Genomic DNA, 56,424 nt, shown 5'->3' with positions numbered 1-56,424 from the left:
ATCGAGCGCAGCGGCGTGGACCCATCCCTGGTGGACGACGTGATCGGCGGCTGCGTCGACCAGGTCGGTGAGCAGGCCATGAACACCACCCGCTACGCCTGGCTCGCGGCCGGCTTCCCTGACTCGGTGCCCGCGGTCACGGTGGACCGGCAGTGCGGCTCGTCCCAGCAGGCCGTGCACTTCGCCGCGCAGGGCGTCTTGTCCGGCGCGTACGACCTGGTGGTGGCGTGCGGCGTGGAGTCGATGAGCCGCGTGCCCATGTGGTCGAACGTGCCCCCGGGTACCGACCCCTTCGGCCCCGCCCTGGCCGCGCGCTACCCGGACGGGCTCGTGCCGCAGGGCATCAGCGCCGAGCTGATCGCCGCCAAGTGGTCGCTCAGCCGCGAGCAGCTCGACACGTTCTCCGCCGCGTCCCACGCCAGGGCCGCCGCCGCGTCCTTCGCCGACGAGCTCGCGCCCCTCGCGGGGCTCGAAAGGGACGAGTCGGTACGGCCCGCCACCACGCCGGAGATCCTCGCCGGATTGAAGCCGTCCTTCGCCGACCCCGGCTACGCCGAGCGGTTCCCGCAGATCGCCTGGTCGGTCACCGCGGGCAACTCCAGCCCGATCAACGACGGGGCGGCCGCCGTGCTGATCACCACCTCGGAGACGGCCGCCCGGCTGGGCCTGCGGCCGCTGGCCCGCCTGCACAGCTTCGCCGTCACGGGCTCCGATCCGCTCCTCATGCTCACCGGCGTGATCCCGGCCACGGAGAAGGTGCTGCGGCGCGCCGGGCTGCGGCTGGCCGACATCGACCTGTTCGAGGTCAACGAGGCGTTCGCGAGCGTCGTACTCGCCTGGCTCCAGGAGACCGGGGCCGACCCCGCCAGGGTCAACGTGAAGGGCGGCGCCATCGCCCTCGGCCACCCCCTGGGCGCCAGCGGCGCCCGCATCACCACCACCCTCGTCCACGCCATGCGCGAGCGCGGCGCCCGCTACGCCCTGCAGACCATGTGCGAGGCCGGCGGCCTCGCCAACGCGCTCATCCTGGAGCACACCGCATGAAGCTCGCCGGCAGCGTCACTCGCCGGTGGGACGTTCCTGCAGGATCCACCCGTTCCCGTCGAGATCGCTGAAGAACACGAACGAGTTCCACCGCTCGCCCTTCCCCTCGGCCAGGCTGCCGTCCTTCTCGTAGTGCTTGACGACGCTGACCTCGACGCCCCGCCCGGCCAGCTCCGCCCGCGCGGCGTCGATGTCGGGCACCACGAGCTGCAGCCCCCGCACCGAGCCCGGGGGCGTGCCGGTGGCGGCGCCGATGACGACGGAGCAGGCGGACCCGGGCGGGGTCAGCTGCACGACCCGTACGTCGGGGCTGATCTGGGTGTCGTGGTCCACCACGAACCCGAGCTGCTCGCTGTAGAACTGCTTCGCCTTCTCCACGTCCGCCACCGGGATCGGAACCACTTCGAGCTTCCAGTCCACGATCTGTCTCCTCTCACTGTTCCGGCCTGTCACCCAGGCGTCGATCGACCGTCCCCCGAATCGACACCCGCCGCCTGCCAGACCGCCTCGAACGCCGCCTCGGTGATCTCGGTCAGCTCCCAGATCTCCAGCGGCTGGTCGGTGAGGAAACCGTGCTCGTCCTGGAGGTGCCGCCACCAGTAGCGGCGGGCGGCCCGATCACGCCCGACCTCGACCTGCCGGACCGCCCAGTGTTCTCCGTCGCCCTCCACGCTCTCGAACAACCATGCCCGCCCGTCCTCGTCGCCCAGGTGCCAGTAGTGGCGCGGAGCGTCGGACTCGGCGAGCTGCCGCACCAGCGGCTGTCGGAGATCTGGAAGCACACCGCTCACTCTAGAACGAGCACAGCCTGTGCATCGCGATCCCGACATTGATCCGGCAAAGCTCACTCACGTGGGCGCGGGCGGGATCGGGGGCAGGCTCGGAGTGCACGCGCAGGCGATCAGACGCCGCACCGATTCTCGCCAGAACGTCAGCGCTGGTACGCCCCCGCGTCCGGCGTGCCGGGCAGGGGCTTGCCGGCGATGTCCTTGCCGAGGGCCTTGCCGCCGTACCACGCGGGGGTGAGGGTGCGGCCGCGCCCGAGCGCGGGGGAGCCGGGGCGCAGGCGCAGGTCGGTGCGGGAGACGAACTTCGGGTCGGCCATGACCGACTTCGGCCCCAGCTTGAACTTGGCCTTACGGGCCTTGTACACGCTGGAGTCCTCGTCGGCGCCCTTGCCGTCCTCCCAGCCCGCCTCACCGCCGACGACGATCACGTTGTTGCGCAGCTTCAGGATCGACGGCGCGCAACCGTCGTGGCAGGACCAGCCGATGGTGTCCCTGGCCGGCAGGTAGACCGAGTTGTGCACGGCGACCGTGCCCTTGACGGGGCCGACGACGTGACGCGGGCCGCGGGTGATGAGGAAGGAGCCGCGGCTGCGGGAGGAGGTGACCACGTTGAAGGCGAAGACGTTGCCGGTGGCGGTCTTGCCCTTCTGGGCGCCGAGCTCGGTGAACGTCTCGTTGTTCCTGGAGGTGTTGTGGGTGACGCGGTTGCGGTCGCCGTTGAAGATCTCGACGGCGGCCCCGTCGGTGCCGTAGTCCTTGCTCTTGGCGAAGCTGCCGGTGATGGTGTTGCCGGTCACGAGGTTGTCGTCGCCGTTGAGGAGCACGCCGAAGGCGCCGGAGTCGTTGTCGCCGCCGTCGTCGTTGACGCTCATCCGGTTGTTGTCGGTCAGCACGCTGGCGCGGATGGTGTTGCGCGAGCCGGACGGCGTGACGAAGACGCCGGCGATGTTGCGGTCGGCCTGCACGCCGACCAGCTCGTTACCGTCGCCGCCGATCTCGAACCCGGACCAGCGGCAGCCGGAGGCGCGCAGGCCGCTGATGCGCCAGTGGTTGCCCTTGACCACCACACAGTCGGCGTCAGTGCCACTGATCTTGGCGAGGGGGCCGGTGCCGTACGGCTGGATGACGATGGGCTTGGCCGCGGTGCCGCTGGCCGTCAGGGTGAGTCCGCTGGTGAAGCTGCTGCCGCGCTTGAAGCTGACGGTGTCGCCCGGTTTGAGGTCGGCGGAGCCGACCTTGTCGAGCGACTTCCACGCCGTGGCCGCGCCGGTGCCCGCCGCCGCGTCATTCCCTGCCTTGGAGTCCACGTAGTACGTCGTGCCGGCCTGGGCCAGGGCCGCGGAGGGGACGGCAGGCAGGAGGGAGGCCATGACGGCTACGGAGAGCAACCTCATACGAGCACACCACTGTCCAGTTGGAGTCGGAGAATCGGCAGAGGCAACCGTAGCGTGATCAACGCGTGAGGCGCCAGACACGGAGCGAAGGTCCGTCGCCGGCCAGCACATCCCCGTCCTGCGCGACCCGTGTGACCTGCGGGTTAGAGCACGCTCGCGGTCCCGGTGGCCCGCGAAGCACATGCGGCTGAAGGCGTACACGCCGCCGCGCACGTTTCCGGGACTTAGCGGCTCATTGCAAGAATTGGAAGAACTTGCGAAAGAGGGTTACCTGATCCGGATCCGCCCGGACCACGCTGACCTCGTCGGCCCTCCTTCCACGACGTCAGAGTGAGATCCGCAACTTTCCGAAAGTTGCACTTGACCGTCGGCAACCATCGCGACATCCTGCACCAGAACATCAACCGACATCCAGGGCATCCGGGGCATCCGTCGGCATCCGGGGGAAGGACGACCATGCTCGGCAACGACGACTGGTGGCGTGACGCCGTCGTGTACCAGGTGTACCCCCGGAGCTTCGCCGACGCCGACGGTGACGGCGTCGGAGACCTCGTGGGCGTGCGCGACCGCCTGGGCTACCTCGCCGACCTGGGCGTGGACGCCATCTGGCTGAGCCCGTTCTACACCTCGCCGATGGCCGACGGCGGTTATGACGTGGCCGACTACCGCGACGTGGACCCGATGTTCGGCACGCTCGGCGACTTCGACGCGCTCGTCGCCGACGCCCACGGGCTGGGCATCCGGGTGATCGTGGACCTGGTGCCGAACCATTCCTCCGACCGCCATCCCTGGTTCCAGGCCGGGCTGCGCGACCGCTACATCTTCCGCGACCAGCCGAACGACTGGGAGTCGATCTTCGGCGGCCCCGCCTGGACGCAGGCCGAGGACGGGGAGTGGTACCTCCACCTGTTCGCCCCCGAGCAGCCGGACCTCAACTGGGACAACCCGGAGGTGCGCGCCGAGTTCCGCGACATCCTGCGCTTCTGGCTCGACCGGGGCGTGGACGGCTTCAGGATCGACGTGGCGCACGGCATGATCAAGGCCGAGGGGCTGCCGGACGTGGGCCCGAAGGACGGCCGCCAGGCCGAGATGCTGGGCGACGAGCAGCTCCCGTACTTCGACCAGGACGGGGTGCACGACATCTACCGCGAGTGGCGGCCGATCCTCGACTCCTATCCGGGCGGGCGCATGGCGGTGGCCGAGGCGTGGGTCTCCTCGCCGGAGCGGCTGGCCAGGTACGTCGGGCCGGACGAGCTGCACCAGGCGTTCAACTTCGAGTTCATGATGGCCGACTTCCACGCCAAGTCGTTCCGTACGGTGATCGAGAAGTCGCTCAAGGAGGCGGAACTGGTGGGCGCGCCCACCACGTGGGTGTTGTCGAACCACGACAAACCCCGCCACGTCACCCGCCACGGCGGCCTGGCCCGCGCCAGGGCGGCCACGCTGCTCATGCTGGCCCTGCCCGGCTCGGCCTACCTCTACAACGGCGAGGAGCTGGGCCTGCCCGAGGTGCTCGACCTGCCGGACGAGCTGCGCCAGGACCCGGCGTTCCGGCGCAGCGGCGAGAGCCGCGACGGCTGCCGGGTGCCGATCCCGTGGACGAGCTCCGACGGCTTCGGCTGGCGGGACCCGTGGCTGCCGATCCCCGCCTCGTGGGCGGCGCTGTCGGCCGAGGCCCAGGAGCACGACTCCGGCTCGACCCTGCGTCTCTACCGCGCCGCGCTGAAGCTGCGCAAGGAGCATCCGGCGCTCGGCGGCGGCACCCTGACGTGGCTCGACTCCCCCAAGGACGTGCTGGTCATCGAACGCGACCCCGGGCTGGTCGTGGCGCTCAACACGGGCGAGGAGCCGGTGCGCCTCGACCTGGCCGGCGAAGTCCTGCTGGCCAGCGGTCCGCTGGGCGACGACGGGGCGATCCCGGCGGACACCGCGGTCTGGCTCCAACGCTGACGGTTGGGGGAATCTTTCCCTTAACCCGACATATGGCGGCAATCACGCTCGGTAACCTCGTGGGGTGGCACGCTGGTGGGCCAGATCCCTGCGCGGGCGCGTGACCCTCATCGCGACGGCCGTAGCCGCCCTCGTGCTCATCCCCGTGTCCATCGCCGGGGTCGTGGTGGCCAAGTCGGTGGTCACGGCCAGCGTGGCCAAGGACACCAGGGACACGGCCGAGCGCATCGCGTACGAGATGCGCGGCGGCGCGCTGCCCATGGGCGCCGCCATCCCCGTGACCGATCCGTCGGTCGACATGATCCAGGTCGTCGGCACCAACGGGCGGATCCTCGCCACGAGCGACGCGGCCAGGAACATGCCGCCGCTCAGCGACGTGCGCCCCACGGCGAAGAACCGGGTGATCAGCACCACGAACTGCCTGCCGACCGAGTGCGTGCACCTGACGGCGGTCAGGGTGACCATGTTCGCCGACTCCCCTGTCGTCTACGCGGGCCGCAGCACACCGGACGTGCTCGCCAGCCGCTCCTTGGAAATCGTGGTGTTCTCCGAGGTCAGCGCGCTGATCGCGCTGACGGCGTGGGCCACGTGGCTGGTCACGGGGCGGGCGCTGCGGCCGGTGGCGACCATGCGGACCGAGCTGGACGAGGTGCACGCCGGCGACCTGAGCCGCCGCGTCTCACAGCCGGCGGGCGACGACGAGATCGCCCAGCTCGCCACGTCCGTCAACGCCACCCTGAGCCGGCTGGAACGTTCTGCGCTGCAGCAGCGCCAGTTCGCCTCCGACGCCTCGCACGAGCTGCGCACTCCGATCGCCGGGCTGCGCGCCCAGCTCGAGAGCGCCCAGCTCTACCCGGACGACACCGACGTCGAGGGCCTGGTGGACAGCGCGCTGCGGGACACCGACCGGCTGGAGGCCATCATCACGGACCTGCTCCTGCTGGCCAGGATCGGCTCCAAGGTGGACGTGGCCAGGGAGCCGGTGGACCTGGCCGACCTGGTGCTCCTGGAGCTCGCCATCCGCAACGACAAGCACCCCGTGTACCTGGATCTGTCCCCCGGGGTGATCGTCGAGGGCGTCCGGCTCCAGCTCGCCAGGGTGCTGACGAACCTGCTGGACAACGCCCAGCGGCACGCCGAGCACATGGTCCGCGTCACGGTCCGCAAAGAGGGCGGCACCGCGGTGCTGGCGGTCGAGAACGACGGCATGGAGATCGCGGCGCAGGACCGCGAGCGCATCTTCGAGCGCTTCACCCGCCTCGATGCCGCCCGCAGCCGGGACGCGGGCGGCACGGGCCTGGGCCTGGCCATCGCCAGGGACGTGGCGATGGCCCACCGCGGCCAGATCCGGGTCGAGGAGTGCAGGGGCGGCGCCCGATTCGTCCTGCGCCTGCCCGCCATCTAAGCGGTACTACACCGGCGACATCTGCCTGTCGCCGGAGCCGGGCTCCGGCGACTCGCCGTCCTCGTCCAGCAGCGTGGCCTCGTCGAACGGCGCCGCACCGGCGAGCACCTGCCCGGCCCGGTCCCGGTCGAACTCGCCCGTCCAGGTGCCGACGAGCACGGTGGCGACGGCGTTGCCGGCGAAGTTCGTCAGCGCCCTGGCCTCGGACATGAACCGGTCGATGCCCACGATGAGGCCGACCCCGTCGACCAGCTCGGGCCGGTGCGCCTGCAGGCCGCCCGCCAGCGTGGCCAGCCCGGCGCCCGTCACGCCCGCCGCGCCCTTGGAAGCGATCATCATGAACAGCAGCAGCGCCACCTGCTCGCCGAACTCCAGCGGCGACCCGGTGGCCGAGGCGATGAACAGCGTGGCCATGGTCAGGTAGATCGCGGTGCCGTCGAGGTTGAAGGAGTAGCCGGTCGGCACGGTGATGCCGGCCACGGTCTTGCTCACGCCCAGGTGCTCCATCTTGGCGATGAGCCGGGGCAGGGCCGTCTCCGACGACGAGGTGGACAGGATCAGCAGGAACTCGCGGCCCAGGTAGCGCAGCAGCGACCACAGGTTGACCCTGGCGACCAGCCACAGGATCGAGCCGAGCACCACGCCGACGAACAGCAGGCAGGTCACGTAGAAGGCGATCATGATGATGGCCAGGCTCTTGAGCGCCTCGATCCCGGTGGCGCCCACGACGGCGGCGATCGCCCCGAACGCGCCCACCGGCGCGGCCCACATGACCATCGCCAGGATGCGGAACACCAGCCGCTGCAGGTGCTCCACGCCCCGCAGGATCGGCGCGCCCTTGGCGCCCATGGCCTGGATCGCGAACCCGGCCAGCAGCGCCACCAGCAGCGCCTGCAGCACCGAGCCGCTGGTGAGCGCCGACAGCAGCGTGTCGGGGATGACGCCGAGCAGGAAGTCGACCGTGCTGGCGTCCGCGCCCTTGGCCGCCTCGGCCTCGGCCGCCTGCCTGGCGGTGTCGGTGAGGTGCAGCCCCGAGCCGGGGTCGATGACGTTGCCGACCACCAGGCCGATGAGCAGCGCGACCGTGGACATGACGATGAAGTAGCCGAGCGCCAGGCCGCCGACCTTGCCGACCTGGGCGGCCTGCCGGACCGAGCCGACGCCGAGCACGATCGTGCAGAAGATGATCGGGCCGATCACCATCTGGATCAGCGCGACGAATCCGGTGCCGAGGGGTCTGAGCTCCTTGCCCACGTCCGGCCAGACGAATCCGACCAGGATCCCGAGCAGGACCGCCGCGATGACGGCCAGGTAGAGATATCGAGTGCGATCACGCATCGGGGGGTTCTCCAGCGGTGATGGAATAACGTTCTGGATGTCCGACTATGCGGCTCACAGTGACGCAGGTCACCATTGAGTAAGTTTCGTTCACGGGAGAGATGTCAGATGCGGCGCTGGAGCCTGGCGGGGCAGATGCTGGTCCTGCAGCTGCTCGTGGTCGCCGTCACGGTGACGGGCGGCGCGGTGCTCGCGCTGGTGCAGGCGCACGAGCTGCTCACCGCCGAGGCGGGCAGCACGGCCAGGGCGGTCGCGGTGAGCGTGGCGACCTCGCCCGACGTGCTGGACGCCCTGGACGACGGGGACCCGACCGCGCGGCTGCAGCCGTTCGCCGAGCGGGTACGCCTGCAGACGGGCGTCGACTTCATCACCATCATGAAACCGGACGGCACCCGCTACACCCACCCGAACCCCGCCGAGATCGGCCGCCGTTTCCTCGGGCACACCGGCCGGGCACTGGCCGGCGAGACGTTCACCGAGACCTACACGGGCACGCTCGGCCCCTCCAAGCGGGCGGTCACTCCCGTCGTGGCGGGCGGCCGGGTACGGGCGCTGGTCAGCGCGGGCATCACGATCGACAAGATCACCGCCAGGCTGCACGACCAGTTCGCCTGGGGCGGCCTCATCGTCGCGCTCGCGCTGTCCGTCGGCGCCGCCGGGACATGGCTGGTCACCGTACGGCTGCGCCGCCAGACGCACGGGCTCGGCCCCGTGGAGCTGGGCCGCATCCACGACCACCACGACGCCGTCCTGCACGCCGTCAGGGAGGGCCTGCTGCTGGTCGGCAGGGACGGCACGCTGACGTTGTGCAACGACGCCGCCCGGCTGCTGCTCGGCCTGCCCGCCGACGCCGAGGGCCGGCACGTGGGCGAGTTCGGGCTCGCTGAGGTGCTGGCCGACGACGAGGAGCGGATCCACCTGGTCGGCGACCGGGTGCTCGCCGTGAACAGCGCCGCGAGCCGGCTGGGCACGGTCGTGACCGTGCGGGACCACACCGAGCTGCAGGCGCTGACCGGCCAGCTCGACGCCGAGCGCGGCTTCGCCGACTCGCTGCGCTCGGCCGCGCACGAGGCCGCCAACCGGCTGCACACCGTCATCACGCTGGTGGAGCTGGGCCGTACCGAGCAGGCGGTGGCGCTGGGCACAGCGGAGCTGCGGGCCGCGCAGGAGCTGACCGACCGGGTGGTCGGCGCGGTGCGCGAGCCGGTGCTCGCGGCGCTGCTGCTGGGCAAGAGCGCCGAGGCGGCCGAACGCGGCGGCGAGCTGGTCCTCAGCCAGGACAGCGAGCTGGACGACCTGGGCCTGGACCCGCGCGAGCTGGTCACGATCGTGGGCAACCTGATCGACAACGCGATCGACGCGGCCAGCAGGGTGGAGGTGCACCTGGCCGCCGACGCGCACGGTGTGCTGATCAGGGTGGCCGACGACGGGCCTGGGCCGGCGGACCCGGAGGCGTTCGCGAAGGGCTGGACCACCAAGGGCGACGGGCACGGGCTCGGGCTGGCGCTCGTGGGCCAGGCGGTGCGGCGGCTGGGCGGCACCATCGACGTGGCAGGCTCGGCGTTCACCGTCCGGCTGCCAGTGCCAGTGCCGGAGACGATCCGATGATCTCCGTGCTGGTGGTCGAGGACGAGGAGATCACCGCCGAGGCCAACCGCATCTACGTCGAGCGGGTGCCCGGCTTCGAGGTCGCCGGGGTGGTCAGGTCCGGCGGGGAGGCACTGCGCTTCCTGCGAAAGAGACCGGTGGACCTCCTCCTGCTCGACCTGTACCTGCCCGACATGCACGGCCTGGAGGTGTGCCGCGCGGTGCGCGCAGGCGGCCTCATGTGCGACGTGATCGCCGTCACCTCCGCCCGCGACCTGACCATGGTGCGCTCGGCGGTGTCGCTGGGCGTCTCCCAGTACCTGCTCAAACCGTTCACCTACGCGACACTCGCCGAAAAGCTCACGCGTTACGCCCGGTTCAAGGAGGAAGCGGGCATGGCCGTCGGTCAGGGCGACGTGGACCGGGTCCTGGGGACGCTCAGGGGCAGCTCAGAGCTGCCGAAGGGGATGGCGAGGGACACGCTCGACACCGTGGTCGCGCGGCTGCGCGGCCGCCCTGAGGGCATGGCGGCGCAGGCGGTGGCGGATGCGATCGGAGTGTCCCGGGTGACGGCCCGCCGCTACCTGGAATACCTGGTGGAGCTGGGCATTGCGGCCCGCATCCCGCAGTACGGCGGAGTGGGCCGGCCAGAGTTGCTCTACCGGATCCCCATGGAAAGTTAATGGTGGTGATGCTGGCTGTTCAATCCAGCCCTCTAGCTTCTGGGTGCAATCCAATGCACTGAGGAGACACACCTTGCGAGTCCTGGCCGTAGTTCCCGCCCGCGGAGGTTCGGCGGGCGTACCCCTGAAGAACCTCGCCCTGGTCGGGGGCGTCCCGCTGGTCACGCGCGCGGTGCGGGCCGCACTGCGGGCCGAGCTGGTGGACCGGGTCGTGGTCAGCACCGACCACGCCGGGATCGCCGAGACCGCCAGGCAGGCGGGGGCCGACGTCGTGGAGCGGCCCGAGGAGCTGAGCGGCTCGACCGCCTCCAGCGAGTCGGCGGTGCTGCACGCGCTCGACGCGCTCGGCGAGGAGCCGGAAGTGGTCGTCCTCGTGCAGTGCACGAGCGCGTTCATCGACCCCGAGAACCTGTCGGCGGCGGTGCGCATGGTGCTCGACGGCGAGGCCGACTCGGTTGTGTCGGGGCTGCCGACGCACGAGTTCCTCTGGACGGCCGGCGGCGGCGGGATCAACCACGACCCGGCCGTCAGGCAGCGCAGGCAGGACCGCGAGCCCGAGTTCCGCGAGAACGGCGCCTTCTACGTCATGCGCACCTCCGGCCTGCGCGAGCACGGCCACCGCTTCTTCGGCCGCACCGCCGTGCAGCCGGTGCCGCCGCAGCACGCCATCGAGGTCGACAACCCCGAGGACCTGGAGCTCGTACGCGCGCTCGCCCCGTTCATCGACGAGCCCGAGCCGATCGACGTCGACGCGGTCATCACCGACTTCGACGGCGTGCACACCGACGACCGCGCCTACGTCGACTCCGACGGCCGGGAGATGGTGCTGGTCAGCCGCTCGGACGGGATGGGCGTCTCGCTGCTGCGGCGTTCCGGGGTGAAGGTGCTGGTCATGTCCACCGAGCACAACCCGGTGGTGGCCGCCCGCGCCCGCAAGCTGGGCGTGCCCGTGTTGCAGGGGCTGGCCGACAAGCGGACCGTGCTGCGCGACTGGCTGAGCATCGAGGGCCTCGACCCGGCCCGCGTGGCCTATGTCGGCAACGACGTCAACGACCTGGGCCCGATGGGCGAGGTGGGCTGGCCCATCGCGACGCCGGACGCCCATCCGCGCGTGCGCGCCGCCGCCCGGGTCGTGCTGACCACGCCGGGTGGGTCCGGCGCGGTGCGCGAGTTGTGCGACCGCGTCGTGGCCGCCAAGCCCGAGGCGCCGGTCGCCGAGGCCAAGACCCGGCCCAGGCTGGGCCCGGTGGCGATCGGCGACGTGCTGGTGGGCAACGGCGAGCCCGTGTACGTGATCGGCGAGATCGGCATCAACCACAACGGCGACCTCGACATCGCCCGCCGCCTCATCGACGTGGCGGCCGACGCCGGGTGCCAGGCGGTCAAGTTCCAGAAGCGCACCCCGGCGATCTGCGTGCCCGAGGAGCAGAAGGGGCAGATCAGGCAGACGCCGTGGGGCGAGATGACGTACCTGGAGTACAAGGAGCGCACCGAGTTCGGGTACGACGAGTACCGGCAGATCTCGAAATATTGTGACGAGCGGGGCCTGCACTGGTTCGCCTCGCCGTGGGACGTGCCCTCCGTGGAGTTCCTGGAGGAGATGGACGTCGTGGTGCACAAGATCGCCTCGGCCAGCGTCGCCGACCACGAGTTGCTGCGCGCCCTGGCCGCCACCGGCAAGCCGCTCATCCTGTCGACCGGCATGTCCACGCTGTCCGAGATCGACGAGGCCGTCGAGATCCTCGGCACCGACAGGCTGATCATGATGCACGCCACCTCGACGTACCCGCTGCCTCCCGAGGAGGCGAACCTGCGCACGATCACCACCCTCAAGGACCGGTACGGCGTTCCCGTCGGCTACTCCGGGCACGAGCGCGGCCTGCAGATCTCGCTGGCCGCGGTCACGCTCGGCGCGGTCTGCGTGGAGCGGCACATCACGCTCGACCGCACCATGTGGGGCTCCGACCACGCCGCCTCACTTGAACCGTCCGGCCTCGAACACCTTGTTCGCGACATTAGGATCATCGAGCAGGCCCTGGGCGACGGCGTCAAGCGCGTCTTCCCCGGCGAGGAGGCGCCCAAGGCCCGCCTGCGCCGGGTGACCGTCTGACCAGTTCGCACCAGGAGAAATACCGTTGATCACCCTCTCGGTCGTCGTGCCGATTCGGGACGGCGAGCGCTTCATCGCCGACGCGCTCACCTCGCTCTGCCGTAACGCTCGGCACGACTTCGAGTTCATCGTCGTGAACGACGGGTCCGTGGACGCCACGGGGGACATCATCGAGGACTTCGTCCCCGATCTGCCCGGGCTGACCGTATTGCGCAATCCCGCCCCGGTGGGGCTGGCCGACGCGCGCAACACGGGCCTGTCGGCCGCCTCCGGCCGGTACGTCACGTTCATGGACGGCGACGACTGGCTCGCGCCGGGCTACCTGGCGCAGCTGGTCGCGGCCATCGACGGGCTCGGCTGCGACTTCGTACGTGCCGACCACGTGCAGGTCGAGGGCCGCAAACGGGTCGTGCACCGCGCTCCGCAGGCGCGGCGCGGCGTGGCGCTCGACCCCCGCGACGCCATCCTGCCAGCGGGCGTGCGAACCATGGTCGACTACCCGTACGCGTGGGCCGGGATCTACCGGCGCTCCCTGCGCGACCTGCTGCACTTCCCCGGCTCGCTGCACACGGCGGAGGACCGGCCGTGGATCTGGCGGCTGCACCGGGAGGCCGCCACGTTCGCGGTGGTGTCGCTGGCCGGGGTGTTCTACCGGCGCATGGTGTCCGGCTCGCTGACGCAGGTCGGCGACGAACGCCAGCTGCACTTCTTCGACGCCTTCGACCTGGTGTTCAAGGACCTGGAGCCGGAGTTCCTGCCCAAGGCGGCACGGAACTTCTGCGCGCTGCTCGCCCACCATCTGGAGCTCGCCGACCGGTTCACGCCGGCGCTGCGCGCCCGCTTCGAGGAGCGCGGCGCGCAGATGGTGCGCGCGCTGCCCGGGGAGCTGGTGGCCGACTCGGTGGCGCGGATGTCCGTCGAACGCGAGGCCACGTTGCGGGCCCTGGTGCCCGACCTGCCCCCCAGCCCGCACATCCGGGTCCGCCGCGACCGGGAGGAGTCCTAGGTGAAGGTCTTCTACGCCTCGACATTGTTCGGGGCGATGTCCTTGGCCGCCGCCATCGACGACGGCCGCTTCGGCGACGGCCGCCGCGTCCTCATCGTGTCGAACAACGCGGCCATCCCCGAGGTGGCGATGCCGCTGGACAAGACGCCCGGCTTCGCCGTGCTGCGCTCGCGCTTCGACGAGGTGTTCTCGTGGAACGAGCTCATCGCGCCGCTGCACCCGTCCGACTGGCGGGCGCGCATCATCGAGGTGCCGATGATGGAGCGCCTCATCCGCTCCCACCTGGGGCTGGACGGGGTCGAGGAGCTGGTGCTGGAGTCGATCGCGGTGCCGCCGGCGCGGACGATCGCGGGGCTGATCCGCGACTGCCCGATCACGGTCTACTCCGACGGGCTGATGAGCTACGGCCCCACCCGCGACCCGCTGCCCGCCGAGATCTTCCGCCGCATCGGGCGGCTGCTCCACCTCGACCTGGTGCCGGGGCTGACGCCGCTGCTGCTCAGCGAGTACGGCGTCGCCCCCGCGATCCTGCCCGACGAGCGGTTCCTGTCGGTCGTGCACGAGGTGACCTCCACCGCGCCCGACATGCTGGCGGGCCAGGCGGTCATCCTCGGCCAGTACCTGTCGGCGCTGGAGATCGTCACGCCGGAGGAGGAGGCCGGGCTGCACGAGTCGATGCTGAAGGCCCTGGCCGCCCGCGGTTACCAGAACGTCGTGTTCAAGCCGCACCCGGCCGCCGGGCGCCGGCACGCCCAGCTGCTGCGGGCCGCGGCCGGGCCGCTGGGGGTGCGGCTGTCGGTGGTCGGGGAGAGCGTGCCCGCCGAGGTGTGCTTCGCGGCGTTGCGGCCCGAGCTGGTCGTGGGCTGCTTCTCCACCGGTCTCGTGACCGCCCAGCGCTACTTCGGGCTGCAGGTGGCCTCGCACGGCACGGAGCTGGTGCTCGACCGGCTGGCCCCGTACGAGAACAGCAACCGGATCCCGGTCACGATCGTGGACGCGCTGCTGCCCAGGTTGTCGGCGGAGGGCGTGATCGCCAAGCCGCCGGCGACAGACCTGCCCGAGCTCGTCCGGGCCGTGGGCTACTGCATGCAGGCCGACACCTACCCGGACCTGCGGCCGGAGAGCATCGAGTTCGATCCGCGCTATTTCAAGCGCAAGCGCCTGGAGACGCTGGGCTTCGCGGACAAGCCCAGCGCCCTGTCCAGGATCCGCAAGAAGATCAGGTCAGCGATTTGAGATAGCGGCGCATCCGCCGCTTGGCCCGGTAGCCCGCCCGCAACATCGTGGGCGGCACCTCCACCCGCAGCCTGGCCCGGCGCCGCGCGGCGGCGTGCTCGGGCCCGTCGAGCAGCGACCTGGCGGGCACGTGCGGCCGGGCGATCACCAGCCCCGTCAGCAGTCCCGCCCAGTCGTTGCGTTCCACCGGGTGGAAGTAGTTGGCCGCGCACCAGCGGTCCGAGGCCAGGCGGAAGTCGCCCTTGGCCAGGTCGTCGAGCGTGCCCAGCAGGTCGCTGTCCTCGAACACCAGGTTGATCATCTCGGCGCTCACGCCGAAGTCGCTCAGCACCAGCGACGGCACGCCCATCGCGATGGCCTCCAGCGCCGCCGTCGAGCTCACCGTGACGAACCCGGCCGCCCGCGCGAGCTGGTCGTGCATCGACCCGGCCTCGAACGCCAGCCGGCCCGGCTGGCCCATCTCCCGCCACAACCGCTGGTAGTGGTGGCGCTCGTTGTGCGTCTGCCGCTCGTCCTCAAGGGCGCGCAGCTTGACCACCACGTCCAGCTCGGGCCGCCGCCCGGCCAGCTCGGCCAGCGACGTCAGGATCCGCTCGCGCTGCTCCCGCTCGCGCGGCACCTTGGCCTGGGTGGCGAACACGACCCGGTTCCCGCCATGGGAGATCGCCTGCGGGCGCAGGAACGGCAGCCTGGCCAGGCCCACCGCCCCGCCCCCGCCGAGCCGGGTGGCGATCTCGCCGAACTCGGCCACCTCCCGCTCGCTGTGCACCACGAACAGGTCGCAGCCGCTGCGGAACACCCACGCCTTCTCCGTGGCCGGCACCGAGATGCCCGGCAGCCCGCTGACGAACACCGGGCGCGGCCGCAGCCCCGCGAACACCTCCGCCACCAGCACGTCCACCACCGGACCCGTGCAGGCCACGAGGATCACGTCGGGCTGCGTACGCTCCGCGACCCGCCGCAAAGACCGCGCGGACAGCACCGGCGGCGCCTCCCGCCCGCCCACGGCGGCGGCGATCTGCTCCGGCGAGGGCGCGATCGGCGTGCGCACCACCACCAACTCCGTCACGCAGCCCGCGGGCAGGTCACCGAGCAGGCAGGCCGCCCATTTCAAGTACGAGTCGGAGTCGGCAACCGCCAACACTTTCAACCGGACACTCCAGTCAGATGTGAGCGAAGGGCGGGAGCCGCCCTGCTGGTCCACCAGTCATCGGGAACGTCCACGGGCTCGACGGCGACACCGCGCGGGCCGAGCAGCACCCGCAGCGAGGTGATCGCGGTGGAGGGGAGGCTGAGAACCCGCTGGCCCGCGTCCAGGCCGCGCAGGGTCAGCTCGGCGGGCGCGCCGGCGTCGTGGACGGTGATGCCGGGGCGCTCCCGGATCAGCGCCAGGTCCACGGGGTCCTCGCGGCGGTGCGGGTAGTAGGCGAGCGGCTCCTGCGAGGCCAGGTTCGTCAGCCAGCGCAAGTAGCGGTCGCGATGCACGAGGCCGTTGCGGACGAGCGAGGTGCCGAGCACGACCGTGCGCTCGGCGGGTCCCTCGGCGCTCGGCGGCTGGGCCCGCAACCAGGAGAAGTCGTGGCGTACGAGATCGATGCCGGCCTGCCGGACCGATTCTTCGAGCTTGTCGTCCACGGCCAGGGCGGTGAAGACGGAGACCCTGCTCATGCGCAGGCGCAGCGCGGCCGCCAGGCCGAGCGCGGCGCGCAGCCTGGTCGGCTCCGCGCGGGCCCGCAGCAGCGGCTTGTACGGCCCCGCGGCCAGCAGTTCGAGCAGCCGGATCGTGGCCAGCCCGTCGTCCACGATGACGATGCGGCCGGGGTTGGAGACGAGCCAGCGCAGCTGCACCTTGCCGGAGAAGGCGTCGCCGACGGCCTGCACGCGCCGGGGCATGCGCTCACGCGGCTCGGCCATGATCAGGCCGTCGGGCAGCCCGAGACGGCCCAGCTCCTTACGCGTGGCCTTCAGCGCCCGCAGACCCGCGCGCGGCACGACGACCGTCGCGGGACCGAGCAGCCCGGCATGGTGAGCCTCGACGGCGCACAGCATCTGGAGCGGGGACTCCACCCAGGCCGACGCCTGTTCGACCACTCGTTGCCCTCCCAGCCGGGTGATGGCCCGTTCACGACCGCTTCAAGCTAGCCCGGCCGCCTTAAGCCCTCAGAAACTCGACATGAACAATGGAGGGTATGAACTCGCTCATGCTCAACACCGACGGCGTGCAGATCCCGCAGCTGGGCTTCGGCGTCTGGCAGGTCCCCGCCGACGAGGCCGAGCAGGCCGTGGCGACCGCGCTGAAGGCCGGCTACCGGCACGTCGACACCGCCGCCGCCTATGACAACGAAGAGGGTGTGGGGCGGGCCGTGCGCGCCAGCGGGCTGCCGCGCCAGAAGGTGTTCGTCACCACCAAGTTGTGGAACGCCGACCACACCCGCGCGGCGGAGGCCTTCGACGAATGCCTGGCCAGGCTGGGCCTGGACTATGTCGACCTGTTCCTCATCCACTGGCCGGTGCCCGGGCAGGGCAGGTACGTGCAGGCGTGGAAGGAGATGGAGAAGATCTACCGCGACGGGCGGGCGAAGGCCATTGGCACGTCCAACTTCACCGTCTCGACGCTCACCCGGCTGATGGACGAGGCCGACATCACGCCGTCCATCAACCAGATCGAGCTGCACCCGTACCTGCAGCAGCGGGAGCTGCGGGCCTTCCACGAGGCCAACGGCATCCTCACCGAGGCGTGGAGCCCGCTCGGGCAGGGCAAGGGGCTGCTCGGGGACCCGGCGCTGGCGGTGCTGTCGGCCAAGTACGGCAAGACCCCCGCGCAGATCGTGCTCCGCTGGCACCTGCAGCTCGGCAACGTGGTCATCCCCAAGTCCGTGACCCCGTCGCGGATCGCCGAGAACATCGAGGTTTTCGACTTCATCCTCGACGCCGAGGACATGGCCGCCATCGGCGCGATGAACAAGGGCCGGCGCATCGGGCCTGACCCCGACACGTTCAACATGACCTGATAGGTCTATGCTCCTCCCCCGTGCGGGATTTTGCGTGGGGAATTGCGGCAACGGGCGGTATCGCCCGTACGGTCGGGGCGGCCATCGTGGCCGAGCCGGGGATGCGGGTGGCCGCCGTCGGGTCCAGGGTGTTGAGCCGGGCGCAGTCCCTGGCCGCCGCGCTGGGGGCGGAGTCGGCGTACGACTCCTATGAGCGGCTGTGCGCCGACCCGGCGGTGGACGCGATCTACGTGGCGACGCCGCACGCCCAGCACCTGGAGGTGGCCGAGGCGGCGATCGCCGCGGGCAAGGCCGTGTTGTGCGAGAAGCCCCTCGCCGCGACCGTGGCCGACGCGGAGAAGATGGTACGCCTGGCGCGCGAGGCACGGGTGTTCCTGATGGAAGCCATGTGGATGCGGTTCAACCCGCTCATCCAGCGCGTCGCGGCCGATCCGCGCTTCGGAGACCTCCGCTCGGTGCAGGCGTCCTTCGGCTTCACCCTCCCCTACGACCCCGCGCACCGCCTGTGGGCGCCGGAGCTGGGCGGCGGGGCCCTGCTCGACCTGGGGATCTACCCGTTCGGGCTGGCCCAGCTGCTCCTCGGCCTGCCCGCTGACCTGCGCGTCACCGGCTCCCTGGCGCCCAACGGGGTGGACGCGGAGGCGGCCGGGGTGTTGCTCTACCCCGGCGGCAGGCGGGCTCTCGTGGAGACCTCGTTGCTGGGGAATTACCCGAACAACGCCACCGTTGTCGGCACGGGCATGCGGGCGGACATCCAGGCGCCGTTCTGGGCGCCGCAGCAGATTTTACTTTCCGGGCCCTCCATGGAGCCGGAGGAGCATCTGCTCGATCCGGCGGACAACGGATACGCCGGAGAGTTGCGCGAAGTCCGCGCCGCCACGGCCGAAGGCAGGACCGAATCCTCGATCATGCCCCTTGACGAGTCCCTCGCGATGATGGGGCTGCTGGCCAACGCCCGGACGCAACTCGGCTAAGTGGGCTTTATCCAGTTGTAATCCACTTGCCGCATGTATTACCTTATGAGGCATATCAGGGCAGATGTCCGATTTTTCGGGCAATGTCCAACCATCGTACGAACGATCACAGGACGGTCCTGTGACCGCTGAATCCGCCTCAGGGCGGAACCGGGGACCCAGGTCCTTGGGGTGAATCGGCACTCCGGTGCCGTAGGGCAGCTTCCACGTCCGAACCCGTCAGCTAACCCGGTAAGCGGCATGGAAGCAAGGAGTAACCCCCTCGATGGCAAAACACTGTTTCAGCCGTACCTCGAAGACCAACATCGCTCGCGCCCTGCTCGGCGCCACCGTCATCGCCTCGGCCCTCGGCGGCCAGGCTGCCGTGGCCAGCGCCGACACGGCGCAGCGGCCGGCCGCCGTCGCCGACCACGACATCAAGTCCGGGCAGGCCAAGGTCAACGTCACCGCCGCCCAGGTCCTGGCCGTCGCCAAGTCCCAGGTCGGCACCTCGGAGAACGCCGCCGGTGGCGGCACCAAGTACCAGGACTGGTACGCCGCCTCGCCGCGAGCCGCCGAGACCGTCGCCCGCGACGGCGGGACCAGGACCGACTACCTGAACGGCGCCTGGTGCGCGATGTTCGTCTCCTGGGTCGGCAACCAGAGCGGCGCCCACTCGCAGATCGGCGCGGACGCCTACACCGTCGCCTACGCCAAGTGGTTCGAGGGCACCCACCGCTTCGGCACCGTCGCCAAGCCCGGCGCCGTCGTCTTCTTCGCCTGGAACGGCGGCAAGGACCTCACCGACATCCGGCACGTCGGGTTCGTGGTGAAGGACAACCAGAACGGCACCATCTCCACGATCGAGGGCAACACCGGCAACGGCAAGGTCGAGGAGCGCGTCCGTCCGAAGTCGGATGTCGTCGGCTACGGCTATCCGGAGTACGCCGCCTGAGCCTGACGGGCTCCTGGCCTTCCAGCCGCGAACGAGCGCGCGTCCCGCACGGGACGTGCGCTCGCCGCGTTCCCGGGCCCTGAGGTGGGCGGTCTGACCCGCTTTGCGGAGACAGCGTCGTCTGGCGGCATGGTTTGCGGGTGCGGCGCGACGGTTACGAGTACCGCGTGAGGCGCGCGTTGCGGTGGGTCGCCGACGCGTTGTTCCCCCGCGGCGCGAACCGGCACGACGTCCTGCCTGCCCTGCTGATCCTGCTGACCATCGTGACCGGCCTCGTCGACGCCGTCAGCTTCCTCGGCCTGAACCGGGTCTTCGTCGCCAACATGACCGGCAACGTGGTCTTCCTCGGCTTCGCCCTGGCCGGAGAGCCCCAGCTGTCGGTATGGGCCCCGCCGCTGGCCGTCGCCGGCTTCACCGCCGGGGCATGGAGCGCGGGACGCCTGGCCCGGCGGATGCGGAACGCGCGGCGGGAGTTCGTCGCCCTCACCGCCGCGCACGCGCTCCTCGTCGCCGCCGCCCTCGTCGTGGCTCAGGTGGCCGGTCACCGGGACGCCATGGCGCAGGCGCCGCTCATCGGCCTGCTCGCCTACGGCATGGGCGTGCAGAACGCGACCGTGCGCAGGCTGGGAGTGCCCGACATGATCACCACCAACGTCCTCACCACCATCCTCACCGGCCTGGCCGCCGATCCGCCGATGTGGGCGGCCTGGCGCCGGGCCGTGTCGGTCGTCGCGATGTTCGCCGGCGCGCTGGCCGGCGCCGTGCTGTACCTGAAAGCCGGTCCGGTGCCGCCGCTGGCGGTGGCCTTGGCCCTGCTCGCGGCCGTCACCGTCGCGGCCCGCCCGCCGAAGGCTCGATGACCCTCCTGAGCGACCGCCTTTACGTTGTAGATTTCTCGGCAACCGGTGCCGCCCGGCTCTTCACGAAATAGATTTCCGGCGGACGTGTCGATCCGCCACGGAGTCGTTCGACGCGTTGATGAGACCGGCCGCGGCCGGTGCGGACGAAAGGGAGACGACTTCGATGAAGTTCATGATCGTGGGCAAGGCCAACGCGGACACCGAGGCCGGGGTGCTGCCCAGCCAGGAGCTGGTCGACAACATGCACGCCTACAACGAGTCGCTGGCCAAGGCGGGGGTGCTGCTGGCCGGCGAAGGGCTCTACCCGAGCTCGCACGGGGCCCAGATCGCCTACAGCGGCGGCAAGGCGAGCGTGATCGACGGGCCGTTCGCCGAGGCCAAGGAGCTCATCGCCGGGTTCTGGCTGATCCAGGTGAAGTCCAGGGAGGAGGCCATCGAGTGGGCCCTGCGCGTCCCGGTGCCGCCGGGGCATGACGGGATCGGGCTGGATGTGTGGCGGGTGTTCGACGCCTCGGACGTACCGGACGAGTCGCTGCCGCAGGAGGCGCGCGAGCGCGAAGAGGCCCTCCGCGAGCGCCTCGGCGCCGACCGCCCCAACGGCTGACCTTACGACCGCCGCCCGCTCGGCTCCGGCCGCGTGACCGCCGGCCGTCAGGCCATCATCCGACCGGGCACTGCCCGTTCGGCCGGACGGGCGGCGGCCGTCCGGACCGGGGGCGTGGGTTGCGGGGCGGGGGTTTGTGCTGGTCTCATGGGCCGGTGATGGCTTCCGACACGCACCGCGCGATCGAGGCGGTATGGCGGATCGAGGCGGCCCGGCTCATCGCCGGGCTGGCCCGGCTGGTGCGCGACGTCGGCCTCGCCGAGGAGCTGGCGCAGGACGCGCTGGTGGCCGCCCTGGAGCAGTGGCCGGAGTCCGGTGTGCCGCGCAACCCCGGCGCCTGGCTGATGACCGTGTCCAAACGCCGCGCCATCGACCTGATCCGCAGGAACGAACGCCTCGAACGCAACCTTGTCGAGCTCGGCCACCGCCTCGAGAACGAGGAGGAGCCGCCCGAGGTCGACGAGATCGAGGACGACCTGCTGCGGCTGGTGTTCACGGCCTGCCATCCCGCGCTGTCCGTGGAGGCGCGGGTGGCGCTGACGCTGCGCGTGCTCGGCGGCCTGACCACCGACGAGATCGCGCGGGCGTTCCTGGTCTCGGAGCCCACCGTGGCCCAGCGGATCGTACGCGCCAAGCGCACGCTGGCCGACAAGCAGGTCCCGTTCGAGGTGCCCCAGGGCGCCGAGCTGGCGGGCCGGCTGTCGTCCGTCCTGGAGGTCATCTACCTGATCTTCAACGAAGGCTATTCGGCGACGGCCGGAGACGACTGGATGCGCCCCGCCCTGTGCGAGGACGCCCTCAGGCTGGGCCGGGTGTTGGCAGGCCTGATGCCCAAGGAACCCGAGGTACACGGGCTGGTCGCCCTCATGGAGATCCAAGCCTCAAGATCGGCCGCCCGGGTAGGGCCGTCGGGCGAGCCGATCCTGCTCCTGGAGCAGAACCGGGCCCGCTGGGACCAACTCCTCATCCGCCGCGGCCTGACCGCCCTCGACCAGGCCGAGGAGCTCGGAAACGATCTCGGCCCCTACGCCCTCCAGGCCGCCATCGCCGCCTGCCACGCCCGCGCCGTCAACCCGGAGGACACCGACTGGGTACGCATCGCGGCCCTGTACGAGTCGCTGGCCAAGCTGTCCCGCTCCCCCATCGTCGAGCTCAACCGCGCGGTCGCCCTCTCCATGGCCTACGGGCCGGCGGTGGGGCTCGGCCTCCTCGACCAGATCGTGGGCGAACCGTCGCTCCAGGACTACCACCTGCTGCCCAGCGTACGGGGAGACCTGCTGTTCAAGCTGGGACGCCTGGCGGAGGCCCGCGCCGAGTTCGAGCGAGCGGCCTCGATGACCCGCAACGCCCGTGAACGCGCCCTCCTGGAGGAACGCGCCGCCGCCTGCCGAGGCTAACAGGGCTGGAGTGACGGGAGACGCCCGGCGAATGTACGGCGGTCACAGGAGGCCGTGCCGCCACAGCTCGGCCTCGGCGTCCAACGCGTCCATATCGAGCGCCGACCCGTGCACGTGCTGCGCCCATGCCACCAGCAGCCGCACGAACTCGTCATCCCCGTCATCCGCTACACCGTGCACATGGAACCACGTGATCAGCGGAGCCGCGTGCGGCACCCGGGCATCGCACCCGGCGCACAGCACGACACCGTTCCGGCCGTCCGCCGCGGTGCCGCCGGCGTTCGTCCAGCCGTACGGCACGTCCACGAGCAGCAGCCCCTCCTCGCCGCAGCGCGGGCACGTCGGCGGCTCCCCAGTGATCATGATGTCGATCTGCCGCTGTTCGGTCACAGCGAGATCGCTTCCGGCCCGAACAACTGCTTGATGTCGGCGGCGAACGACGGCTCGGGGTTGACCCGGAACTCCGGCAGTGACAGCACCATGGTCTTCCCGGCCGACCGCCGCAGGTTGATCAGCAGCGGAACCTGCCCTTCGTGCAGCTTCAGCACGTTACGCAGCTCGTCCACCAGGCTCTGGCTGATGCGTTCCTCGCGCAGTAGCAGGGTGACGGGGTGCCCGGCGTCGCTGGTGATGCCGGACACGTCGATCAGCGCCAGGTCCTCCGCGAAGATCGAGATGGCGCCGTCGCGATTGTTGACCCGCCCGCGGACGGCCACCACGGCGTCCTCACGCAGCTCCGGCCCGTACAGCTCGTACGACTTCGGGAAGAACAGACACTCCACGGCGCCGTCCATGTCCTCGACCGTGGCGATGGCCCACAGGTTGCCGGCCTTGTTGATCCGCTTGTCGACCTTCGTGATCATGCCGCATACGCTGATTTCGCCGCGGTCGTCCCGGCCGCTGTCGAGCAGGTCGACGATCGTGGTGTCCCGGTTGCGGGCCAGGAGTCGTTCGCTGCCGGCCAGGGGGTGGTCGGACACGTACAGGCCGAGCATCTCCCGCTCGAAGTCGAGCTTGGTCTTCTTGTCCCATTCCATGTCGGGGACGGCGACCGTGAACGCCGTGTCATCCCCGTCGTCGTCCATCCCGCCGAACAGCGAATCCTGACCGTGGGCCTCGTTCTTCTTGATGTCGATGACCGACTCGACGGCCTGCTCGTGGACCATGAGCAGGGCCTTGCGCTGGTGGTCGAGCGAGTCGAACGCGCCCGCCTTGATCAGCGATTCGATGACCCGCTTGTTGCAGACGGACAGCGGCACCTTGGCCAGGAAGTCGTTGAAGTCGTTGTAGCGCTCCTTCTCCTTGCGGGCTTTGACGATGCCCTCAACGACGTTCGCGCCGACGTTGCGGACGGCGCCGAGCCCGAAGCGGACCTGGGCGTCGCCGACCGCGACGAAGTCGAACTGGGAGTCGTTGACGTCCGGGGCGAGCACCTCGATGCCCATCTTGCGGCACTCGGCCAGGTAGACCGCGGCCTTGTCCTTGTCGTCCCCCACGGAGGTCAGCAGGGCGGCCATGTATTCGGCGGGGTAGTTGGCCTTCAGGTAGGCGGTCCAGTAAGCGACCAGGCCGTACCCGGCGGTGTGCGACTTGTTGAAGGCGTAGCCGGAGAACGGCAGCATGACGTCCCACAGCGCCTTGATCGCGTCGTCGCTGTAGCCGTTGCCGCGCATGCCGGCTTGGAAGTTCTCGAACTCCTGGTCGAGGATCTCCTTCTTTTTCTTACCCATGGCGCGGCGCAGCAGGTCGGCGCCGCCGAGCGTGTAGCCGGCCAGTTCGCGGGCGACCGCCATGATCTGCTCTTGGTAGACCAGCAGGTGGAAGGTGGTGCCGAGGATCGGTTCCAGGGCTTCCTTCAGCTCCGGGTGGATGGGCTCGATGTCCTGGCGGGCGTTCTTGCGGTGCGCGTAGTTGGTGTGCGCGTTGGCCGCCATCGGGCCCGGCCGGTAGAGGGCCAGCACGGCGGCGATGTCCTCGAACCGGCTCGGCTCCATGAGCTTGAGGAGCTGCCGCATGGGGCCGCCGTCGAGCTGGAACACGCCGAGGGTGTCGCCGCGGGCCAGCAGCTTGTACGTGGGCTCGTCGTCGAGGGGCAGGGTCAGGGTGTCGAGCTTGACGCCCCGGTTCTGCTCGATGATCTTGATGGCGTGGTCGATGATGCCCAGGTTCCGCAGGCCCAGGAAGTCCATCTTGACCAGGCCCATGTCTTCACAGGACGGGTAGTCGAACCCAGTGATGATCACGCCGTCCTTGTCCCGCCTGTGCATCGGGATCAGGTCCAGCAGAGGATGCGAGGACAGGATGACAGCCGCGGCGTGCACCCCGGTGCCGCGGATCAGGCCCTCGATGCCGCGGCCGGTGTCGATGACCTTGCGCACGTCGGGGTCGTTCTCGTACAGGGCGCGGATTTCGCCGCCCTCGTTGTAGCGGGGATGGTCCTCGTTGAACATGTCCGCGAGCGGGACGCCCTTGCCCATGACGTCCGGCGGCATCGCCTTCGTGATCTTGTCGCCCATCGCGAACGGGTAGCCGAGGATGCGGGACGCGTCCTTGACGGCAGCCTTGGCCTTGATCGTGCCGAACGTGTTGACCTGCGCGGTCATCTCGCTGCCGTACTTCTCGGTGACGTAGGCCACCATCCGGTCCCGCTGGCGGTCGTCGAAGTCGAGGTCGATGTCCGGCGGGTTGATCCGCTCCGGATTCAGGAACCGCTCGAACAGCAGGCCGTGCTCCAGCGGGTCGAGCTCGGTGATGCGGGTGGCGTAGGCGACGATCGAGCCGGTGGCGCTGCCCCGGCCCGGTCCCACGGCGATGCCGTTGTCGCGGGCGTACTTGCAGATGTCGGCGACGACCAGGAAGTAGCTGGAGAATCCCATGGGGCCGATGACCTTCATCTCGGTCTCGTACCGGTCCCACACCTCCTGGGGGATGGGCATCCCGTACCGCAGCTCCAGGCCGCGCTCCACCTCCTTGCGCAGCCACGACTCCTGCGTCTCACCCTCGGGCACGTCGGGGTAGGGCGGCATCCGGTCCACCTGGCCGAACACGTCGCTGTAGTCGCCCACCATCTCGGCGACGAGCAGCGTGTTGTCACACGCCTCAGGCATTTCGGCGAACAGCCTGCGCATCTCGTCAGCACTCTTGAGGTAGTAGCCGGAGCCGTTGAACCGGAACCGGTTGGGGTCGTCCTTGTTCTTGCCGACGCCGACGCACAGGAGGCTGTCGTGGGCGTCGGCCTGGTCCTCGGTCACGTAGTGGGAGTCGTTGGTGCCCAGCAGCGGGATGTCGAGCTGCTTGGCCAGCCGCAGCAGGTCGGCGCGGACCTGCCGCTCGATGTCGATGCCGTGGTCCATCAACTCCAGGAAGTAGTTCTCCTTACCGAAGATCTCCTGGTATTCGCCGGCGACCCTGACCGCCTCGTCGTACTGGCCGAGCCGGATCCGGGTCTGCACCGCGCCGGACGGGCAGCCGGTCGTGGCGATGATCCCGCTCGCGTGCTGGGAGATCAGGTCCTGGTCCATCCGGGGCTTGGAGTAGTAGCCCTCGAACGATGCCAAGGACGACAACCGGAACAGGTTGCGCAGCCCGTCCGCGTCCTTGGCCCACATGGTCATGTGGGTGAACCGGCCGCCGCCGGAGACGTCCTTGCCGCCCTCGCCGTCCGCCACACCGGTCTCTGCCCGCTGCCCCCAGAAGACCGGCTTCTTCACGAACCGGTTCTCCGGGGCCACGTACGCTTCGATCCCCACGATCGGCTTGACCGGGCTGCCCGCGGCGACCTTCTGGAACTCGTAGGCACCGAACATGTTGCCGTGGTCGGACATCGCGATCGCGGGCATCTCGAGCCGCTCGGCTTCCTTGAACAGCGGCTTCATCTTGGCCGCTCCGTCCAGCATGCTGTACTCGGTGTGCACGTGCAGATGCACGAACGACTTGCTCACCCGTTCCCCTTACCTCGCGCCCGGCCCAACTGCCCGCACGAGCCTATTCCGTCTCGCGGGGGCGGACGGGGTCTTGCGCGCAGGCACGGACAGGTTGTTGCCAGGCTGTTGTTGACGCTCCGTGTAACCAGTCACGGGCGAGCGGAGCGGGCGACGGCGTGACTGGGGGTGTGACGCCGAGAAAGCGTGGTGGGTGCGGGTGACATGCCCTTGATCCGACACAAAAGATGTCTCTTGTGGTGGGAGCGCTCCCAATCAGCCCTTTGGGGTGTTTATGATCAAAAATCCTGTTTCACTGTGACAAACCGCACCATTGGTAACGGTTACGTTTCGCGGGATTGACGTGCAGAGCACGCAAGTGCACCCTTTGTGGGAGCGCTCCCAAAGACTTCCGCCACCCCCACCGCGGCGGAGCGTGTGCCGCGGTGCACCTCCCCAACACCCACCCTAGAAGGGGTCCACCATGATGATCAGCAAGCGTCGCGGCGGTCTTGCCGCGGCCTCGGCCCTGGCCGCGGCGGCGCTGACCGTCGCCTCCTGTGGTTCCGGCAGCACCCCGCAGTCCAGCGCTCCCGCCTCCTCGGCGGCGGCGGAACCGGTCACGATCCGCGTGCAGACCTTCGGCGGCGGCACCAACTTCGGCTACAAGAACGCCATCACCAAGTGGAACGCCGAGCACAAGGACATCCAGATCAAGGAGGAGCACCTCACCGACCAGTTCGAGCAGCAGTACTGGCCGCAGATGATCCAGTGGCTGCAGGCCGGCAACGGCGCGGGCGACGTGGTCGGCATCGACGAGGGCGGCATGGGCCTGGCCAAGGCGCACCCGGAGTGGTGGGCCGACCTGAAGGAGTACGGCCTGGAATCCCGCAAGGCGGACTTCCCCGCGTGGAAGTGGGAGAACGGCGTCACCGCCGACGGCAAGCTGTTCGGCCTGGGCACCGACATCGGCGGCATGAGCGTCTGCTACCGCACGGACCTGTTCAAGAAGGCCGGGCTGCCCACGAGCCGTGACGAGGTCAGCGCCCTGTGGCCGACCTGGGACGAGTTCATGAACGTCGGCAAGACGTTCCAGTCGAAGGTGAAGGACACCAAGTTCGCCGACGGCACGAACACGCTCTACCAGGTGGTCCTCTACCAGGAGGCGGCCAAGAACGGCAACGTGACGTACTTCGACAAGGACAACAACCTCATCGTCGACAAGAACCCGGCGGTGAAGGCGGGTTTCGACTTCGCCACGAAGATGAGCCAGCAGGGCCTGACCGCCAAGCTGCGCAACTTCACCGACGAGTGGGCGGCGGGCACCCAGAAGGGCGCGTTCGCCACGGTCGGCTGCCCATCCTGGATGCTCGGCGTGGTCAGCGGCAACGCCGGCGACGGCGGCAAGGGCAAGTGGGACGTGGCCGCGGTGCCCGGCGGCGGCGGCAACTGGGGCGGCTCCTGGCTGTCCGTGCCCAAGCAGTCCAAGCACCCGAAGGAAGCCGCGGCGGTCGCCGACTACCTGACCAACGCGGAGACCGAGGCGAGCATCTTCACCGACTTCGGCAACATGCCGAGCAACACGAAGTCGCAGGCCGACCCCGGCGTGCAGGGCGCCAAGAACGAGTTCTTCAACAACGCCCCGATCGGTGACATCTTCGCCAAGTCGGCCTCCAGCCTCCAGCCGGTCTTCCTCGGCGTGAAGCACGCCCAGGTCAAGAACGCCATCGAGTCGGTCATCCAGGGCATGGACGACGGCTCCGTTCCGTACGACAAGGCCTGGCAGCAGCTGGTCGACGACGCGGTGAAGGCCGCGGGCTGATCTCCCCGCCCGGCCCGCCAGAGGCGGGCCGGGCTCCTGCCGCCGAAAGGTCTGCTATGAGCATCGACACCCTTGCGCGGGCGGCGCGGAGCAACCACCGCCGCCGCGCCCGCCCGCCCGGCCGCCGCTGGCGTTCCAAACTGGACGTCAGGGCGATGCCGTACGCCCTGGTGTCCCCGTATTTCCTGCTGTTCGCCGCCTTCGGGCTCTTCCCGTTGGCCTTCACCCTGTACTACTCGCTCTACGACTACGACCTGGCCGGGACCACCGAGTTCACCGGGCTGGGCAACTACACCGCGCTGCTGCAGGACGAGGACTTCTGGAACGCCGTGTCGAACACGGTGGGCATGTTCATCCTCGCCACGGTCCCGCAGATGTTGCTCGCGTTGTTCCTGGCCAACGCGCTGAACAAGCGCTTCAAGTTCCGCCTGGCGATCCGGATGAGCGTGCTGCTGCCGCTGGTCACGTCGGTGGTCGCGGTCGCGGTGGTGTTCACGCAGCTGTACGCCCGCGACTGGGGCCTGGTCAACTGGATCCTGAGCTGGTTCGGCGTGGACGCGACGAACTGGCGGGCCGAGCGCGTGCCGTCGTGGATCGCCATCGCCACCATGGTCGACTGGCGCTGGACCGGCTACAACGCGATCATCTTCCTGGCCGGCATGCAGACGATCCCCCGCGACCTGTACGAGGCCGCGGCGATCGACGGCGCGTCCCGGCGCAGGCAGTTCTGGCAGATCACGCTGCCGATGTTGCGCCCGACCATGATCTTCGTGGTGCTCAACTCCACGATCGGCGGCCTGACGCTGTTCTCGGAGCCGACCACGTTCTACAACGGCAACGTCGACGGCGGGTCGCAGGGGCAGTTCCAGACGGTGGCCATGTTCATCGTCAAGCAGGGCTTCCGCGAGTTCGACTACGGCTACGCCGCCGCGGCCGCCTGGCTGCTGTTCCTGCTCATCCTCATCGGAGCGGCCATCAACTTCCTGTTCGTACGCAGGATCGGGGGCACGAAATGACCAACTGGTCTCCGACCGCCATCACCCGGGTCATGCTGGGCCTGGCCATCGTGGTGTCGGCGTTCCCGCTGTACTGGATGCTGGTGATCGCCTCGCGCACCAACGCGGACGCGGTGGCGGTGCCGCCGCCGTTCCTGCCGGGCGGGAACCTGGGCGACAACATCGCCGCGGTGCTCAGCAACGAGGACGCGCACTTCCTGCTGGGCCTGACGAACTCGTTCATCGTCTCGGCCATCGTGACCGTCTCGGTGGTGCTCATCTCGACGCTGGCGGGGTTCTCGTTCGCGAACCTGAACTTCAAGGGCCGGAACCTGCTGCTGGTGCTCGTGCTGCTGACCATGGCGGTGCCGTTGCAGCAGATGGGCGTGGTGCCGCTCTACCGGCTCATGGTGAGCCTGGAGTGGACGGGCACGCTCAAGGCGGTCATCCTCCCGTACCTGCTCAACGGGTTCGGCGTGTTCTTGATGACGCAGTACACGCGCCAGGCCGTGCCCATGGAGCTGGTCGAGGCGGCCAGGGTGGACGGCGCCGCCACGCTGCGGATCTGGTGGAACGTCGTCCTCCCCGCGGTGCGGCCGGGCATGGCCGTGCTCGGCATCAACACGTTCATGCTCATGTGGAACGACTTCATGTGGCCGCTGATCGTGCTCACCCCGGACAACCCGACCGTGCAGATCGCGATCACCCAGCTCAACGCCAGGTTCTCCACGAACTATACGTTGATCTTCGCAGGGACGGCGTTGTCCATCATTCCGCTCATCGCAGTATTCGTCGTATTCGGCCGCCAGATCGTCGGCGGTCTCATGGAAGGTGCGGTCAAGGCGTGACGACACAAGAGGAACAGACGCGTGCCGGGCTGCGCTTCCCTGCGGGCTTCGCGTGGGGCGCGGCGACCTCGGCGTACCAGATCGAAGGGGCCGTCACCGAAGACGCGCGCGGCACCTCGATCTGGGACACGTTCACCAAGACGCCGGGCCGGGTCGTCAACGGGCACCACGCGGACGTGGCCATCGACCACTACCACCGGTACCGGGAAGACGTCGGGATCATGGCGGAGCTGGGCCTGTCGGCCTACCGCTTCTCGGTCTCCTGGCCCCGTGTCCAGCCGTCGGGCTCCGGCAAGATCAACCCCAAGGGCCTGGACTTCTACAAGCGGCTCACCGACGAGCTGCGCAGCCACGCCATCGACCCCTGGCTGACCCTCTACCACTGGGATCTCCCCCAGGAGCTGGAGGACAAGGGTGGCTGGCCCAACCGCGACACGGCCTACCGCTTCGCCGAATACGCGGCGGCCGTGCACGAGGCGCTGAAGGACCACGTGCACACCTTCAGCACCGTCAACGAGCCGTGGTGCGCCGCGTTCCTCGGCTACGCCTCGGGCGAGCACGCCCCTGGCCGGCGCGAGCCGCAGAACGCTATCAGGGGCGCGCATCACCTCAACCTGGCGCACGGGCTGGCCGTACAGGCGATGGACGCCAGGCGGGTCGGCGGGTGCGTGAACCTGTACGCGGTCACCCCCGCCACCGACAGCGCCGAGGACCTGGACGCGGCGCGGCGCATCGACGGGCTGCAGAACAGGTTCTTCCTGGACGCCCTGCTGACCGGGCGTTACCCGGAGGACGTGCTCAGCGACCTGCCGGTCGAGATCGACTTCATCGAGCCGGGCGACATGAAGACCATCAGCGCCCCCATCGACGTGCTGCTCGTCAACTACTACAGCCGCTTCACGGTCTCGGGAGCACCAGGCGGCAAGGCGTCGGCGGCGGCGGCCCCCACGGATACGGCTTCGCCGTGGGTGGGCAGCGAGCACGTGTCGTTCGTCAACGGCGGCCGTCCGGTCACCGCGATGGGCTGGGAGATCGACGAGAGCGGCCTGGTGGAGATCCTCACCAGGGTGGCGCGGGACTACCCGCCGATCCCGATGGTGGTCTCCGAGAACGGCGCCGCCTTCGACGACCACCTGGACGACGGCCGGGTGCACGACCGGGAGCGGCAGGCGTACGTGGAGGCGCACCTCGGCGCCTGCAAGGAGGCCATCGAGGCGGGCGTGCCCCTGGAGGGCTATTTCGCCTGGTCACTGATGGACAACTTCGAGTGGGCCTGGGGCTACGGCAAGCGGTTCGGCCTGGTTCATGTGGACTTCGAGACACAAGAACGGCTACTCAAGGACAGCGCGCTCTGGTACTCGGAGATCATCCGGCAGAATAGGCGCCATGAACCGACCGACTCTTGAGGCAGTCGCGGCTCGGGCCGGTGTTGGCCGGGGCACGGTGTCGAGAGTCATCAACGGCTCGCCGAACGTCAGCGCCAGGGCCCGCGAGGCCGTGGAGCTGGCCATCCGCGAGCTGGGCTACGTGCCCAACCGTGCGGCGCGCGCGCTGGTGACGCGCCGCACGGACACGGTGGCGCTGGTGGTGTCGGAGTCGCAGCTCCGCGTCTTCGACGAGCCGTATTTCGCGGGTACGATCCGCGGCATCGGCTCGGCGCTGGCGGAGACCGGGCTGCAGCTCATCCTGGCGATGGCACGATCGCCGGAGGAGCACGAGCGGCTCCAGCACTACCTGACGGGGCAGCACGTCGACGGCGTGCTGCTGCTGTCGTTGCACGGCGCGGACCCGCTGCCGGGCAGGCTGGAGGAGATGGGCGTGCCGACCGTGCTCGGCGGCCGCCCCGTCGGCCTCGAGCCCTACAGCTACGTGGACATGGACAACAGGGCAGGGGCCCGGCAGGCGGTCAAGCACCTGCTGGGCCTCGGCCGTGCCCGGATCGCGGCGATCGCGGGCCCCCAGGACATGGGCGTGGGCGTCGACCGGTTGGCCGGCTACCGCGACGCGCTGCTGCCCTCGGGCCTGCCGGAGCTGGTGGCCTACGGTGACTTCTCGGAGCAGAGCGGCACGACGGCGATGGCCGAGCTGCTGGCGGCGCATCCCGATCTCGACGCGGTCTTCGCCGCGTCCGACCCGATGGCGCTGGGCGCGATGCGCGTGCTCAAGGCCGAGGGCCGGGCGATCCCCGAGGACGTGGCCGTGATCGGGTTCGACGACTCCAAGGCCGCGCTGCACGCCGACCCGCCGCTGACCACCGTCCACCAGCCGACCGAGGCCATGGGCCGGCAGATGGCGCAGCTGCTGGTGGCCCGCATCAACGGCGAGCAGTTGCGCCAGCCCGTCGTGATCCTCGACACGCACCTGGTACGCAGGGAGTCCGCCTGAAAGGGGTCTCGTGGACAGCAGGACGAAGCGCCGGTTAACCGACGCAGAGCTCGACGCGCTCGCCCGCCGGGCGCTGGGCACGGGCGTGACGGTCGCCACCGAGCTGACCGACGGCTACGCCAACGCCGTCTGGCGGTTGCAGCTCGACGACGGGCGCGAGGTGGTGCTCAAGTTGTCGCCGCCGCCCGACCTCGACCAGCTCAGCTACGAGCGCAACCTGCTGCGCATGGAGGCCGCCGCCATCGAGCTGGCGCTCGATGCGGGCGTGCCGGTGGCCACGCTGCTGCACTCCTGCTTCGACGACCCGGTGCTGGGCGGCGACTATCTGATGCTGAGCGCTCTCGACGGCGTGTCCTGGAACGACGTCAAGCCCGAGGGCGCGGACACGCTGCGCAGGGAGCTGGGCCGCCATCTGGCCAGGTTCAACGCGGTGACCGGCGAGGTGTTCGGCTACCCGCACGCCGGGATCGTGGGCGCCACCTGGCGGGAGGCGTTCCTGGCGATGGCAGGGGCGCTGCTCGGCGACACCGAGCGCTACCCGGCGCCGCTGCCGCTCCCGGCCGGGGAGATCATGGCGGTCTTCGACGCGGCGTCGCCGGTGCTGGACGAGGTGACCACGCCGCGGCTGGTGCATTTCGACGTGTGGCAGGGCAACGTCTTCCTCGACCTGACGGGGCCGCCGCGGATCCAGGCCATCATCGACCACGAGCGGGCCTTCTGGGGCGATCCGCTCGCCGAGTTCGTCACGCCGACGATCTTCGGCGAGCTGAAGGATGACGACCCGCTGCTGGCGGGCTACCGCGAGGTGACGCCCCTGGAGCTCACCCCTTCGGCGCTGGTCCGGCTCGACCTCTACCGCGCCTACCTCTATCTGATCCTGCTGGTGGAGAACGGACCCCGGCAGTACCCGGAGGACGAGTACGCCAGGGTCCGCGATCTCGCGATCAGCTCACTCGGCGACGTGCTGGACCGCCTCGTACGCTCGTCCCTTGGCTCCCGGGGCTAGCTCGGCGCACTGACCCGCGCCCGTGATCTTGTTCGGGACGCCGAGGTCCACCGGCGCGGGCGTGTTGCCGCTGCAGGCGAGCGCGCCCTTGACCGTGGTGCCCGACAGGATCGGCGCGGTGTTGCCGGTCAGCAGCGCGGCGCCGCGCAGGTCGGCGCCCACGACGGTCAGCGACCGCGCGCCGTTGACGCTGAGCGCGCCGCTGACGCGGGTGTCCAGCAGGTGTACGGCGGCGGGCCCGGACGCGGTCAGCGCGCCCGTGATGCCGCCGCCCGTGACCACCAGCGAGGCTCCGGCTTGCACCGTGACGGACCCCGTGACCTGGGCGTCGTCCAGGCAGGTGACGCCCTCGGCGACGGCGATCGAGCCACGGTGCGCCCCGGTGATCGTGCGGGTGCAGGCGGGCGGCGGGGCGATCGTGGTGACGGTGAAGCTCTTCGCCCGGCCGTAGTTGCCGGCGGCGTCGATCGAGCGGTACTCGATCTCGTGGCGGCCGCGCGGCAGCTTGCCGTACACGAGGGAGTCGATGACCGTGCCCTCCTCCGTGAACGTCCACGGCAGCTCGGAGGAGGTAGGCCAGCCGAAGTAGTTGAACCAGCCGTCGCGGTCCACCCGGGACTCCGAGACCACATAGCCGTCGCGGTCGTCGTCGCCGGTGAGCTTCATGGAGAACGGGCCGTTGTAGACGTAGGTGTCGCCCGATCTGGCGAGCGGCTCGGACAGCTCGTATCCGGTGGTGGGCTCGGTGGCGTCGATCGTCCAGGTGAGGGTCTTACCGCCGAGGGTGGCGGTGAGGGTGTGCGTGCCTGGCGCCAGGTCCTGCTCGCCCAGGTCCAGGTCGGTGCCGTGGGTCTGCTTGCCGTTCAGGGTCCACGTGACCTCGGGGGCGGCCGCGGCCGGGTGGGTGGTCTCCGCGTACACGACCTCGTCGCGGCCGAGCGGGCGGTCGGTGGGCGTGGAGGAGACGAAGGCGGGCTCGACGCCGTCCGGCGGGGTGGTCAGCGCGGTGTCCACCGTCCAGGTGCGGGTCCTGGTGATGGCCGTCCTGATCGCCGGGTCCCTGACGAACTCGGTCGGGTCCGAGACCGTGGCCTTGACCGTGTGCGTGCCGGGTGTGAGCCCGAGCGTGCGCAGGTCGAGGCTGTCCTGGTCCCCCGGAACGTCCTTGCCGTCCACGTTCCAGGTGGTCGTGAGCGGGTGGCCGACCGGGCGCATCGGCTCGACCCAGAGCACCCGGTCGGCGCCGACGGGGGCGTCCGCGGGCGTGGCGTCCTGGATGATCATGGTCTTGGCGGTGATGCGCTGAACCATGACCTCGCGACTGACCTGGTCGAAGTAGTAGCCGAGGGTCTTCATCATCGAGTGCTGACTGGGCCGCCAGACGCCGGTCGTGTAGTAGAGGCCGCCCTCGTAGCGGGCGATCGGGCCGCCCGACTCGCTGGGCTCGCCCAGCCAGCGCCACCACTTCTTCTGCTGATCACGCATCTGCTGCTCGGTCAGCAGGGTGTGGTGGGCGCTCGACGGCTCGCCCCCCGGGTAGGCGCCGCCGGGGACGCCGCGCTGGTAGTAGTCGTACTCGTCCTGCAGGCCGCCCAGGGAGTGGCCCAGCTCGTGCGGGCTGATCAGCGCCGACATGCTGTTGCTGCCGGACGCGGTGGCGTACGAGCCGCCCGCGCCGCCGTACGTGCCGCTGTTGCCCAGGGCGAGGATCTGCCTGTTGCCGGAGGAGGTGCCGGTGACCAGGTCGGCGTAGTGGGTGGCGGCGGCGTTGTCCATGGTGATCAGGCGCTGGACACTGCCCGGGTTGCACCGGCCCCAGAAGCCCATGCTGAGCGGCGTGGTCTTCCTCGGCGCGTCGAGGCCCGGGTCGCAGCTGATGCCCGACTCCCCCGAGACGATGTCGATCCGGTAGACGTTGATGTAGTTCCGGTACGTCTTGAACGGCTCGATCGACCACATCACGTTGAGGTGCCGATCCGCGTCGGCCTGGAACTTGGCCTGCTCGGCTCCGGTGTACCCGTCGCCCATGATGATCAGGTTGAAGCGTTTGGCCGGGGCACCCGTGACCTGCACGGGCACGACCGTGGCCGCGCCCGGCTCGCCTGGCTCGGCGGCGGTGGCGTGCGCGGGGGACATCGATAACGCGGGGGGCACATATAACACGGCGGCGGCCAGCACCAGGGCCGCGAATTTACGCATGACCAGAACTATCGGGCCGACTCGTCCGTCAGTCCACTGCTCTCGCCGATCTTTCCCCCCGTTTCCGGATATTTCCGGTCATTTCCGGTACGGGGGCGGCTCAGGCGCTGGGCAGCTCGGCCAGCAGGATGGGCTGGGTCGTGGGCTTGTTGCTACCGCCCGCGGGCTCGACCGTGAGCGCCACGTGGTCGTCGCCCGCCACCGGCGCGAGGAACACGGGCGTGGTCTGCCCGCCGTCCGCCCGGTCGAGCATCCCGGCGGGCCGCGGGCCGTCGGGGCCCATCAGCCACAGCTCGTACTCCTTGGACGTGGGCAACTCGGGAAGGTCCGACGAGGTGAACACCATCCGCCCCTTCGACCGCGAGATCACGACCGTGCCGGTGCCGCCGGAGGTGACGGGCTGGCGTACCGTCTCCGCGTCCGGCGCGGCCAGCACGGCGATCAGCTCGCCGTTCCTGGTGTTCAGGTCGCCCAGGTCGCGGCGGGCGTCGAAGGCGATCACGCCGAGCACCACCGCGGCCGCCGCGGACACCGCCGCCAGCCCCGCCATGACCTTCGTCCGCCTGCGCCGCAGCGGCACGATCTGCCCGGCCATTGGCCCGGCTGCCGGCTCGGGGCTGCCCTCGGGTGTTATGGGAATCTCGGGTGCCATCCTGAACGCCGGCCGGCGCTCCGGGTCCGGCGGCAGCCTGAGCGTGTTCTCGTCCCCGGCTCCCGGCGGGAGGCCGATCGTGGGCGCGTCGGGTGGCAGGGCCCCGCGGGTCTCGGGAGGCCGCCAGATGGTGGGGCTGTCGTCGTATCCCTGCTCTGGCTGGGTGCCGGGACGGCGGGTCTCGTGGGCGGCGTCGAGGAGTCGCTTTCTGAGCCTGGCGGGCGGCGACTCCGCCACCGCCTCCGCCAGCCTGGCCGCCGTCTCCCGCAGACGCCGTACCTCCGCGCCGCAGCGCGGGCACGCGAGGAGGTGCTCCTCGAACAGCACCCACTCGGCGTACGGCAGTGCGTGCACGGCGTAGGCGCCAGAGAGGGTGTGGAGTTCGTCGTTCATCATCCACTCCCTATGTGAGAGGCGGCTCACGCATGTACTTCGGCGGCTCGGGCATGTCGGATGGCCATGACGCTTGTTCATTTCGCATGACGTGAGACGATCTCAATGGGTGATGAATTATGAGCTGTGTGATCGCGGGCGGCGGCCCGGCCGGCGCGGTGCTCGCGCTGCTGCTGGCCAGGGCGGGTGTCGAAGTGACGCTGCTGGAGAAGCACGGCGACTTCCTGCGTGACTTCAGGGGCGACACGATCCACCCGTCCACGCTCCAGGTGCTCGACGAGCTCGGGTTGGTGACGGAGTTCCTGAAGATCCCGCACCGCAAGGCGTACGGGCTCAGCATGGTGACCGACGCGGGCGAGATCCAGCTGGCGAACCTGCGGGGGTTGCCGGGCAAGTACGACTACATCGCGTTCGTACCGCAATGGGACTTCCTCCAGCTCGTCACGTCGGCCGCCGGGAAATATCCGGGTTTCCAGATGATCATGAACGCCGAGGCCCACGACCTGATCCGCGAGAGCGGAAGAGTACGCGGGCTGTACTACCGGGACGAGTCCGGCGAGCACGAGATCAGGGCGGACCTGACGGTGGCCGCCGACGGACGCGACTCGCAGCTGCGCAAGCGAGCGGGGCTCGTACCTCAGGACCTCGGCGCGCCGATGGACGTGGTGTGGTTCCGGCTGCCGCGGCACGACGGGGACCCCGAGGACACGTTCCTGCGGATCACGGTCGGCCACATGATGGTCGCGATCAACAGGGAGAGCTACTGGCAGCTCGCGTACCTGATCCCCAAGGGCGGGTTCGACGAGCTGGTACGCGGCGGAATCGACGCGTTCCGCGAGCCGGTGGCGAAATCGCTGCCGTGGCTGGCCGACCGGATCGGGCACATCGGGAGCTACGACGACGTCAGCGTGCTCACAGTCGCGCTCAACCGGCTGCGCCGGTGGCACCGGCCCGGGTTCCTGTGCATCGGGGACGCGGCGCACGCCATGTCGCCGGTGTTCGGGGTGGGGATCAACCTGGCGGTGCAGGACGCGGTCGCCACCGCGAACCTGCTGGCGGGCTCGCTCAGATCGGGCGCGCCGATCCCGGAGTCGACCCTGCATCTGCTGCAGAAGAGGCGGATGTTCCCGACCAGGGTCACCCAGGCGGCCCAGCGGGTGGTCCAGAACCGGGTGATCAGCCCGGCGCTCAACCGGGGGTTCGACCCGTCCAAGCTGCCGCGCAACATCACGAAGATCCCGCTGCTCAACCGGCTGCCCCGACGCTTCATCGGCCTGGGCGTCCGTCCCGAGCACGTCGAGGTGCCGCCATCGACCTGACTCGTCCGGGTTGGGGACGTCGGCCTTCCAGATCGCGGTGCATGTCAAAACGTGGACAATGATGTCGGTTGGTCGGCAGAACGAGGCCAGTGGAATACCCTCGTATCTCGTGAGCAGCAATCTTGTGGATCTCGATTCCTGGCGAGCCCTCCCCGCGGCGCAGCAGCCTGACTGGCCCGACCGCGGCGAGCTCGACAAGGTCGTCGCCGAGCTCGGCGGCCTGCCCCCACTGGTCTTCGCGGGCGAGTGCGACCAGCTCAAGGAGCAGCTGGCCGCCGTCGCCCGGGGCCAGGCGTTCGTCCTGCAGGGCGGCGACTGCGCCGAGACCTTCTCCGGCGCCACCGCCGACAACGTCCGCAACAAGCTGAAGACGTTGCTGCAGATGGCGATCGTCCTGACCTATGCCGCCAAGGTGCCGGTCGTCAAGATCGGCCGGGTCGCGGGGCAGTTCGCCAAGCCGCGGTCCAAGGGCACCGAGATCCGCGACGGCATCGAGCTGCCCGCCTACCGGGGCGACATGGTCAACGGGTTCGACTTCACCGCCGAGGCGCGCAACCCCGATCCGTGGCGGCTGCTCAAGGCGTACCACTCCTCGGCCGTGACCCTCAACCTCGCGCGCGCGTTCACCAAGGGCGGCTACGCGGACCTGCGCCAGGTGCACGCGTGGAACCAGGACTTCGTCGCCGAGTCTCCGGCCGGGCGCCGTTACGAGCAGCTCGCCAGGGAGATCGATCAGGCGCTGGCGTTCATGCGGGCCTGCGGGGCCGACCCCGAGGAGTTCCACACGGTCGAGTTCTACTCCTCGCACGAGTCGCTCATCCTCGACTACGACCGGGCGCTCACGCGCATCGACTCGCGTACCGGGCTGCCTTACGACGTGTCGGCGCACATGGTCTGGATCGGCGAGCGCACCCGGCAGCTCGACGGGGCGCACGTCGAGTTCTTCGGCCAGATCCGCAACCCGATCGGCGTCAAGCTCGGCCCCACGACCACGCCCGAGGAGGCCGTGGCGCTCGTGGAGCGGCTCAACCCGCGTAACGAGGCGGGACGGCTCACGTTCATCACCCGGATGGGCTCTTCCAAGATCCGCGAGCTGCTGCCCGCGCTGGTCAAGGAGGTCACGGCCTCGGGGGCGAAGGTGGCGTGGATCTGCGACCCGATGCACGGCAACACGTTCGAGGCGCCCAGCGGGCACAAGACGCGGCGGCTGGACGACGTGCTGGACGAGGTCGCGGGCTTCTTCGAGGTGCACCGGTCGCTCGGGACGCATCCCGGAGGGATCCACATCGAGTTCACCGGCGACGATGTGACGGAGTGCGTGGGCGGGGGGCACGAGATCGTCGAGGGCGACCTGGCCACGCGTTACGAGACGGCCTGCGATCCGCGGCTGAACCGGGGGCAGTCTCTCGACCTCGCGTTCCGCGTGGCCGAACTCTACCGCGGCTGACCCACCACCGCCCGGCCGCCGGTGTCACGGCGGCCGGGGGTACGACTGCGCGCGCCGCTTCTCCCTCCGGCCCGCCACACGTGAGCGTCCGAACCTACCCCCCGGGTCGCCACGGGGCGTGGCCGTCCGCGACGGCGGGTTACGGGGTGGGTGATCTGCGTCTCATTGGTGCCGCCGACTGGACGAAAGTTCGGTGGGTTTGGAGAATGCGCGGATATGATCGCCCAGAAAGTGGGCGGAAATTTGGGAGAAAACGTGGACAGTGCCCCCGAGGGGGTGGACCCTAACGTCCCCAACGTCGCGCGGATGTACGACTACTTCCTCGACGGCAAGGACAATTTCGCGGCCGATCGGGTCGCGGCGGAGAAGATCCTCCAGACGTTCCCCAACACCAAAGAGGGTGCTCGGGCGAACAGGGCCTTCCTCCGACGGGCCGTACGGCACGTGGTGGACTCGGGTGTGCGGCAGATCGTGGACCTGGGCGCCGGGCTCCCGACCCAGGGGAACACGCACGAGACAGCCCCCGACGCGCGCGTGGTCTACGTGGACTACGACTCCGTGGTGTGCGTGCACGGCAGAGCACTGCTGGCCAGGAAGGAGAACGTCGACTTCCTGCAGGCGGACGTACGCGAGCCGGACGCGCTGCTGGACAAGCTGGGCGGCCTGGTGGACTTCGACCGGCCGGTGGCGTTCCTGATGCTGGCGATCCTGCACTTCATCCCGGACGACATCGCCTACGACGTGGTGGCGAAGTTGCGGGAGAAGAGCGCGCCCGGCAGCCATCTGGTGATCAGCCATGCCTTCGACACCACGCCGGACACCACCCCGCAGGCCCTGGAGATCTACCGGAAGGCCACCGCCGCGCTCAACCTCCGTAGCAGGGAGGAGATCCTGCGGTTCTTCGACGGTTACGAGCTGGCCGAGCCGGGGTTGACGTACCCGAACGGCTGGCGTCCCGAGAACCCGGACGACCCGGGGAACGGCATCACCTTCGGGTACGTGGGAGTCGGCCGCAAGCCCTGACCGGCCGGGCCCGGGAGACGCGAGAACCCCGCCGGGGCGGCGGGGTTATCGGGCGGCGCGTCAGTTCTGGTCGGCGTTCTTCAGCTCCTCGCTGAGCTCAGCCCTGATGCCGTCCATGTCCAGCGCCCGCACCTGCCGGATCAGGTCGTCGAGCGCCGCACCCGGGATGGCGCCGGCCTGGGCGAAGACCACGATGCCGTCCCGGATCGCCATGAGTGTGGGAATCGAGGTGATGTCGAAGCCCTGCGCCAGCGCCTGCTCGGCATCGGTGTCGATCTTCCCGAACGTGATGTCGTCGTGCTTGTCAGAAGCCTGCTCGAAGATCGGGCCGAACTTCTTGCACGGCGGGCACCACTCGGCCCAGAAGTCGAGCAGCACGATCCCCTTGTCGGCAATGTCGTTGAAGTTCTTCTCGGTTACTTCGATGGTCGCCACAAGTGGCTCCTCGTTCGTCGCTGAAGGTTTGCAATGGGTAAGAACCCCTACCCCGTCCGCCGCATTCCAGCGGCTTGACCTCAGCCCTTGCCCCCCTGGGAGCGTCAGGCCGATGACCAGCGGGTCGTGGTCGGAGGAGCGGTAGGCGTCCGGCCGGTGGAGGCCGCCGGTGACGACGCCTTCGACCCGCACGGTCTGGCCGGCGAGCACCGCAGGGCAGCCAGGGAAGCTCGGGATAAAACGTGCATCTCCGGCACTTAGCGCCAATTTTGCCCGCATATTTCTACATAAAAGTGGATGGAACATTAAATCGTCGAACCTTGACACGGGCAGCTTCGGGTATGACTGAGTGCATGGACTGGGTCACCTGCGCGTATTCGGCTGCCTGCACCGGAATCGCTAGCCAGCCGTCCGCCTTCTGCCTCGCACACCTGTCACCCGAACAACTCACGGAGGTCCTCCAGGAGATGTCCCCCGGCCGCCTGCTCGACCTGCGCGGCACCACCGTCAACAGCGACCTGCTGACCAGGGTGCTCGGCGCCACCGGCGGCAGGCCCGGCAGGACCCGGCTGGACCGGGTCAGGTTCACCGGCGACGTCCGGTTGTCGGGCGTGACGTTCGAAGGCGACGTCTCGCTCGACGAGGCCAGGTTCGAGCGGCTGGCCTCGTTCTTCGGCGCCCGCTTCGAGGGCAACGTGTCGCTGGCCGGCGCCAGGTTCACCCGCGAGTTGTCCTTCCACGGCGTCACCGTGCGCGGGCACGTCTCGCTGGACCGGGCCGTGATGTCCCGCGACGCGCTGTTCAGCCAGGTGCGCTTCGGTCACGGGTTGTCGTGCGAGCGGGCCAGGTTCGACGGTTACGCGGCCTTCGACGGCGCCCGCGTCGGCGACGGGGCCGCCTTCAGGGGGGCTCGCTTCGGCCGTACCCTGTCGTTCCGCAAGGTCAGCGGGCACGCCGGGTTCGAGGCCGCGCACTTCGCCGCGGACGCGTACCTGTCGGCCACCGGCCGGCTCTCCGTCGCCAGGGCCCGCGCCGACGGGCTGCTGGACGTGGCGGTCGCGCGGTGCGGCGTGGACCTGCGCGGTGTCGAGGTGGCGGGCGCGACGACGCTGCGGCTGACCGACTCGCAGGCCGACCTGGAGGGCGCGGTGCTGCGCGGACCCGCCACCGTGACCGGCCGGGGCAGGTCCATGCTGACCTCGCTGCGGCAGGTGGAGGCGGCCAGCCTGAGCCTGTTCGGGCTGGACCTGTCGGCGTGCAGGTTCGCCGGGCTCGCCCATCCCGCCGGAGTGCGGGTCAAGGAGTGCACGTTCGCGCTCACCCCGCGCGGCGTGCGGGTGAGCCTGCGCTGGCCGATGTTGCGCTGGTTCTCCCGCCGCCGCGCGCTGGCCGACGAGCACACCATGCGCGGCTGGATGGACCCCGGCGACCCGGCCACCACGCCCGACCGGCTGGCCGCGCTCTACGCGGGGCTGCGCCCCAGCGATCGCGCCACCTCGGCCGACTTCGCGTTCGCCGCCATGGAGATGCGCCGTCAGGCCGGCCACCGGTGGTGGTTGTCAGTGTCGTGGCTCTTGTGCGGGTACGGCATGCGCATGGGCAGGGCGGCGGCCTGGTTCGCGCTGCTGGCCGCGCTCACCGCGGCCGCCGTGTTCTGGGGCTCGGCCTCCCACGCCGACCGGCAGGCCGAATCCCCGAGCCCCGCCGTGCACCGCTAGACCGCCTGCGCGGCTACAGCTCCGCCACGATCGCGGCGATGGCGCCGAAGTGGGACGAGCGCCAGCCGCCGCCCATGATCCTCCGGGAGAGCTGCTGCAGCTCGTCGTCGGGGTCGAAGCCCTCGTGGTCGAGGAACAGCCTGGTCCCCCTGCCCTCGGCCTCGAGGCGCCAGGTGACGGTCCAGTCGGCCCGTTTCCGGTCGCTCCAGCTGATCTTCAGCAGCTTCTCCGGCTCCAGCTCCAGCACCTCGCAGTAGACGATCCCATCGAACCCGACCTGCTTCTTGGGCGTCGTGGTGAACGTGAACCGATGCCCCACCTCGGGCTTGAAGTCGTTGGGCATGAGCCAGCGGGCGACCAGCTCGGGCTCGGTCAGCGCCCGCCACACCTTCGCGGGCGGGTGCGCGATGAACTGGTCGAGCCTGATCGCGCGCAGGTCCTCAGTTGTCGTGTCGTCGGACATCTTCGTCCTCCAGGTCGTCGAGCAGGGTCGTGAGGTCGGCCAGGCGCTCCCGCCAGAACCGTTCGTACGGGTTGAGCCAGTCGCGGATCTCCATGAGCGGCGCCGCCTCCAGCCGGTAGTGCCGCTCCCTCCCCTTGCGGGTCTCGGCCACCAGCCCCGCGTCCCTGAGCACCCTGAGATGCTCCGACACGCTGGGCCTGCTCATGTCGAACCGCTCGGCCAGCCGGCCCGCGGGCTGGGCGCCCTCGTCGAGCAGCAGGCGCAGCAGCTCGCGCCGGGCCGGGCTGGCCAGCGCCGTGAACACGTGGTCGGCCGTCATACCTGGCTGACCACGAACCCATTGCCGAACGGATCCTGGAACAGCAGCTGGCGGCCCCACGGCGCGTCGCTCGGCCCCTCGAAGGCGATCTCGTTCTCACGGAGGCGGGCGGCCAGCGCGTCGAGGTCGGGCGCGGTCACCACCAGCCCGCCGATCGGCGCCATGTCAGGGAACCAGGAGGCCAGCAGCAGCTCGGTCTCGGCACCCTTGGGCGCGACGGTGAGCCAGCGGCCCATCGGGAACGGGTTGTCGGTGCGTACCTCGAAGTCGAGTACGCCGGTGTAGAAGGCCAGCGCCCGCTCCTGGTCGGCGACGGGTACGGTGACCGTGAGGATGTTCGATATAGGCATGTCGGACACTATACGTAGGTTTTTTCTTACATATCAACCCGGCTCCCGAAAATATCGGGGAATTCCCGGATAGGACCCTGAGATCGGCCTCCGTAGACTTGGGCCCATGCGCATCGACGACTACGTGGCAGACCTTGACCGCGCCCTGGCCGGCCCGCACGGGCCCAAGCGCGACCTGGTCGTCGAGGCGCGCGACAGCCTGGCCGACACCGCCGACGCGCTGGAGGCCGACGGGCTCGACCGGGCGGAGGCGGAGAAGCAGGCGGTGGCGGAGTTCGGGCAGGTCGCCGAGATCGCCCCCGGCTACCAGGCCGAGCTGACCGCCACCTCGGGGAGGCGGCTGGGCGTGCTGCTGTTCATCGGCGTGCCGATCACCGTGGCGATGTGGTCGGTGATGTGGCGCCTGTACCCCGCCGCCGACGACGTCTGGACGAACCGGCCCGGCTGGTACTCGCCCGTCTCGCGGCTGCTCGACCTCATCCAGCTCGGCACTGGCCTGTACGGCGGGCTGGTGGTCTTCGCGCTGAGCCGGGGCGCCCGGTGGATGCGCCGGCCACGGCTGGCGACCAGGTCCCTGGCCGTGCTCGTCTGGGTCACGCTGCCGATCGCCGCGGGGCTGGGCCTGCTGCTCACCTACGGCATGGACGCGCCCAACACCCTCACGCCCCTGCCCGCCGTGCTGGCCAGCCTGGTGAGCGCGGCCCTGTGGGGCCTGCAGGTCTACGGCGCCATCCGCTGCATGCGCCTCACCCGCGCGTCCCGGCCGCGCGCCGCACGCGACTGACCCTCACGTCGTTGCGCGGGTCTCCGCGCGCAGGACACTGCCGATCACGCCGGCGAACTCCCGCCACGCCGACCGCTCCCCTTCGAGCTGCCTCCTGCCCGAGTCCGTCAGCCGGTACGTGCGGCGCTTGCGCCCGCCCACCGTCGCCCACTCGCTGGCCAGGTAGCCGATGCGCTCCAGCCTGCGCAGGGCCGGATAGACGGTGCCCGTGGGCACGGTGAGCACTCCCCCGCTGCGCTCCTGCAGCGCCTCGATGATGGCGTAGCCGTGCAGCGGCTCGGCTTCGAGCACCGAGAGCAGCAGCGCGTCCATGTGCCCGCGCAGCGCGTCTGGATTCATGACGTCGATCCTAGACACCAGTGCTTCATGTAGCCAGTCTACATGTAGGCTGTCTATATGTAGGTAGGCACAACAACGGAGTCGTGATGGATGTACTCGACCTGGCACGTACGCAGTTCGCAGTGACGGGGAGCCTGCACTTCCTGTTCGTGGTGCTCACGCTGGGGCTGGCGCCGCTGGTGGCGATCATGCACACCCGATGGGCGATGTCGGGCAAGCCGCTGCATGAGGGGATGACGCGCTTCTGGGGGCAGCTCTACGTCATCAACTACGCGCTGGGCATCGTCACCGGGCTGGTGATGGAGTTCCAGTTCGGGCTCTCGTGGAGTGGGTTGTCCCATTACGCGGGCGACGTGTTCGGCGCGCCGCTGGCCATGGAGACGCTGGTGGCCTTCTTCCTGGAGTCCACGTTCCTCGGCCTGTGGATCTTCGGCTGGGGCCGGCTGCCCAAGTGGGCGCACCTGGCATGCATCTGGCTCGTGACGCTGACGGCGTACGCGAGCGCGTTCTACGTCATGGCGGCCAACTCGTACCTGCAGAACCCGGTCGGGTCGGTCGTCAGAGACGGCCGGATGGAGCTGGTCGACTTCGGCGCCCTGCTCACCAACAAGGCCCTGGTGTTCTCCTTCCCGCACGTGATCGGGGCGGGGCTGTTCACGGGGGCGATGGTGCTCGTGGGGGCCAGCGCGTACCAGTTGCGGCGCCGGACCGACCACGTGGAGTTCTTCACCCGGTCGATGCGCACCGGCGTGGTCGTGGCCGCGATCGGGATCTTCATCACGATGGGGTTCGGGTACGCGCAGTTCGCCGGGGTGCAGGAGGGCAAGTTCGACAACACCACGGCGGCGGTCGCGCTCGGCTTCATGATCGAGTTCGGGCAGCTCCTGGCGCTGATCGTGCTGCTCGTGATGCTGCCGCTGATCCGCGTCCTGCCGCGCTGGCGGTGGACACATCCGATCTTGATGGTGATGACGCCGCTGCCGTTCGTGCTGGCGATCCTGGGCTGGGTGGCCAGGGAGGCCGGGCGGCAGCCGTGGATGATCTGGGAGCGGCTCAGCGTGGCCGACGCCATGTCGCCGGGGCTGACCTCGGGCATGGTCACGGCCTCGCTCACCGGCTTCGTGGCGGTGCTGGGGCTGCTGGCGGTCGTCGACTACGTCCTCATCGTGCGGGCGGTCAGGCGCGGGCCGCGCGACCTGGCGCTCGGAGCCACCGACGACGAGACGCGGACCCCCGCGCTGAGCTACTGAGGAGTGCGTGACATGGAAGTGATCTGGTTCGTCGTCTTCGCGGTGCTGCTCGCCGGATATTTCGCCCTTGAGGGGTTCGATCTGGGAGTGGGGCTGCTGCTGCCGGTGCTGGGCAGGACGCGGGAGAGCCGGGATCGGATGGTGGCCGCCGTGGCGCCGTACGTGCTGGCCAACGAGGTGTGGCTGGTGGCCGTCGCCGGGACGCTGTTCGGGGTCTATCCCCTGCTGGAGGGGGAGGTGCTGTTCGGGCTGTACCCGCTGGTGGTGGCCATGCTGCTGAGCTGGATCCTGCGGGATGCCGGGTTGTGGTTCCGGCGCAGGCTCGACGGCTCCAGGTGGCGGGGGTTCTGGGACGCGATGATCGCGTTCGGGTCGCTGGGGTTGTCGTTCGGCTGGGGGATGACGCTCTACGCGGCCGCCACCGGATTCACGGCGCCGCCCGTGCACCCGGTCGGGGTGATGCTGGGCGTGGTGGTGACCGTGTTGTTCGCCTTCCACGGGTGGACGTTCCTGGCGTGGCGGACGCCCGGCGTGTTCGGCGGCGCCAGGTCGGGGCGTTCCCTGCTGGTGTCGGGGTTCGTGGCGGCGGTCCCGGCGCTGGGGGTGCTCGCCGGTGCGATGTCGTACTTGCTGGAGCACAGCGCGCCCCCGGCTACGTTGAATGTGCTCAGTGTCATGGTGTTGCCGTTCGCACCCGTCATGCTGGGCGCGCAAATATGGGTATGGCGCACTTTTCGTCCAGGGAAGGACGCCGTCCGGCTCCCGTCGTTCTTCTGAGGACTCGTGCACAAGGATCTCCTGCGGCTCATGCGGGCCGAGCGGTCGGTGCGCCGCCACCTGACCGTGACCATGGTGGCGGCCGTGGCGGCGGGACTGCTCGTGCTCGTCCAGGCCGAACTGCTGGCCGGGGTGCTGTCCGGCAGGTTCACCGCCGCCGCCCTGGCGGGCCTCGCGGCGGTCGTCGGAGTGCGGGCGGTGCTCGCGTGGGGCCAGGGCGTCTTCGCCGGGCGTACCGCGACCGGCGTGAAGTCGGCGCTGCGCCATCGGCTGCTGGAACGCCTGCGCGAGCTCGGCCCGGCGCGGCTGACCGCGCACCGCTCCGGCGAGCTGGTCACCCTCACCGGGCGGGGCCTGGACGGGCTCGACGCCTACCTGACCGGCTACCTGCCGTCGATCGCGGTGGCCGGGGTGGTGCCGCTGGCGGTGCTCGTCCGGCTGTTCGCCGCCGACCTCGGGAGCGCGGTCATCGTGCTGGTCACATTGCCGTTGATCCCCGTCTTCGGGGCGCTGGTGGGCATGACCACCAAGGCTGTCACCGAGCGGCAGTTCCTGGCGTTGTCGCGGCTCGGCGGGCACTTCCTGGACGTGGTACGAGGGCTGCCCACCCTGCGGGCCTTCGGCCGGGCCCGCTACCAGGCGTCCGTCATCCAGCAGGTCGCCGACGCGCACCGGAGCGCCACCATGCGGACGTTGCGGGTGGCGTTCATGTCGTCGCTGGTGCTGGAGCTGTGCGCGTCGTTGTCGCTGGCACTGGTGGCCGTGCCCGTCGGGCTGCGGCTGCTCGGGGGGTCGCTGGATCTGACGACGGCGTTGCTGGTGTTGTTGCTGGCGCCCGAGGCCTATCTGCCGCTGCGGGCGATGGGGACCCGGTTCCACGCCTCCATGGAGGGGGTGGCCGCCGCCGACGCGGCCTTCGCCGTACTGGACGACGACCCCGATCCGGTACGCCCGCCCTCCGCGCACGGGGCGCCCTCGGGGGCGCCGGAGATCCGGCTGGAGAACGTGACCGTCCGCTACCCCGGCCGGGACGGCGCCGCGCTGGAGAACGTCTCGCTCGTCATCGGCCCGCGTGAAAGGGTGGCGTTGGTCGGCGAGAGCGGCGGCGGCAAGAGCACGTTGCTCCACCTCCTCCTCGGCTTCATCCGCCCGTCCGAGGGCCGGGTGCTCATCGACGGCACCGATCTGCGGGAGCTCGACCTGGCGAGCTGGCGGGCGCGGCTGGCGTTCGTGGCCCAGCGGCCGCACCTGTTCGCCACCTCCGTGGCCGGCAACATCCGGCTCGGAGCCCCTTCCGCCTCCCTGGACGAGGTGCGCCGGGCGGCCGCCGCCGCGCACGCCGACTTCGTGGAGGAGCTGCCCCAGGGGTACGACACGCTGGTGGGCGAGCGCGGCACCAACCTGTCGGCCGGGCAGCGGCAGCGGATCGCCCTGGCGCGGGCCTTCTGCCGTCCCGACGCCTCGGTGCTGCTGCTCGACGAGCCCACGGCGCGTCTCGACGGTCGCAGTGAGGCGGCCGTGGTGGCGGGCACCTCCGAGCTGGCCCGGGACCGCACGGCCGTCATCGTCGCGCACCGGCCCGCCATGATCGACCTCGCCGACCGCGTCATCCGCCTCCATGAGGGCCGCGTCGTCAGCGACACCACCCGCACCACCACGTCCAGCCCCGCCGAAGGGGACGCCGTCCGAGCCGATGAGGCGACGATGGGAGGCGGTGGCGTCACCGTACCGAACACGGACGGGCGTGGCCAGGTGGCGGCGCGGGGCGAGAGGGGCGAAGGGTGAACCGGCGGATGGGGATGCGGCTCGTCTGGGCCGTGCTGGCGGGGGCGGCGGCCGACCTGGCCGGGCTGGGGTTGATCGCGGCCGCGGCCTGGCTGATCACCCGGGCCGCCCAGCAGCCGCCCCTGGCCGCCCTGAGCGTGGCGATCGTGGCGACCAGGGCGTTCGCCACCAGCAAGGGCGTCTTCCGCTACACCGAACGTCTCACCGGCCACGACGTGGCACTCCGCGCGCAGGCGGGCACCAGGGAAGGCCTCTACCAGGCCCTGATCCCGCCCCAGCAGCCCAGCCACGGCGGCGCCGACCTGCTCAGCCGCATGGTCGACGACACCGAGGCGGTACAGGACCTGCTCGTCCGCTGCCTCCTCCCCGCCGTCGCGGCGGCGATCGCCGGGCTGGCCGCCGTCGTCGTCGCGCTGACGATCCTGCCGGTGGCGGCGCTGGTGCTGGTGGCCGGGCTCGTGCTGGCCGGGGTGCTGCTACCAGCCGGTACGGCCGCCGCCGCCCGCCGCTGGTCGGCCAGGATCGCCCCGGCCAGGGCGGCGCTGGCGGGCCGGGTGGCCGATCTGGTGCACGGCTCCGCCGATCTGGCCGCGTACGGCGCCGACGACGAAGCCCTGGCCAAGGCACTCGAGGCCGACGAGTCGCTGGCCGCGCTCGAACGCCGCCAGGCCCGCGTGCACGCCGCAGCCCTGGCCGGGGGCACGCTGGTGCAGGGGCTGACGGTGGCGGCGGTCGTCCTGCTCGCCCAGGGAGCGGGCGCCGGCTCGGTCGGCACGGCCGTGCTCGCGTTGACCGCCCTGGTGTCCTTCGAGCCCGTGCTGCCGTTGGCGGCGGCGGGCGAGCGCATGGCGGGCATCACGGCCGCCCTCAGGCGGCTCCGGGAGGTCCGCACCGCCGCCCCGGCGATCATCGAGCCCGCCCAGCCCGCGCCGCGCCCCGAAGCACCGCTGACCGTTGAGATCGACGACCTCGTGGTACGTCACGCCCCGGAGGCGCGACCCGCATTGGACGGGGTGTCGTTGCGGCTCGCGCCCGGGAAGCGGGTGGCGATCGTCGGGCCCAGTGGGGCGGGGAAGAGCACGTTGCTGGCCGCGTTGATGCGGCTGGTCGAGCCGGCGTCCGGAAATATCAGGATCAATGGTCTCGACCTCCGGGACCTCGCCGGTGACGACGTGCGGGCGATGATGACGGGGCTCACCCAGGATCCGTACATCTTCCGTGCCAGCCTGCGTGACAACCTGCGCCTCGCGGGCCCCGAGGCCGACGACGAGGCGTTGCGGGGCGCCGTACGGGATGCCAGGCTGGAGGGTTGGGTCGAGCGGACCGGGTGGGACGCGGAGCTGGGTGAGGACGGAACGACCGTGTCCGGCGGGCAGTTGCAGCGGCTGGCCCTGGCCAGGGCGTTGTTGTACGACCCGCCCGTGCTGCTGCTCGACGAGCCCGCCGAGGCGCTCGACGAGGAGACGGCCGACCGGCTGATGGGCGACCTGCTCGACGTGACCAGGGACCGCACCACGCTGCTCGTGACGCACCGGCTCAAGGGGCTGGAGCTGGTCGATGAGATCGTCGTGCTCGAAGAGGGCCGGGTCGTGCAGCGAGGGCATCACGACGAACTCGTCGCCGTGCCCGGCTACTACCGCGACCTGTGGGAGTCCGAGGTCCTCACCCGCCGGTAAGCCCACTCGGAGATATCGGAGGTAGAGTTGGCGTCGCCAGCAAGTTTGAACTGCAAACTAGTTTAAGACGACGAGGGGTTTGCGATGCCGGATGACGAGCGGGTGCCGAGTCCCGAGGAGATGTTGCGCGTCATCGAGGAGCAGAGCGTCGCCACCGTGAAGTGGCTTCACGGCGATCCGCTCCTGCTCTACGTGCCATGGGGCACCGCCTGGCTGCTCGGCTTCACCGCGTTCTTCCTGCACTACGGGCTCGACGGACACTCGTACGCGCCCATCTCCCAGATGCAGGCCCTGGCCGTGCTGATGGGCGCGCAGCTCGTGGCGGGGGCGGTGGCGGCGTACGGGATCGTGCGGATGAACAGCCTCGTCCGCGGCGACAGCCAAGCCAGGGGCGCGATGTATGGCTACGCGTGGTTCGCCGGGATGCTGCTGATGGTCATCATCTGCACCAGGCTCACCATGCTGCTGCCCCCCGACGAGAGCGGCCTCCTGTGGGCGGGCTCGTCGCTGATGGTGGTGGCGGTGCTGTACATGGCGGGCGGCGCGATCTGGCTGAACTGGCCGATGTTCTTCATCGGGGCCTGGATCGCGGGCGTCGACGCGCTGGGCGTGCTGCTCGGCGCCGGGTGGCACGCGCTGCTGACGGCGGTGCTGCTGGGGGGCGGGTTCATCGTCGCGGGCCTGTGGCTGAGGCGTCGCGGATGACGGCCGGCGACATGGCGCTGCCCGATCTCGACCCGGTGATCCACGCGCAGGCCAGGCTGCGGGTGGTCGCCGCGCTCAACGTCCTGGGCGACGGGGACGAGATGGCGTTCGCGTCGATGAAGGAGCTGCTCGGGATGACGGCGGGCAACCTGTCCGTGCACCTGACCAAGCTCGAGGACGCCGGATACGTCCGGATCACCAAGACGCACAAGGGCCGCACCCCGGTCACGTACGTGGCGATCACCAAGCGTGGACGGCTGGCCTTCGAGGACTACACCAAGGCGATTCGCGCCCTGCTGGACAACGCTGGAGGAACGCAATGACGGTGCTCGCCAGAGCGATCGAGGCCACCCGCCGCTACGGCGACGTTCTCGCGCTCGACCGCGTCTCGCTCGACATCCGGGCGGGTGAGCTGGTCGGGCTGCTCGGCCCGAACGGCGCGGGCAAGTCCACCCTGATCAACCTGTTCGTGGGGCTGCGCCGGCCCACGTCCGGCACGGTCGAGTTGCTCGGCGGCTCGCCGCAGGATCCGGCCAGGCGGCTCGGCATCGGCGTGACCCCGCAGGAGACGGGGCTGCCCGAGTCCTTACGGGTCGGCGAGATCGTCGACTTCGTGGGGGCGCATTTCCCGAAAAAGGCGGATAAAGGGGAGCTGCTGGAGCGCTTCGGGCTGAGCGACCTCGTCAGGCGGCAGGTCGGCGGCCTGTCCGGTGGGCAGAAGCGGCGGCTGGCCGTGGCGCTGGCGTTCGCGGGGCGGCCGGAGATGGTGTTCCTGGACGAGCCCACGACCGGGCTGGACGTCGAGGCCAGGCGCTCGTTGTGGGACGGCGTCAGGTCCTTCCACGACGACGGCGGCACGGTGCTGCTCACCAGCCACTACCTGGAGGAGATCGAGGCGCTGGCCCAGCGGGTCGTGGTGGTGGGCCACGGCCGCGTGCTGGCCGACGACACCGTACGCGCCGTACGCGACATCGTGGGCGTGCGGCGCGTCTCGCTCGTCGCCGAGGACCTGCCCGAGTTGCCCGGCGTGCTCGGCACCGAACGCGCGGACGGCCGGATCAACCTGGTCACCACCGACCCCGATCGGCTGGTCGTCGAGCTGGTGAAGAGCGGCACGCCGTTCTCGGGGCTCGAGATCAGGCCGACCACGCTGGAGGAGGCCTTCCTGGCCATCACCTCGAAGGAGACCGCGCATGTCTAACCTGGTCGTCGCGCACACCCGCTATTTCCTGATCGAGCAGCTCAGGGTGCCCATCGGCATCCTGGCCAGCGCGTTGTTCCCGGCCATCTCGATGCTGGCGTTCGTGGTGCCGTTCGCGGGCGGCGAGCCCAAGGCGGCCACCATGGCGACGGGCTCGCTGATGTTCTTCGGCGCGATGTCGGGTGCGTTGATCGGGCTCAGCATCGCCGTCGCCCAGGATCGCGAGCAGCCGTGGAACCCCTATTTGCGCACGCTGCCCGCGGGCCCGTTCCCCCGCTTCGCCGGGCGGATCCTGGCCACGATCGCCGTCATGCTGCTCTCGGTGATCCCCGTGCTGCTGGTCGCGGCGGTCTTCACGGAGGCGACGATCACGCCGGTACGGCTGCTGCTCGGGCTGGGCATGCTGGTCGCGGGCGGGATCCCGTTCATGCTGATCGGCGTGTTCATCGGCTTCATGCTGACGTCCAAGGCCGCGATCGCGGTGTCGCAGATCCTGTTCTTCCCGCTGGCGATCCTCGGCGGGCTGCTGCTGCCGCCCACGATGTTGCCAGATTTCGTGGAGGTCGTCTCGCCGTACACGCCCACCAGGGGCGCGGCGGAGCTGATCTGGTGGGCGATCGCGGACCACAGCCCCAACACGGTGGCGCTGGTCGCGCTGGCCGGGTGGACGGTGGTCATGGCGGTGGCCGCGGGATGGGCCTACCGCCGCGACGAGGGCCGGCGTTTCTCCTGATGGAAGGGGGGTGTGCCGCCGAGTCCGCAGCGATCTCGACGGCACACCCGTCCATGAGGGGGTCCAGTTATTTCTTCTCTTCGAGGGTGACGGTGACCTCACTGGTCTTGCCGTCCCTCATATATGTGATCTTGACCTGTTGGCCCGGTTTGAAACCTCTGACCTGCCCAACAACCGTATCGCCCCCGTCAACCGCCGTGCCGCCGATCTTGGTGATCAGGTCGCCCTGCTTCAGCCCCGCCTTCTCCGCCGGGCTTCCCGCGGTGATCTCCCTGACCAGGGCGCCGGGCACGTCGCCGGTCGCGTCCGTGACGCTCACGCCGAGGAACGCGTGGCTGACCTTGCCGCTGCCGATGAGCTGATCGGACACCTGCTTGGCGGTGTTGACCGGGATGGCGAAGCCGACGCCGCCGCCGGCCGCGTCGGAGGCGATCGCGGTGTTGATGCCGATCAGCTCGCCCGCGGCGTTCACCAGGGCGCCGCCGGAGTTGCCCGGGTTGATCGAGGCGTCGGTCTGGATGGCGCCGCCGATCGTGGTCCCCGCGCTCCCCTGGCTCTCCTCCTGCTGGCCCCAGCCCGGCGGGATCTGCTGCCGCTGCTCGGGTCCGGTGCTCAGGGTACGGTCGAGCGCGCTGACGATGCCCGCCGTGACGGATCCGTCCAGGCCGAGCGGGCTTCCGATGGCCAGTACGGCGTCGCCGACCTTGAGCCCGTCGCTGTCGCCGAGCGTGGCCCTGGTCAGCCCGGATACGCCTTCCGCCCTGATGACGGCGAGGTCGGTGGCCGGGTCGGTGCCGACGACGCTGGCCTTGGCCGTCTTGCCGTCGCTGAACTTGACGGTCATCCCGCTGCCGCCCTGGTTCGCGCCCTCGACCACGTGGTTGTTGGTGAGGATGAGCCCGTCCTCCGACAGCACCACGCCGGAGCCCTCGCCGGTCTGGCCCTGGATCATCACGACGGTCGGCTGCACCTTCGCCGCGACCTCGGCGACGGTGAGCTGGTTGGAGGCCGACTTGAAGACGGGGCTCGGCCCGCTGCTGCTGGCCACCGGCTCGGGCTGGAACGAGGTGGCGACGACGGCCCCCACAGCGCCGCCGCCGACGGCCATGGCCGCCAGGGCGAGCCCGGCGATGGCCTTCTGACCAGTGGAGAGGCGCGCCTTCTTGGGCGGCGCCGACGGCGGGGGTGGCGGCGGCTGCTCCATGGCGATCGTGTCGCGCCGGGGGAAGCCCCCGGCGGCCGGCGGGGTGTTGCCGAACTGGCTCCACCCTCCGGTGCCCTGCTCGTGAGGCTCGTTCGCGTTCATCTGTCATCTCCCTCGAGTCCCGATGTCTCAAGGGTGTCAAGAGCCGCGTAAGCACTGCTTAAGCCGGTAATCCATAGCGGTGGCCGCCCCTGATAACCGCCTTATCGATCGAGGTGGGACAGGGGGTGCGGGCGCTGGAAATATCCGAAAAATTTACCCGCGGGCGGGCCAGTACTCGTCCCTGAGCAGGCGCTTGTAAAGCTTGCCCGTCGGATGGCGGGGCAGCTCCGCGCGGAAGTCCACCGACTTCGGGCACTTGTAGTGGGCCAGCCGCTCCCGGCAGTACGCGATCAGCTCCGACTCCAGACCGGGCCCCGCCTCGGCCATGGACATCGGCTCGACCACGGCCTTGACCTGCTCGCCCATCTCCTCGTCCGGCACCCCGAACACCGCCACGTCGGCCACCTTCGGATGCACCGAGAGCACGTTCTCGGCCTCCTGCGGGTAGATGTTCACCCCGCCAGAGATGATCATGTACGAGCGGCGGTCGGTGAGGTACAGGAACCCCTCGGCGTCCAGGTAACCGATGTCGCCCAGCGTGGTCCAGCCCCTGCCCAAGGGGTCCTGCGCCGAGCGGGTCTTGCCGGGGTCGCCGTGGTATTCGAAGCGGCCGCCGTTCTCGAAGTAGATCGTGCCGTGCTCGCCCGGGGGCAGGTCGTCGCCGTCCTCATCGCAGATGTGCACGACGCCGAGCAGCGAGCGGCCGACCGTGCCCCGGTGCTGGAGCCAGTCCCGGGAGTCGACGTAGAGGAAGCCGTTGCCCTCGGTGCCCGCGTAGTACTCGTGGATGATCGGGCCCCACCAGTCGATCATCTGCTCCTTGACGGGTACGGGGCAGGGCGCGGCCGCGTGAATCGCATACCTAAGCGTGGAAATATCGTATTTTGTCCGGGTTTCTGAGGGTAGCTTGAGCAGCTTGATGAACATCGTCGGCACGAGCTGCGAGTGCGTCACCCCGTACCGCTCGACCAGCTCCAGGTACCGTTCGGGGTCGAAGCGCTCCATCACCACCACCGTGGCGCCGAGCCGCTGGAACGTCAGGCTGTAGCGCAGCGGCGCGGCGTGGTAGAGCGGCGCGGGCGAGAGGTAGACGCTGTCCGCCGACGGCGCGAACAGCGCCCCGAGCAGCTTGAACAGCGTGCCCGGCTCGGAGAGCGGGCCGTGCGCCGCGGGCAGCTTGACGCCCTTCGGCCGGCCGGTGGTGCCCGAGGAGTAGAGCATGTCCGTGCCCGTGCACTCGTCCTCGATCGGGGTGACCGGCTGCTTCGCGACGGCCTCCTCGTACGGCTCGAAGCCGTCGGCCACGCCGTCCAGCATGAGCCGCAGCCCGACGCCCGGCGTGGCGGCGGTGATCGATGTGGCGACGCCGGCCAGGTCCGCGCTGGAGATGAAGACGCGGGCGCCGCAGTTGTTCACGATGTAGGCCAGCTCGTCGGTCTGCAGCCGGGAGCTGATGGGCGTGTAGTACAGGCCCGAGCGGTGCGCGGCCCAGACGACGGCCAGGAGGAGCGGGTGGTTGGCGAGCATGAAGGCGATGTGGTCGCCCGGCCGCAACCCGGCCGCGCGGAACAGGTGGGCCAGCCGGTTGGACTCCTCGTCCAGCTCGCGGTAGGTGACGACCCGCCCGGAGCCCGCCATGATCACAGCGGGCTTGTCTGGGGTGACTGCTGCGATGGCTCCCGGATACATGAACAGAACACTATTCGGCTGATCGCCCGATACGCCAGGAGCGGCTGCGGCACGGCGAAGCCGCGACCTCGCCGTTGAGGCCGCGGCTTGCTGAGGGCCGTCAGGCGGCCGTGTGGTAGACGTCCTTCCAGCCGGAGTGGTAGCCGGTCGGGCGGTGGCGGTTGCCGGTGCTCACGTCCACGTAGATGTGGGCGGCGTTCTTACCGTAGAAGGAGAAGTCCTTCGGGTGCTTCGAGCAGTTGTAGAAGCTCTTGAAGAACGAGGAGCCGTCCGTGTTCACGACCTTGAACGTCTCCCACGCGCACTTCTTCTTGCCCCACCACTTGTAGTTCGTGAGGGTGCTGTGCACGGTGTAGAAGTAGTCGTACCGCCACTCCCACACGTGCTTCTTGACCTTCTTCACGACCCACTTGCAGTGCCGGTCGCCCTTGTGGTCCCAGGGCGGGCGGAGTTCTCGGATGGTGAGACGGCGAGTTGGAGATCCGCGGGTCACAGCTTGATCGCGTACGGCGTGGCGGTGCCCTGACGCGCAACAAGGCCCCGTAGAACGGCGGTTCTCACGCC

51 protein-coding genes and 1 riboswitch (1 of these 52 only partly in view) are annotated in these 56,424 nt (G+C 70.0%); of the genes, 33 read left to right on the top strand and 18 right to left on the bottom strand.

Annotated elements, in window-relative coordinates; translation table 11 throughout:
• On the top strand, positions 1-1,044 hold the 3' portion of the coding sequence (locus tag ACFLIM_RS23450; RefSeq protein WP_393168755.1) for a thiolase family protein. 117 nt of this gene lie to the left of the window's left edge; the window shows 1,044 of its 1,161 coding nt (coding positions 118-1,161); its start codon lies beyond the left edge, outside the window; the stop codon is at positions 1,042-1,044.
• A gap of 15 nt (positions 1,045-1,059) precedes the next feature.
• Here the strand turns inward: ACFLIM_RS23450 and ACFLIM_RS23445 are convergent, their stop codons facing one another.
• From ACFLIM_RS23445 to ACFLIM_RS23435, 3 genes are all read right to left on the bottom strand, one after another.
• The gene (locus tag ACFLIM_RS23445) at positions 1,060-1,464 is read right to left on the bottom strand and encodes a VOC family protein (RefSeq protein WP_393168753.1); all 405 of its coding nucleotides are present in this window, start codon (positions 1,462-1,464) and stop codon (positions 1,060-1,062) included.
• Between the two features lie 29 nt (positions 1,465-1,493).
• Positions 1,494-1,826: a hypothetical protein gene (locus ACFLIM_RS23440; RefSeq protein ID WP_393168751.1), complete on the bottom strand. Its 333-nt coding sequence runs from the start codon at positions 1,824-1,826 to the stop codon at positions 1,494-1,496.
• A 149-nt stretch (positions 1,827-1,975) separates the two neighbouring features.
• Positions 1,976-3,226 (bottom strand): NosD domain-containing protein, encoded by a 1,251-nt coding sequence (locus tag ACFLIM_RS23435; RefSeq protein WP_393168749.1) that lies wholly within the window; start codon positions 3,224-3,226, stop codon positions 1,976-1,978.
• Between the two features lie 456 nt (positions 3,227-3,682).
• On the opposite strand from ACFLIM_RS23435, the gene ACFLIM_RS23430 reads away from it, so the two are divergent.
• On the top strand, positions 3,683-5,176 hold the full coding sequence (locus ACFLIM_RS23430; RefSeq protein ID WP_393168747.1) for a glycoside hydrolase family 13 protein: 1,494 nt from the start codon (positions 3,683-3,685) through the stop codon (positions 5,174-5,176).
• 64 nt (positions 5,177-5,240) lie between these two features.
• Entirely contained in the window at positions 5,241-6,581 is a 1,341-nt protein-coding gene (locus tag ACFLIM_RS23425; protein ID WP_393168745.1) for a sensor histidine kinase, read from the top strand.
• Positions 6,582-6,587: 6 nt separating this feature from the next.
• On the opposite strand, the gene ACFLIM_RS23420 is transcribed toward ACFLIM_RS23425, so the two are convergent.
• A complete protein-coding gene (locus tag ACFLIM_RS23420) occupies positions 6,588-7,919 on the bottom strand; it encodes a cation:dicarboxylate symporter family transporter (protein ID WP_393168744.1) in 1,332 nt (443 codons plus the stop codon).
• Positions 7,920-8,027: 108 nt separating this feature from the next.
• Between ACFLIM_RS23420 and ACFLIM_RS23415 the strand changes: the two genes are divergently transcribed.
• The 5 genes from ACFLIM_RS23415 (at position 8,028) to ACFLIM_RS23395 (ending at position 14,541) form a co-directional block, all read left to right on the top strand.
• A complete protein-coding gene (locus ACFLIM_RS23415; RefSeq protein ID WP_393168743.1) occupies positions 8,028-9,527 on the top strand; it encodes an ATP-binding protein in 1,500 nt (499 codons plus the stop codon).
• A complete protein-coding gene (locus tag ACFLIM_RS23410; protein WP_393168742.1) occupies positions 9,524-10,189 on the top strand; it encodes a response regulator in 666 nt (221 codons plus the stop codon). Before ACFLIM_RS23415 ends, ACFLIM_RS23410 begins: the two co-directional genes overlap by 4 nt.
• 73 nt (positions 10,190-10,262) lie before the next feature.
• On the top strand, positions 10,263-12,299 hold the full coding sequence (locus ACFLIM_RS23405; protein ID WP_393168740.1) for an N-acetylneuraminate synthase family protein: 2,037 nt from the start codon (positions 10,263-10,265) through the stop codon (positions 12,297-12,299).
• A 25-nt stretch (positions 12,300-12,324) separates the two neighbouring features.
• Positions 12,325-13,305, top strand: a complete 981-nt coding sequence (locus ACFLIM_RS23400) for a glycosyltransferase family 2 protein (RefSeq protein ID WP_393168738.1) — start codon at positions 12,325-12,327, stop codon at positions 13,303-13,305.
• Entirely contained in the window at positions 13,306-14,541 is a 1,236-nt protein-coding gene (locus tag ACFLIM_RS23395; RefSeq protein ID WP_393168737.1) for a polysialyltransferase family glycosyltransferase, read from the top strand.
• Here the strand turns inward: ACFLIM_RS23395 and ACFLIM_RS23390 are convergent.
• On the bottom strand, positions 14,525-15,685 hold the full coding sequence (locus tag ACFLIM_RS23390; protein ID WP_393169050.1) for a DUF6716 putative glycosyltransferase: 1,161 nt from the start codon (positions 15,683-15,685) through the stop codon (positions 14,525-14,527). The two genes, ACFLIM_RS23395 and ACFLIM_RS23390, sit on opposite strands and share 17 nt — an antisense overlap.
• Positions 15,686-15,687: 2 nt before the next feature.
• Positions 15,688-16,632 carry a hypothetical protein gene (locus ACFLIM_RS23385; protein WP_393168735.1) on the bottom strand — a complete coding sequence of 315 codons (945 nt, stop codon included), beginning with the start codon at positions 16,630-16,632 and terminating at the stop codon, positions 15,688-15,690.
• A gap of 98 nt (positions 16,633-16,730) precedes the next feature.
• Between ACFLIM_RS23385 and ACFLIM_RS23380 the strand changes: the two genes are divergently transcribed.
• The 6 genes from ACFLIM_RS23380 to ACFLIM_RS23355 all read left to right on the top strand — a co-directional run bounded on the left by ACFLIM_RS23380 (position 16,731) and on the right by ACFLIM_RS23355 (position 22,321).
• Entirely contained in the window at positions 16,731-17,552 is an 822-nt protein-coding gene (locus tag ACFLIM_RS23380; RefSeq protein WP_393168733.1) for an aldo/keto reductase, read from the top strand.
• Between the two features lie 20 nt (positions 17,553-17,572).
• Positions 17,573-18,526, top strand: a complete 954-nt coding sequence (locus ACFLIM_RS23375; RefSeq protein WP_393168731.1) for a Gfo/Idh/MocA family protein — start codon at positions 17,573-17,575, stop codon at positions 18,524-18,526.
• Between the two features lie 116 nt (positions 18,527-18,642).
• A riboswitch (cyclic di-AMP (ydaO/yuaA leader) is annotated at positions 18,643-18,779 on the top strand.
• Positions 18,780-18,791: 12 nt separating this feature from the next.
• Entirely contained in the window at positions 18,792-19,460 is a 669-nt protein-coding gene (locus ACFLIM_RS23370; RefSeq protein ID WP_393168729.1) for a CHAP domain-containing protein, read from the top strand.
• Between the two features lie 140 nt (positions 19,461-19,600).
• Positions 19,601-20,320, top strand: a complete 720-nt coding sequence (locus tag ACFLIM_RS23365; RefSeq protein WP_393168728.1) for a YoaK family protein — start codon at positions 19,601-19,603, stop codon at positions 20,318-20,320.
• A gap of 163 nt (positions 20,321-20,483) precedes the next feature.
• On the top strand, positions 20,484-20,924 hold the full coding sequence (locus ACFLIM_RS23360; protein WP_393168726.1) for a YciI family protein: 441 nt from the start codon (positions 20,484-20,486) through the stop codon (positions 20,922-20,924).
• A 158-nt stretch (positions 20,925-21,082) separates the two neighbouring features.
• The gene (locus ACFLIM_RS23355; RefSeq protein WP_393169048.1) at positions 21,083-22,321 is read left to right on the top strand and encodes an RNA polymerase sigma factor; all 1,239 of its coding nucleotides are present in this window, start codon (positions 21,083-21,085) and stop codon (positions 22,319-22,321) included.
• A gap of 42 nt (positions 22,322-22,363) precedes the next feature.
• Here the strand turns inward: ACFLIM_RS23355 and ACFLIM_RS23350 are convergent, their stop codons facing one another.
• Together ACFLIM_RS23350 and dnaE are read right to left on the bottom strand one after the other, a co-directional pair.
• Complete coding sequence (locus ACFLIM_RS23350) at positions 22,364-22,711, bottom strand: DUF6300 family protein (RefSeq protein ID WP_393168724.1); 348 nt, start codon at positions 22,709-22,711, stop codon at positions 22,364-22,366.
• Entirely contained in the window at positions 22,708-26,262 is a 3,555-nt protein-coding gene (dnaE, locus tag ACFLIM_RS23345; protein ID WP_393168722.1) for a DNA polymerase III subunit alpha, read from the bottom strand. The genes ACFLIM_RS23350 and dnaE overlap by 4 nt, the downstream gene beginning before the upstream one ends.
• A 463-nt stretch (positions 26,263-26,725) precedes the next feature.
• Between dnaE and ACFLIM_RS23340 the strand changes: the two genes are divergently transcribed.
• From ACFLIM_RS23340 to ACFLIM_RS23315, 6 genes are read left to right on the top strand one after another with little or no spacing between them, the layout of a single operon-like run.
• Positions 26,726-28,063 (top strand): ABC transporter substrate-binding protein, encoded by a 1,338-nt coding sequence (locus ACFLIM_RS23340; RefSeq protein ID WP_393168720.1) that lies wholly within the window; start codon positions 26,726-26,728, stop codon positions 28,061-28,063.
• Positions 28,064-28,119: 56 nt separating this feature from the next.
• Positions 28,120-29,079 (top strand): carbohydrate ABC transporter permease, encoded by a 960-nt coding sequence (locus ACFLIM_RS23335; RefSeq protein ID WP_393168718.1) that lies wholly within the window; start codon positions 28,120-28,122, stop codon positions 29,077-29,079.
• A complete protein-coding gene (locus tag ACFLIM_RS23330; RefSeq protein WP_393168716.1) occupies positions 29,076-29,906 on the top strand; it encodes a carbohydrate ABC transporter permease in 831 nt (276 codons plus the stop codon). Before ACFLIM_RS23335 ends, ACFLIM_RS23330 begins: the two co-directional genes overlap by 4 nt.
• Positions 29,903-31,312: a GH1 family beta-glucosidase gene (locus ACFLIM_RS23325; protein ID WP_393168714.1), complete on the top strand. Its 1,410-nt coding sequence runs from the start codon at positions 29,903-29,905 to the stop codon at positions 31,310-31,312. The genes ACFLIM_RS23330 and ACFLIM_RS23325 overlap by 4 nt, the downstream gene beginning before the upstream one ends.
• The gene (locus ACFLIM_RS23320; RefSeq protein WP_393168713.1) at positions 31,293-32,291 is read left to right on the top strand and encodes a LacI family DNA-binding transcriptional regulator; all 999 of its coding nucleotides are present in this window, start codon (positions 31,293-31,295) and stop codon (positions 32,289-32,291) included. Before ACFLIM_RS23325 ends, ACFLIM_RS23320 begins: the two co-directional genes overlap by 20 nt.
• 10 nt (positions 32,292-32,301) lie before the next feature.
• A complete protein-coding gene (locus ACFLIM_RS23315; RefSeq protein WP_393168711.1) occupies positions 32,302-33,297 on the top strand; it encodes a phosphotransferase family protein in 996 nt (331 codons plus the stop codon).
• On the opposite strand, the gene ACFLIM_RS23310 is transcribed toward ACFLIM_RS23315, so the two are convergent.
• On the bottom strand, positions 33,241-35,496 hold the full coding sequence (locus tag ACFLIM_RS23310; RefSeq protein WP_393168709.1) for a M64 family metallopeptidase: 2,256 nt from the start codon (positions 35,494-35,496) through the stop codon (positions 33,241-33,243). The two genes, ACFLIM_RS23315 and ACFLIM_RS23310, sit on opposite strands and share 57 nt — an antisense overlap.
• 100 nt (positions 35,497-35,596) lie before the next feature.
• On the bottom strand, positions 35,597-36,541 hold the full coding sequence (locus tag ACFLIM_RS23305) for an anti-sigma factor (protein WP_393168707.1): 945 nt from the start codon (positions 36,539-36,541) through the stop codon (positions 35,597-35,599).
• Between the two features lie 119 nt (positions 36,542-36,660).
• Here ACFLIM_RS23305 and ACFLIM_RS23300 point away from each other — a divergent pair, with 119 nt between their 5' ends.
• The 3 genes from ACFLIM_RS23300 (at position 36,661) to ACFLIM_RS23290 (ending at position 40,330) form a co-directional block, all read left to right on the top strand.
• On the top strand, positions 36,661-37,860 hold the full coding sequence (locus ACFLIM_RS23300) for an FAD-dependent oxidoreductase (RefSeq protein WP_393168705.1): 1,200 nt from the start codon (positions 36,661-36,663) through the stop codon (positions 37,858-37,860).
• A gap of 109 nt (positions 37,861-37,969) precedes the next feature.
• Entirely contained in the window at positions 37,970-39,307 is a 1,338-nt protein-coding gene (locus tag ACFLIM_RS23295; RefSeq protein ID WP_393168703.1) for a class II 3-deoxy-7-phosphoheptulonate synthase, read from the top strand.
• Positions 39,308-39,562: 255 nt separating this feature from the next.
• Positions 39,563-40,330 carry an SAM-dependent methyltransferase gene (locus ACFLIM_RS23290; protein WP_393168701.1) on the top strand — a complete coding sequence of 256 codons (768 nt, stop codon included), beginning with the start codon at positions 39,563-39,565 and terminating at the stop codon, positions 40,328-40,330.
• 60 nt (positions 40,331-40,390) lie between these two features.
• Here the strand turns inward: ACFLIM_RS23290 and trxA are convergent, their stop codons facing one another.
• Complete coding sequence (gene trxA, locus ACFLIM_RS23285; protein WP_393168699.1) at positions 40,391-40,765, bottom strand: thioredoxin; 375 nt, start codon at positions 40,763-40,765, stop codon at positions 40,391-40,393.
• A 353-nt stretch (positions 40,766-41,118) separates the two neighbouring features.
• Here trxA and ACFLIM_RS23280 point away from each other — a divergent pair, with 353 nt between their 5' ends.
• Positions 41,119-42,483: a pentapeptide repeat-containing protein gene (locus tag ACFLIM_RS23280; RefSeq protein ID WP_393168697.1), complete on the top strand. Its 1,365-nt coding sequence runs from the start codon at positions 41,119-41,121 to the stop codon at positions 42,481-42,483.
• Positions 42,484-42,496: 13 nt separating this feature from the next.
• Here ACFLIM_RS23280 and ACFLIM_RS23275 read toward each other — a convergent pair whose 3' ends face one another.
• From ACFLIM_RS23275 to ACFLIM_RS23265, 3 genes are read right to left on the bottom strand one after another with little or no spacing between them, the layout of a single operon-like run.
• Positions 42,497-42,946, bottom strand: coding sequence for an SRPBCC family protein (locus ACFLIM_RS23275; RefSeq protein WP_393168695.1), 450 nt, complete (start codon positions 42,944-42,946; stop codon positions 42,497-42,499).
• The gene (locus ACFLIM_RS23270; protein WP_393168693.1) at positions 42,924-43,265 is read right to left on the bottom strand and encodes an ArsR/SmtB family transcription factor; all 342 of its coding nucleotides are present in this window, start codon (positions 43,263-43,265) and stop codon (positions 42,924-42,926) included. The genes ACFLIM_RS23275 and ACFLIM_RS23270 overlap by 23 nt, the downstream gene beginning before the upstream one ends.
• Positions 43,262-43,615 carry a VOC family protein gene (locus ACFLIM_RS23265; RefSeq protein WP_393168692.1) on the bottom strand — a complete coding sequence of 118 codons (354 nt, stop codon included), beginning with the start codon at positions 43,613-43,615 and terminating at the stop codon, positions 43,262-43,264. Before ACFLIM_RS23265 ends, ACFLIM_RS23270 begins: the two co-directional genes overlap by 4 nt.
• A 106-nt stretch (positions 43,616-43,721) precedes the next feature.
• On the opposite strand from ACFLIM_RS23265, the gene ACFLIM_RS23260 reads away from it, so the two are divergent.
• Positions 43,722-44,399 (top strand): permease prefix domain 1-containing protein, encoded by a 678-nt coding sequence (locus ACFLIM_RS23260; protein ID WP_393168690.1) that lies wholly within the window; start codon positions 43,722-43,724, stop codon positions 44,397-44,399.
• 3 nt (positions 44,400-44,402) lie between these two features.
• Here ACFLIM_RS23260 and ACFLIM_RS23255 read toward each other — a convergent pair whose 3' ends face one another.
• On the bottom strand, positions 44,403-44,738 hold the full coding sequence (locus ACFLIM_RS23255; RefSeq protein WP_393168688.1) for a helix-turn-helix transcriptional regulator: 336 nt from the start codon (positions 44,736-44,738) through the stop codon (positions 44,403-44,405).
• Between the two features lie 86 nt (positions 44,739-44,824).
• On the opposite strand from ACFLIM_RS23255, the gene ACFLIM_RS23250 reads away from it, so the two are divergent.
• The 8 genes from ACFLIM_RS23250 to ACFLIM_RS23215 all read left to right on the top strand — a co-directional run bounded on the left by ACFLIM_RS23250 (position 44,825) and on the right by ACFLIM_RS23215 (position 52,865).
• On the top strand, positions 44,825-45,988 hold the full coding sequence (locus tag ACFLIM_RS23250; protein ID WP_393168687.1) for a cytochrome ubiquinol oxidase subunit I: 1,164 nt from the start codon (positions 44,825-44,827) through the stop codon (positions 45,986-45,988).
• 12 nt (positions 45,989-46,000) lie between these two features.
• Entirely contained in the window at positions 46,001-46,765 is a 765-nt protein-coding gene (locus tag ACFLIM_RS23245) for a cytochrome d ubiquinol oxidase subunit II (protein WP_393168686.1), read from the top strand.
• Positions 46,766-46,771: 6 nt separating this feature from the next.
• Positions 46,772-48,550, top strand: a complete 1,779-nt coding sequence (gene cydD / locus ACFLIM_RS23240) for a thiol reductant ABC exporter subunit CydD (RefSeq protein WP_393168684.1) — start codon at positions 46,772-46,774, stop codon at positions 48,548-48,550.
• Positions 48,547-50,226: a thiol reductant ABC exporter subunit CydC gene (cydC, locus tag ACFLIM_RS23235; RefSeq protein ID WP_393168682.1), complete on the top strand. Its 1,680-nt coding sequence runs from the start codon at positions 48,547-48,549 to the stop codon at positions 50,224-50,226. The genes cydD and cydC overlap by 4 nt, the downstream gene beginning before the upstream one ends.
• An 84-nt stretch (positions 50,227-50,310) precedes the next feature.
• On the top strand, positions 50,311-50,931 hold the full coding sequence (locus ACFLIM_RS23230; protein ID WP_393168680.1) for a hypothetical protein: 621 nt from the start codon (positions 50,311-50,313) through the stop codon (positions 50,929-50,931).
• Positions 50,928-51,254: a winged helix-turn-helix domain-containing protein gene (locus tag ACFLIM_RS23225; RefSeq protein ID WP_393168678.1), complete on the top strand. Its 327-nt coding sequence runs from the start codon at positions 50,928-50,930 to the stop codon at positions 51,252-51,254. The genes ACFLIM_RS23230 and ACFLIM_RS23225 overlap by 4 nt, the downstream gene beginning before the upstream one ends.
• The gene (locus ACFLIM_RS23220) at positions 51,251-52,132 is read left to right on the top strand and encodes an ABC transporter ATP-binding protein (protein WP_393168676.1); all 882 of its coding nucleotides are present in this window, start codon (positions 51,251-51,253) and stop codon (positions 52,130-52,132) included. Before ACFLIM_RS23225 ends, ACFLIM_RS23220 begins: the two co-directional genes overlap by 4 nt.
• Positions 52,125-52,865, top strand: coding sequence for an ABC transporter permease (locus ACFLIM_RS23215; protein ID WP_393168674.1), 741 nt, complete (start codon positions 52,125-52,127; stop codon positions 52,863-52,865). Before ACFLIM_RS23220 ends, ACFLIM_RS23215 begins: the two co-directional genes overlap by 8 nt.
• 67 nt (positions 52,866-52,932) lie before the next feature.
• Here ACFLIM_RS23215 and ACFLIM_RS23210 read toward each other — a convergent pair whose 3' ends face one another.
• From ACFLIM_RS23210 to ACFLIM_RS23200, 3 genes are all read right to left on the bottom strand, one after another.
• On the bottom strand, positions 52,933-54,171 hold the full coding sequence (locus ACFLIM_RS23210) for a S1C family serine protease (protein ID WP_393168672.1): 1,239 nt from the start codon (positions 54,169-54,171) through the stop codon (positions 52,933-52,935).
• A gap of 153 nt (positions 54,172-54,324) precedes the next feature.
• Positions 54,325-55,860, bottom strand: a complete 1,536-nt coding sequence (locus tag ACFLIM_RS23205; RefSeq protein ID WP_393168671.1) for an AMP-binding protein — start codon at positions 55,858-55,860, stop codon at positions 54,325-54,327.
• Positions 55,861-55,960: 100 nt separating this feature from the next.
• Positions 55,961-56,353: a hypothetical protein gene (locus ACFLIM_RS23200; protein ID WP_393168669.1), complete on the bottom strand. Its 393-nt coding sequence runs from the start codon at positions 56,351-56,353 to the stop codon at positions 55,961-55,963.
• Between the last annotated feature and the right edge of the window lie 71 nt (positions 56,354-56,424).

It is taken from the genome of Nonomuraea marmarensis (assembly GCF_043197025.1).
In the GTDB taxonomy this organism is placed as follows: Bacteria; Actinomycetota; Actinomycetes; order Streptosporangiales; family Streptosporangiaceae; genus Nonomuraea; species Nonomuraea marmarensis.
This window is presented reverse-complemented; position numbering and strand designations above follow the sequence as displayed.

What these genes read in the sequence shown, in the direction of transcription:
- ACFLIM_RS23435 (WP_393168749.1), bottom strand. Translation starts at nt 3,226, where the DNA reads ATGAGGTTGCTCTCCGTAGCCGTCATGGCCTCCCTCCTGCCTGCCGTC.
- ACFLIM_RS23430 (WP_393168747.1), top strand. Translation starts at nt 3,683, where the DNA reads ATGCTCGGCAACGACGACTGGTGGCGTGACGCCGTCGTGTACCAGGTG.
- ACFLIM_RS23420 (WP_393168744.1), bottom strand. Translation starts at nt 7,919, where the DNA reads ATGCGTGATCGCACTCGATATCTCTACCTGGCCGTCATCGCGGCGGTC.
- ACFLIM_RS23415 (WP_393168743.1), top strand. Translation starts at nt 8,028, where the DNA reads ATGCGGCGCTGGAGCCTGGCGGGGCAGATGCTGGTCCTGCAGCTGCTC.
- ACFLIM_RS23410 (WP_393168742.1), top strand. Translation starts at nt 9,524, where the DNA reads ATGATCTCCGTGCTGGTGGTCGAGGACGAGGAGATCACCGCCGAGGCC.
- ACFLIM_RS23380 (WP_393168733.1), top strand. Translation starts at nt 16,731, where the DNA reads ATGAACTCGCTCATGCTCAACACCGACGGCGTGCAGATCCCGCAGCTG.
- ACFLIM_RS23370 (WP_393168729.1), top strand. Translation starts at nt 18,792, where the DNA reads ATGGCAAAACACTGTTTCAGCCGTACCTCGAAGACCAACATCGCTCGC.
- ACFLIM_RS23360 (WP_393168726.1), top strand. Translation starts at nt 20,484, where the DNA reads ATGAAGTTCATGATCGTGGGCAAGGCCAACGCGGACACCGAGGCCGGG.
- ACFLIM_RS23355 (WP_393169048.1), top strand. Translation starts at nt 21,083, where the DNA reads ATGGCTTCCGACACGCACCGCGCGATCGAGGCGGTATGGCGGATCGAG.
- ACFLIM_RS23340 (WP_393168720.1), top strand. Translation starts at nt 26,726, where the DNA reads ATGATGATCAGCAAGCGTCGCGGCGGTCTTGCCGCGGCCTCGGCCCTG.
- ACFLIM_RS23335 (WP_393168718.1), top strand. Translation starts at nt 28,120, where the DNA reads ATGAGCATCGACACCCTTGCGCGGGCGGCGCGGAGCAACCACCGCCGC.
- ACFLIM_RS23330 (WP_393168716.1), top strand. Translation starts at nt 29,076, where the DNA reads ATGACCAACTGGTCTCCGACCGCCATCACCCGGGTCATGCTGGGCCTG.
- ACFLIM_RS23320 (WP_393168713.1), top strand. Translation starts at nt 31,293, where the DNA reads ATGAACCGACCGACTCTTGAGGCAGTCGCGGCTCGGGCCGGTGTTGGC.
- ACFLIM_RS23310 (WP_393168709.1), bottom strand. Translation starts at nt 35,496, where the DNA reads ATGCGTAAATTCGCGGCCCTGGTGCTGGCCGCCGCCGTGTTATATGTG.
- ACFLIM_RS23305 (WP_393168707.1), bottom strand. Translation starts at nt 36,541, where the DNA reads ATGAACGACGAACTCCACACCCTCTCTGGCGCCTACGCCGTGCACGCA.
- ACFLIM_RS23300 (WP_393168705.1), top strand. Translation starts at nt 36,661, where the DNA reads ATGAGCTGTGTGATCGCGGGCGGCGGCCCGGCCGGCGCGGTGCTCGCG.
- ACFLIM_RS23280 (WP_393168697.1), top strand. Translation starts at nt 41,119, where the DNA reads ATGGACTGGGTCACCTGCGCGTATTCGGCTGCCTGCACCGGAATCGCT.
- ACFLIM_RS23275 (WP_393168695.1), bottom strand. Translation starts at nt 42,946, where the DNA reads ATGTCCGACGACACGACAACTGAGGACCTGCGCGCGATCAGGCTCGAC.
- ACFLIM_RS23270 (WP_393168693.1), bottom strand. Translation starts at nt 43,265, where the DNA reads ATGACGGCCGACCACGTGTTCACGGCGCTGGCCAGCCCGGCCCGGCGC.
- ACFLIM_RS23265 (WP_393168692.1), bottom strand. Translation starts at nt 43,615, where the DNA reads ATGCCTATATCGAACATCCTCACGGTCACCGTACCCGTCGCCGACCAG.
- ACFLIM_RS23260 (WP_393168690.1), top strand. Translation starts at nt 43,722, where the DNA reads ATGCGCATCGACGACTACGTGGCAGACCTTGACCGCGCCCTGGCCGGC.
- ACFLIM_RS23255 (WP_393168688.1), bottom strand. Translation starts at nt 44,738, where the DNA reads ATGAATCCAGACGCGCTGCGCGGGCACATGGACGCGCTGCTGCTCTCG.
- ACFLIM_RS23250 (WP_393168687.1), top strand. Translation starts at nt 44,825, where the DNA reads ATGGATGTACTCGACCTGGCACGTACGCAGTTCGCAGTGACGGGGAGC.
- ACFLIM_RS23245 (WP_393168686.1), top strand. Translation starts at nt 46,001, where the DNA reads ATGGAAGTGATCTGGTTCGTCGTCTTCGCGGTGCTGCTCGCCGGATAT.
- ACFLIM_RS23230 (WP_393168680.1), top strand. Translation starts at nt 50,311, where the DNA reads ATGCCGGATGACGAGCGGGTGCCGAGTCCCGAGGAGATGTTGCGCGTC.
- ACFLIM_RS23225 (WP_393168678.1), top strand. Translation starts at nt 50,928, where the DNA reads ATGACGGCCGGCGACATGGCGCTGCCCGATCTCGACCCGGTGATCCAC.
- ACFLIM_RS23220 (WP_393168676.1), top strand. Translation starts at nt 51,251, where the DNA reads ATGACGGTGCTCGCCAGAGCGATCGAGGCCACCCGCCGCTACGGCGAC.
- ACFLIM_RS23215 (WP_393168674.1), top strand. Translation starts at nt 52,125, where the DNA reads ATGTCTAACCTGGTCGTCGCGCACACCCGCTATTTCCTGATCGAGCAG.
- ACFLIM_RS23210 (WP_393168672.1), bottom strand. Translation starts at nt 54,171, where the DNA reads ATGAACGCGAACGAGCCTCACGAGCAGGGCACCGGAGGGTGGAGCCAG.
- ACFLIM_RS23205 (WP_393168671.1), bottom strand. Translation starts at nt 55,860, where the DNA reads ATGTATCCGGGAGCCATCGCAGCAGTCACCCCAGACAAGCCCGCTGTG.